The organism is Novosphingobium lentum NBRC 107847 (assembly GCF_001590965.1).
Taxonomy (GTDB): Bacteria; Pseudomonadota; Alphaproteobacteria; order Sphingomonadales; family Sphingomonadaceae; genus Novosphingobium; species Novosphingobium lentum.
In genome coordinates, this window is sequence record NZ_BCTW01000002.1 from 224847 (window position 1) to 282517 (window position 57671).

The following is a 57671-nucleotide window of genomic DNA, read 5'->3' on the forward strand; positions in this document are numbered from 1 at the left end:
ACGCTGGCATCCAGGCAGCAAGTGCAAGGCCGCTGCCTGCAAGGCTGGCGCCGCGCAGAAGTGCGCGGCGATCAAGCCCCGGCAGAGGAACGAGTGGAGTGGTCATGGAGGCGCTGCCCTGTTCTGAATCTGTTGTGTGCAGATACGCAGATGCCGCTTCAGCCCCTCAAAATGTCCTGCAATTTATTGCGCGCGCGATGGAGCCGCGTTTCGACGGCTTTTTCGGTAATACCCAGAAGCGCGGCAGTCTCCGTCTGCGAAAGTCCCTCGACTGTGCGCAGCACCAGCACATCCTTGAGCCGAGTCGGAAGCCCACTCATTGCTTTGAGGACATGGGCCAGTTCCTGCCGATCACTGGCTTCTCGTTCGACGTCGGCAGACAGATCGACCGGATCGGGTGCGTTGTCGAGCGGTGTGGCAAACGAGAAGAGCGCACGCACCGTTCTGCGCCGCGCCCAATCCCGGCACTTGTTGAGCGCAATGCGCGTGAGCCAATGCTTGAGTGGTCTCGACTGATCGAAGCGCTTGAGCGCTGCAAAACCGGCAATGAAGGTCTGTTGTGTGATGTCGAGGGCCGCGTCATCATTGGCGGTATGCGCGCGGGCGAAGCGGAAAATTGCATCGCGATGCCGGCGCATCAATTCGGTATAGGCGCCTTGCCTGCCCCCGATCGCCAGAGCTGCCAGTTCGCCGTCCGAACACGCGCCAAGATCGAGGCTCATTTTGCCTCGACGGTCAGCGCCTTGACCACTGCGTCATCAAACCGCGCGGCCTGTTCGGGTCTCAGCACACTGCGCATGGCGAATATGTGTTCGAGCGTAACTTTTTGCAGTTCCCCCATCGCCTGATGCGAGTGATCGATTGCTGCGCTGACCTGCGGCCCGTAACCATGCTCGGTCTGAATCGCCTGCGCCAGGCGGGCATTATCCGCGCGCAGTTCCAGTTCGAGCGCCTGCCGCTGGATGGCAAATTGCGCTTCGATGGCTTCGATTTTCGTTTCCTGGACAGAATCCAGATCGAGCTTCTGGTGGAGGAGCTGGTGAAGCTCGCTTTCAACTGGCGGAGGCGGAACAATATAGCTGCGGCCCACAAAGACGCCTGCCAATGCCGCGCCAAAGGCGATCAGGATAACCACCAGGTAGCGGGACCGATTGTTCATCGCGCGCTCGCCAGCAAGGTCGACGGGGCAAGCGCCGCAGGCGCGCCCAGCGGAAACGGATTCGGCGCCGCACTCGCCGGTGTACCGGGAACGGCGGAACCCAAAATGCCGGTAACCAGCGCGACTGCGGCCGCTGCCGCAAACAGCCCGCCTGACTGACGACCGCCTGTCGCCAGTTCCCGGTTCAGCCCATCGAGCACTGCCGCATCGATCATGCTCAGGCGCGGATCAACCGGAAGGTCTCGCAATCGGGCAAGCGTGCTTTCGATATCTGTCATTCTGGTTCTCCGGGCTCCTCGGCCTTCATACGCAAGGACGGAACCAATCCCTCAAATTATTTCGCGCCGGGATGTGAGGGGTCACCGCGCGACCTGCGTATTAGCCAGCAGATATCTCAGGAGCATTTCATGAAACTCATCAGATCGATTGCCACCGCAGTTGCTGCGATTGCCATGACAACCGCCATTCCCGCGCTGGCTCATCCCAGGCTGGTGTCTTCGATCCCTGCCGCTCAGACAGCGGTGCAATCTGCCCGGCAGATCACGCTTCGCTTCACCGAACGACTGATGCCGCAATTGACGGGTCTGGAAATTGCGCCTGCCGGTATGGCCGGTATGTCGCACGCCGATCATTCGGCTCATATGGCTATGGCGCCCTTGCCAGCGATCAAAACGGCATTTTCTTCGGATGGCAAAACCCTCATCGCGACTTTCGCCAGTGCCTTGCCGCGCGGGACCTATACCGTGACCTGGCATGCGGTTGCGGCTGACACCCATCGGGTCCAAGGCCAGTTCGCCTTCACGGTCAGGTAACAGGCATGTCCGAGGGGCCGATCATTGCTGTCCGCTTCGGACTCTTCGCAATCGAAGGGCTGCTGTTGGGTGTGCCCCTCTTCGGTCTCTATGCCTTGCGCGGACCGGAACGCAGCCAGCTTCCGTTCCGGGCATGGCTGATCCTGCTCGGCCTGATTGGTGTTTGCCTGAACTTCCTGGGCTTTGCCCTGTTGCTCGCGAACATGGCGGGCACAGCCATCGACGCCATCGATTCTGACCTCGCCCGCTCGATCCTGCTGACCGCGCCCGTTGGCTGGGCCTTTATGGTGCGCCTGTCGGTCACGGCGCTCGCCTTGGGCGTAGTTCTGCTGGCACCGGCAAACCGAACGAGCATGCTGGCAAGCGTTACCGCATTCAGCAGCGTCGCGCTCGCATCACTGGCCTGGAACGGGCACGGCGTAGCCACCGAAGGCGTGCTGGCCTGGCCACATCTGCTTGCCGACATCGTTCATCTGCTGGCCGCAGGCGTTTGGCTGGGTGCGATCGCCTGCCTCCTCTATATGGTGGTCCGCCCGAAGGCCTCCCTTGCTGACCTGACCATCGCCGGGCGATGCCTCAAAGAGTTCGGCTTTGTGGGGTCTATGGTTGTCGCGCTTCTGATCGCGACGGGCCTGATCAACGGCTTCGCCATCCTTGGCAACCAGCCCTTCGGACCTGCCTTTGGCTCAGCCTACATTGTCCTGATGGGCAGCAAACTTGCGCTGTTTGCCCTCATGCTGGCGCTTGCAGCGCTGCACCGGTTCCGGCTTGTTCCCGCAGTGGAAAGCGCCACTGACCACGCGGATAAGGCGATGGCCGTTCGCCGGATAAGATCGAGCATGGCCGTCGAACTGGCTGCTGCAGTCGTGATCCTTGGCCTCGTCGCGTGGCTGGGAACGCTGGAGCCGGGCTGGTGACGCGCCGTATTTCGCCTTCACCTGCCAGCGCAGGCCGTCTTTCGTCCCGTCATTTGAAAGGATCATTCCATTTCAGAGCATGAACTTCATGGCGGCGGAAAGATGTCCGGCCTCGCCAAACTCGTTTTCGGCGGCTTCGCGATAGTGGCGGGCTACTACCTGTTCACCGAGCACACTGTGCACGTGCTGAGCGCATTGCCGCTCCTTCTCTTCCTGTCCTGCCCGATCATGCACCTCTTCATGCATCATGGTCACAAACATGGCGGTGGTCCGCCGTCAGGCAAGTCACAGGGGGCCGGCGACGTCGGTGCACAATGATGGAGGGTACCATGGCTACGCATCAGATGCAGGGTTTCGGCCTGTGGGGCCTCGCTTTCGTCAACTCGGTGGTGTTCATCCTGTTCGCTCTGAGCTTCTTCAAACCGCAGTCGCCAAGGGACTGGCGCAGCTTCAGCGCGTTCAGCGCCTTTCTCGTCGCGCTCTTTGCCGAAATGTATGGCTTTCCGCTCACCATCTACCTGTTTTCGGGCTGGCTCCAGTCGCACTATCCCAGCGTCAACTGGTTCTCCCACGACGCAGGCCATCTGCTCGAGATGATGTTCGGATGGCGGGTGAACCCCCATTTTGGACCGTTCCACATCGCCAGCTTCGTCCTGATCGGCGGCGGCTTCTGGATGATTTCGGTGGGCTGGGCCGTGCTCCATGCAGCGCAGCAACGCCGCGCCATAGCGACCACCGGGATTTATGAGCGTATCCGGCACCCCCAATATGTCGGCTTCATCCTGATCCTGACCGGGTTCCTACTGCAATGGCCAACGCTGCTGACGCTGGCCATGTATCCGGTTCTGGTCGTCATGTACGTCCGCCTCGCCCGTCATGAAGAAACGGCCGCGATTGCCGAATATGGCGATGCCTATCGCAGCTATATGGCACGGACGGGCGGTTTCTTTCCAAAGTGGCGAACCCGAAGCTCTGGTTGAGCAGTTTCCCTTGTTGCAGGCAAACTAGCCGCTTGACCCTGACGTGATGTCAGACCCCACATGAAGATGCGTCAAAGGAGAATCGATATGGCATCGACTGATCACAAGGCGCACCAACATAGCGCAAGCTGCTCTAGCGGCGGCGCGAAGGCAGGCGGCACAGCTACTGCGGCCGATCCGGTCTGTGGCATGAAGGTGGACCCTGCTGCGACCGAGCACCACGCGACCCACGCGGGTCAGGACTATCATTTCTGCAGTGCAGGGTGCCGGGCCAAGTTTGTTGCGAGCCCGGAGCAATATCTTTCAAAGGGTGCCGCATCGCCGCCCGCAGGGGCCAGTGATGTCATCTATACCTGCCCGATGCATCCCGAGGTGCGTCAGGTTGGACCAGGCTCCTGCCCGATCTGCGGGATGGCCCTTGAGCCGGCAACGGTGACGCTGGACACAGGTCCGAGCGCTGAACTCGCCGATATGACCCGCCGCTTCTGGGTCGCGCTCGTCTTGACGCTTCCGGTCTTTGCCCTGGAAATGGGCGGGCATCTGACCGGCCTGATGATGTTCGTCGGCAAACTGACATCGAACTGGATTCAGTTTGTTTTGGCGACGCCGGTTGTGCTGTGGGCGGGTTGGCCATTCTTCACGCGGGGCTGGGCCTCGCTCAAGTCTCGCCACCTCAATATGTTCACGCTGATCGCCATGGGTGTCGGCGTTGCCTATCTCTACAGCCTCGTTGCCCATTTCGCGCCGGGGCTGTTTCCGCCCGCCTTCCGCGACGCGATGGGCACCGTGCCGATCTATTTCGAAGCAGCGGCCGTCATCACCGTGCTGGTCCTGCTCGGGCAAGTGCTCGAACTACGCGCACGCGAACGCACCTCCGGAGCGATCAAGGCATTGCTCGATCTTGCGCCCAAGACCGCGCGCAGGATTACCGCCGATGGCCAGGACGAGGAAGTTACGCTCGACCTCGTCGTTGTCGGCGATCATCTGCGGGTCCGTCCCGGCGAAAAGGTGCCGGTCGATGGCGTCATCGCCGAGGGCCGCGTCTCGATCGATGAGTCGCTGGTTACCGGCGAGTCCATGCCTGTCACCAAGGAAGCGGGCGCCAAGGTCATCGCCGGTTCGCTCAACAAGACCGGCAGTTTTGTCATGGTCGCCGAGAAGGTCGGAGCCGAGACGCTACTTGCGCGGATCGTCCTGATGGTGGCCGAAGCCCAGCGCAGCCGCGCGCCGATCCAGCGCATGGCCGATAAGGTTTCGGGCTGGTTTGTGCCGATGGTGATCGCGGTCGCACTGATCGCTGCCGCCGCCTGGGCGCTGTTCGGACCTGACCCGCGCCTGACCTATGCGCTGGTAGCGGCCGTCTCGGTGCTGATCATCGCCTGCCCCTGCGCACTGGGTCTCGCCACGCCGATGTCGATCATGGTTGGCGTCGGACGCGGCGCGCAGGCAGGGGTGCTCATCAAGAATGCCGAAGCACTGGAGCGGTTCGAGAAGATCGATACGCTGATCGTCGACAAGACTGGAACGCTGACCGAAGGGCGTCCTGCGGTCACGGGGATCCGCACCGTCAGCGGATGGGACGAGAACGAAATCTTGCGCCTTGCCGCCAGCCTTGAACGCGGCAGCGAGCACCCGCTGGGCGATGCCATCCTGCGCGCCGCGCAGGACCGCAAGCTGGAACTGGAGCAGGCCAGCGATTTCGACTCTCCGGTTGGGCGCGGCGTGACCGGCACGTTGTCGGGAAAGTATGTCCTGCTCGGTGGACTGCGGTTCATGGCCGAACAGAAGATCGACACCGCTGAACTCAATGAAGCAGCCGAGGCAATGCGAGCAGAAGGTGCGACCGCGATCTTTGCGAGTGTGGATGGCAAGCTCGTCGGCCTGCTGGGCATTTCAGATCCGATCAAGGAAACTTCTGCCCAGGCCATCCGCGAACTGAAGGCAGATGGCATCCGCATTGTCATGATGACCGGGGACAATCGCACGACCGCGCTCGCTGTTGCAGCCCGCCTCGGCATTGACGATGTCGAGGCTGAGGTGTTGCCCGAGGACAAGGCCAGCGTCGTCCAGAAGCTCCGCGCCGAAGGCCGCAGCGTTGCGATGGCCGGGGACGGCGTCAACGATGCGCCGGCGTTGGCGGCTGCCGAGGTCGGCATCGCGATGGGTGCCGGATCCGATGTCGCCATAGAAAGCGCAGGCGTGACCTTGCTGCAAGGCGATCTGAACGGCATCGTCCGGGCGCGCCGCCTGTCGCGCGCGGTGATGCGCAACATCCGCCAGAACCTGGTGTTCGCCTTCGCCTACAACGTCGCCGGCATCCCGATCGCAGCGGGCGCGCTCTATCCGGCCTTTGGCTGGATGCTCTCGCCTGCGATTGCGGCGGCTGCCATGGCCCTCTCATCGGTCAGCGTCATCACCAATGCCTTGCGCCTACGGATCGTCCGGCTGTGACCGGCCTGCCGCTCCATTTCGAGGCGAGCGCAATAATCACCGGGTCAGCGGAAAGCATCTTCGCCGTTGCGGATGAACCGGACCTTCTGACCCGGCACATGAGCGAGCCATCGCTCATGATGGGCGGCGGCTCTATGCAGTGTGAGCTTGATGCTTTGGCAGGGAAAGCGGTGGGATCTGTGATCCGGCTGACCGGCACGGGATTTGGATTCGCGATTACCCTCGAAGAGGTCGTCGAGGAGCGCACACCGCCTCTGCGCAAGGCCTGGGCGACCATCGGGACACCGCAGCTTGTCGTCATTCGCAACTATCGGATGGGCTTCGCGATCGCAGAAGCCGTCATGGGCTGCCAGCTTCGTGTCTGGATCGACTACGCCCTGCCGCGATCGGGTGTGCGTCACTGGCTTGGGCGACTGCTGGCGCCGATGTTTGCACGCTGGTGCGTCGAGAACATGCTGCACGAAGTTCAGAGCTTTCATATTGCGGCAATAATTGACGCCAGGAAGGAACACAGTGCCGCCCATTGAACCCCCGAACGGCTTACTGGTCACCACAGAAGCGATTGCAGAGCAGCTTAACCTTGGCTGCTTCTGCATCTCGCTCGACCGTAAGGAGTTGGAAGAAGCCCTGGACAGGGCAGTCCGGATCGAGGGTTTTGCGGAGCGGCTGAGTGCATCGCATCCGACGCTGTTTTCCAATGTTCCCGTATTCGTTCCATCGGCAACGCTGGGCAAAATGATGCTGATCGTCGATGCCGTTGAGGGGGCCGCGCAGTTACCAGTCTTTCGTGCGGCGACCTTGTCCCATGCACCGCCATCGGCACAAATGGACTTCGGGCCGGTCGGGGCATTCATGGGCTACGATTTCCACCTAGCTCCTGACGGTCCAAAGCTCATCGAGGTGAACACCAATGCCGGGGGAGCCTTCCTCAATGCGTTTCTGGCGGGGGCACAGCACGCCTGCTGTCCGGAGGCCGAGTTCCAGGTCAGGCCCCTGACCGAAAGTGAGTTTGCCGAGCGTGTGGCTCGAATGTTTACGGCCGAATGGCAGTTGCAGCGCGGTGGCGGCCAGCCGGCGCTGGTTGCGATTGTCGATGACCTGCCCGAGCAGCAGCATTTATACCCGGAGTTCCAGCTGGCGAAGGTGATGCTCGAAAGACAGGGTATTCCAACGGTGATCGTCGATCCCTCAGAAATGATGTTCGACGGACAGAAACTCACGGTCAACGGGCGCATGGTCGACCTGGTCTACAACCGCCTGGTCGACTTCTCGCTTGAGGAGCCGCGACATGCCGCACTCCAGTCCGCTTACCTGCAAGGGGCAGTCGTCCTCACACCGTCGCCTCATGTTCACGCCCTCTTCGCAGACAAGCGCAATCTTGCGCTGCTGTCAGACGATGCACGGCTGGATGAGTGGGGGCTATCGATCGAACGCCGCGCCGTTCTGCGTAGTGGCCTGCCGCGGACCGTAGTCGTCACGGCCGCCAATAGCGAGGATCTTTGGCGCGAACGCCGGAACCTGTTTTTCAAGCCGGCCCGCGGCCATGGCAGCAAAGCGGCGTATCGAGGTGACAAGCTCACGCGCCGGGTATGGGACGAGATCGTCAGCGGCGTATATGTCGCGCAAGCCTTTGCCGCGCCCAGCGCACGCAACGCAACTGTGGCGGGCGAGAGCATCGTTCTCAAAACTGACATCCGACTATACACATATGCCGGAGAGCTACTCCTTGCCGCCGCACGGCTTTATCAAGGCCAAACCACCAACATGCGGACCGCAGGGGGCGGATTTTCCCCCGTTCTTGAAATGACGGGCCCTGAATCCTGCTTGGACCAAGCGTGCGGGCAAGTCCCTGAACCAACCACATCGGAATCAGCGATTAAAATGAGCTGAGATCCGCAGCGTCCATGCACCTGGACCTGCTTTCCGCCGGCGACTCCGACGTAAAACCGCCAATCCATTCCTTCAACGGTGCGGCGTGGGTGGAAACGGAGAACACAATGGGAAGTCAGAAGTTCAGTGCGATAGGGGGGCTTGCTGCCAAAAGTTCTGGCTTAGCGGAATGTCGGCTTTCTTAAATTCTAGGCCTGATACCGGACAGGCAGAAAGCGGGTCCACAACAGCCATCGGCAGCAAGGTGAACAGGCTACGCTACAGCCTGTCTTGCTGCGCCAGCGTTTGCTGACGGTAAATCCTTGTTGAACTAAGGCCTTATCTGGCTCTCTTGCTCATCCCCACGGCGCCGGCCGGATCAACGACCGGACCCGTCAGGGGATCTTCATGGGCGTTCGTGCTCTTCAATCCGAAGCGGGACAGCGCGGCAATCGCATGCTGCGCACTGCGCTTGGGCCGTCCATCCAGGGCTGGCTCGACGATCCTCAAGTTATCGAGGTAATGCTGAATCCCGACGGTCGGCTCTGGGTCGACCGATTGGGAGTGGGGATCGCCGATACGGGCGAGCGGCTCTCCCCGGCTGACGGGGAACGGATCGTCCGGCTCGTCGCACACCATGTCGGCGTCGAGGTTCATGCCCGGCGCCCGCGTGTCTCCGCCGAACTTCCCGAAACCGGCGAGCGCTTCGAAGGACTGCTGCCGCCAGTCGTGGCCGCACCCGCCTTCGCGATCCGCAAACCGGCAGTCGCCGTGTTCACGCTCGGCGATTATGTCGACGCCGGCATCATGTCCCGCGACCAGGCGGCAATGCTTTGTGACGCCGTGACCCGGCGTGCCAACATCATGGTCGTCGGCGGCACCGGCACTGGCAAGACCACTTTGGCCAATGCGCTGCTGGCCGAGGTCGCCAAATCGGGCGACCGGGTGGTGCTGATCGAAGACACGCGCGAGCTGCAATGCGCCTCGCCCAATCTGGTCGCCATGCGGACCAAGGACGGAGTCGCCTCGCTGTCGGACCTCGTCCGCTCGTCGCTACGGCTTCGCCCCGACCGTATTCCCATCGGCGAGGTGCGCGGCCCGGAAGCGCTCGACCTGCTGAAGGCGTGGGGCACCGGCCATCCTGGCGGAATAGGCACGATCCATGCGGGCAGTGCGCTCGGCGCGCTCCGGCGCATGGAGCAGCTGATCCAGGAAGCTGTGGTCACCGTGCCGCGCGCCCTGATTGCCGAGACCATCGATGTGCTCGCCGTGCTGGTTCGCGACGGCGCCGGACGACGTCTCGCCGAACTCGCCTGTGTCGAGGGTCTCGCCGGCAACGGCGATTACCAGCTCACCTTTCCATCCGACCAACCCAAAACTGGAGAACCCACATGACGTCTCGCCTCTCGCGCCGCGCGCAGCGCCTTGCTGCTGCCGCTTCCTTTCCGCTCGTCATGCTCGCGACGGCCATGCCTGCCCATGCCGGCGGATCGTCGATGCCGTGGGAAGCGCCGCTGCAGTCGATCCTCGAATCGATCGAAGGCCCGGTCGCCAAGATCATTGCGGTGATCGTCATCATCACGACCGGTCTCACGCTGGCCTTCGGTGACACCGGCGGCGGGTTCCGGCGACTGATCCAGATCGTCTTTGGCCTGTCGATCGCCTTTGCGGCCTCGTCCTTCTTCCTCTCCTTCTTCAGCTTCGGCGGCGGAGCACTGGTCTGATGCTTGGCGTTGCCGAACCCGTTCCTGGCTTCCATGCGCCGGTCCATCGCGCGCTGACCGAGCCGATCCTGCTGGGCGGTGCGCCCCGCGCGCTGGCCATCGTCAACGGCACGCTGGCCGGCGCCATCGGCCTTGGTCTGCGCCTGTGGATCGTGGGCGTTGTCATCTGGGCTTTCGGCCACATGCTCGCGGTCTGGGCTGCGCGGCGCGATCCCCACTTCGTTGATGTTGCCCGGCGGCACCTGCGCTACCCGAACTGGATGCGCGCATGATGTCGCTCCGCGAATATCGCAGCAAGCAGGCGCAACTGGCGGACTACCTGCCATGGGCAGCACTGGTCGCGCCCGGGATCGTCCTCAACAAGGACGGCAGTTTCATGCGGTCCGCACGCTTCCGGGGGCCGGACCTCGACAGCGCGACGCCCGCCGAACTGGTCTCGACAACGGCGCGTCTCAACAACGCGCTGCGGCGGCTGGGTTCTGGATGGTCGATCTTCGTCGAAGCCCAGCGCGTTCCCGCGCAGGACTATCCCGAAGATGCGTTTCCCGATCCGGTATCGGCACTGGTGGAGGCAGAGCGGCGCGAACAGTTCCGCGAGGAGGGCGCGCACTTCGAGAGCGCCTATTACCTCACGCTCCTGTGGATGCCGCCCGCCGAGGAAGCAGCGCGAGCCGAGAGCTGGCTCTATGAGGGCCGCGCCCAGGCCGGCATCGACCCGTGGGAACTGGTCAAGAATTTCATCGACCGAACGGACCGCGTGCTGAACCTGATCGAAGGGTTCATGCCGGAGGTGGCCTGGCTCGATGACGGCGAAACGCTGACCTATCTGCACAGCACGATCTCGACGCGGCGACAGCGGGTGCGTGTCCCGGCAACGCCAATGCATCTCGATGCATTGCTTGCCGACGAGCCTCTGACCGGCGGACTCGAGCCGCGTCTTGGCGACCACCACCTGCGCACGCTCACCATCACCGGGTTCCCGACGATCACCTTTCCGGGGTTGCTCGACGAGTTGAACCGGCTCGCCTTCGGCTACCGCTGGTCGACCCGCGCGGTCATGCTCGACAAGACCGATGCGACCAAGCTCCTGACCAAAATCCGTCGTCAGTGGTTTGCCAAGCGCAAATCCGTGGCCGCAATCCTGAAGGAGGTGATGACCAACGAAGCATCGGTACTCATGGATTCCGACGCTTCGAACAAGGCGCTCGATGCCGATCTCGCCCTTCAGCAACTGGGTGCCGATCATGTCGGGCAGGCACTGGTGACGGCGACGGTAACGGTGTGGGATGTCGATCCAGCACTCGCCGCCGAGAAGCTGCGGCTTGTCGAGAAGATCATTCAGGGCCGCGATTTCACCTGCATCCCCGAGGGCATGAACGCGATCGAGGCCTGGCTCGGCTCCTTGCCTGGGCAAGTCTACGCCAATGTCCGTCAGCCCCCCATTTCGACTTTGAATCTGGCCCATATGATCCCCCTGTCAGCCGTATGGGCCGGTCCGGAACGGGACGAGCACTTGCAAGCTGCCCCCTTGCTCTTCGGCAAGACCGAAGGCTCGACCCCGTTCCGGTTTTCTCTTCATGTCGGCGATGTCGGCCATACGCTGATCGTCGGGCCGACCGGTGCGGGCAAATCAGTGCTGCTGGCCCTGATGGCGATGCAGTTCCGGCGTTACAAAGACGCGCGGATATTCGCGTTCGATTTCGGCGGTTCGATCCGCGCCGCCGCTATCGCCTGCGGCGGCGATTGGCAGGATCTTGGCACCAGCCTGTATGATGGCGCGGCGGCAGCCGTGTCTTTGCAACCACTCGCCCGGATCGATGAAGCGTCGCAGCGCAATTGGGCAGCCGAATGGCTGGCGGCGATCCTTGGCAGCGAAGGCGTAACCATCGACCCGCAGGCGAAGGAGCATATCTGGTCGGCGCTGGGATCGCTGGGATCAGCCCCTGTGCCTGAGCGGACGCTCACCGGGCTTGCGGTGCTGCTGCAATCGCAGGAACTGAAGCAGGCGCTCGCGCCCTATTGCCTCGGCGGCCCCTACGGTCGGCTGCTTGATGCCGAAGTCGAACATCTTGGCGAGACCAGTTTCCAGGCCTTCGAGACCGAGGGGCTGACCGGGTCGGCTGCCGCGCCTGCAGTGCTGTCCTACTTGTTCCATCGTATCGAGGGCCGCCTCGACGGTTCGCCCACCCTCATCATCATCGACGAGGGCTGGCTGGTGCTCGACAGCCCGGCGTTTGCCGCGCAGCTGCGCGAATGGCTGAAGACGCTGCGCAAGAAGAACGCGAGCGTCATCTTCGCGACGCAAAGCCTTGCCGATATCGAGACGAGCGCGATTGCGCCTGCCATCATCGAAAGCTGCCCGACGCGCATCTTCCTGCCCAATGAACGGGCGATCGAGCCGCAGATCACCGCAATCTATGAGCGCTTCGGCCTCAATGCCCGCCAGATCGAGATCCTCGCGCGGGCGGCTCCCAAGCGCGACTATTACTGCCAGTCGGCGCGCGGCAATCGGCTGTTCGAACTGGGGCTGGGCGAAGTCGCACTCGCCTTCACTGCCGCCTCGTCCAAGACCGACCAGCTGCGCATCGCCGAGCTTGTTGCCCAGCACGGGCAGCAAGGCTTCGCCCGCGCCTGGCTCACCGCGCGCGGCCTGCCCTGGGCCGCCGAATTGCTTCCACCCCCCAACGAGGAAATCTACCCATGAAGAAGGCCCCCATCCGTCTCGCCCTGATGGCAAGCATCGCCAGTGTGGTGACACTTGCCAGCGTTCAGCCGGCGAGCGCGATCATCGTCTATGATCCGAGCAATTACGCACAGAACGTGCTGACCGCCGCCCGGACGCTGGCGCAGATCAACAACCAGATCCGTCAGCTCCAGAACCAGGCGACATCTCTGGTGAACGAGGCGAAGAACCTCGCCAACCTGCCGCTCGATGTGTTGCAGCCGCTGCAGAACCAGATCCGCCAGACCCAGCAGCTGATCAATCAGGCCCAGCATCTCGCCTATAACGTCCAGGACATCGAGCGGACTTTCGCCGACAAGTACAAGTCGATCCCGATGTCGGCCTCCGATCAGACGCTCGTCGCCAACGCGCGTGAGCGCTGGGAGACGAGCGTCGGCGCCTTCGAGGACGCACTGAAGGTGCAGGCAGGTGTTGTCGGCAATATCGAAGGCTCGCGTGCATCCATGGAACGACTGGTCACCGCCAGCCAGTCGGCGACCGGCGCGCTACAGGCTGCACAGGCTGGTAATCAGTTGCTCGCGCTCCAGTCGCAGCAGCTTGCCGATCTCACCGCCATGCTGTCCGCGCAGGCCCGGAGCCAGTCGCTCGAAGCCGCACGGCAGGCGACGGCAGAAGCTGACGGCCGGGAACGGTTCCGTCGGTTCATCGGCGGCAAGTGAGCGCGTCGCAATGTCAAGAAACGCCAGGATTGCGGCGGCTGCGGCCCTTGCCGGATTGATGCTCACGGTGGCGGTGATTGCCGCCACCGACACCAAGGATGAACCGGCTGCCGGTCAGGTCCAGCCCCGTCCAAGCGGTGATCCGCTGGCGGCGGAACTTGCTCGCTGCAGCCGACTGACCATGCCCGATGCCTCATGCGAGGAGGTCTGGAATGCACATCGCCGCCGTTTTCTCGGCGACGATGTGATCGAGATCGTGCCCGATCCCGACAGCCTCGTCGACAGCCCCGACCCTGAGGCAACTGCAGCCGTGCCAACACCCAGCGCCAGCTACTGATCCTCCTGCCGCGAATCTGGACATTCCCATGAACGACACCGGCGTCATCGACAGCTTTCTGTCTGTCTTCAACAGCTACATCGACAGCGGCTTCGGCCTGCTGGGCGGCGAGGTCGGGTTCCTGTCCTCCACGCTGATCGCGATTGACGTGGTCCTGGCCGGATTGTTTTGGGCGTGGGGCGCCGACGAGGATGTGATCCAGCGCCTGGTCAAGAAGACGCTTTACATTGGCACCTTCGCCTACATCATTGGCAACTTCTCCTCTCTCGCCAATATCGTCTTCCAGAGCTTTGCCGGTCTTGGCCTCAAGGCCAGCGGCGGGGCCATGAGCCTGGCCGAGTTCATGAAACCGGGCACGATCGCCGCCACGGGTCTGAACGCGGCGCAGCCGCTGATCGAGGCGACAGGCGATCTCATGGGCTTTGCCGCCTTCTTCGCCAATGTCGTGACGATCGTGATCCTGCTGCTCGCCTGGGTCATCGTCGTCCTCGCCTTCTTCATCCTCGCCGTGCAGGTGTTCATCACCCTCATCGAGTTCAAGTTGGTGACCCTGGCAGGCTTCGTCCTGCTGCCCTTCGCCTTCTTCAACAAGACCGCCTTCATGGCCGAGCGGGTGCTCGGCCATGTCGTCTCGTCGGGCATCAAGGTGCTGGTTCTGGCCGTCATCACCGGGATCGGCACGACGCTGTTTGCCCAGTTCACCGCCGGCTTTGGTGGAGTTCCGCCGACCGCCGAACAGGCGATGTCGATCGCGCTGGCCTCGCTGGCGCTCCTGGGCCTCGGCATATTCGGTCCCGGCATCGCCAATGGCATCGTCTCAGGCGGACCGCAGCTCGGCGCAGGGTCCGCTGTGGGAACCGCGCTTGCCGCAGGCGGCACTCTCGCTGCCGGTGTTGCCGGCGCGCGGCTCGCCGGTGGCGCCGCCGCCAGTGCGGTTGCCGGTGTCACACACAAGGGAGCGCAGGCCGCGGGCGGTGCGAGCATGGCTTACGCCCTGGGTTCGGCCGGAAAGAGCGGGGCATCTGGAGTAGCATCAGGCCTGGGCGCTGTCGGCCAGGCGGCGGGCGGTGCGGCGATGTCGCCGCTGCGCAAGGCGTCCGCTTCGCTGAAGCAGGACTTCCGGGAAGGCGCGCGCGGCGCGGTCAGCGCGACCGGCGGCACGATTTCTGGCGGTAAAGCCGATGGAGGTGCCCCTGCAACCGAAGCGTCCGACCGGCCCGCATGGGCCAGCGCCATGCAGCGCCGTCAGGCTCTCAATCAAGGCGTTTCGACGGCCGCCCATGCCCTGCGGGCAGGCGATGGCGGCGGGGCCGGGAGCGCCGTCAATCTCAGCGAAAAGGACTAACCTGAAATGTTCAAACGACCATCCATCCGTTACGGGGAAGCGCCCGAACCGGTCACCCCCTATCAGCGTGCGGCGCAGGCCTGGGATGACCGCATCGGTTCGGCGCGTGTGCAGGCCAAAAACTGGCGACTTGCCTTCTTCGGCACGCTGGCCCTGTCGGGCGGCCTTGCCGCCGGGCTGGTCTGGCAATCGGCACGCGGCACGATCACGCCCTGGGTGGTCGAGGTCGATAAACTGGGCTCGGCTCAGGCGGTGGCGCCGGCGGATGCCGATTACCGTCCGACCGATCCGCAGATCGCCTATCATCTCGCCCAGTTCATCGAGGAAGTGCGCAGCATCCCTGCTGACCCCGTGATCGTGCGCGAAAACTGGCTCCGCGCTTACGACTTCACCAGCGACAAGGGTGCATTGGCGCTCAACGACTACGCCCGTAGCAACGATCCCTTCACGCAGATCGGCAAGCTCCAGGTCGGGGTCGATGTGTCGAGCGTGATCCGTGCTTCCGCGGGCAGCTTCCGGGTCGCCTGGACCGAGCGGCACTACCGCGACGGCAGTCTGGCCGCGACCGAACGCTGGTCGGCGATCCTCGGAATCGTCACCCAGACTCCGCGCACACCCGACGCCCTGCGCAAGAATCCGCTCGGCCTCTTCGTGCAATCCATCAACTGGTCGAAGGAGCTTGCCCAGTGATCGCTACCAATCTCATTAAATCGCCCCGTGGCTCGGCCATGGCCATGTTGCTGGCAACCGCTGCCCTGGTTATCACCGCCCCAGTCGAAGCGCGCGCCCGCAAGACCGTTCCCGAGCTGATTCAGCCCGCCGTAAAGGTGGAAGAACCGATGATGCCGCTCGTCATCGCCATTCCCGAACCTCTGCCGCTTCCCGGCCAGTTGAAGCCGCTCACGGCGGCGCGCCGGGGAGGCGCGAGTGATCCGCAGTCCCGGATCGGCGCTGCCAATGCCGCCGCGCGCGTGCAGCCCGTTCGCGATGGCTTCATCAACGCGATCCAGCAATTTCCCTACAGTGATGGCGCGCTTTACCAGGTCTATACCGCGCCCGGGCAGGTCACAGACATTGCGCTGCAGGAAGGCGAGCAGCTGGTGGGGGCGGGGCCAGTGGCTGCCGGTGACACAGTGCGCTGGATAATCGGCGACACCCAGAGCGGTTCCGGTCCGCTTCAGCGCGTCCACATTCTGGTGAAGCCGACGCGCAGCGGGTTGCTCACCAATCTCATCATAAACACTGATCGGCGGACATATCACCTCGAACTGCGCAGCACGCCGGCGACCTATATGGCATCTATGTCCTGGATCTATCCGCAAGACGAGCTGATCGCGCTTCAGGGCCGAGCGGCAGGCGCACAGGCCATGACGCAGGTGTCATCCGGCATCGATGTGGGTGCGCTGGAGTTCGGATACAGGATCGAGGGTGACAAGCCGCGCTGGCGGCCCACCCGCGTATTCGACGATGGTCGGCAGGTGTTCATCGCCTTTCCCGCTGCCATCGCACAGGGCGATATGCCGCCGCTCTTCGTGATCGGCGCATCTGGCACGGGCGAACTCGTCAACTACAGGGTGCGCGGCACCTACATGATCGTCGACCGGCTGTTCGATGCTGCCGAGCTTCGGCTTGGCGACCGCAAGAGCGAGCAGCACGTGCGGATCATGCGCGACACCCGCCGCCGGAGTGCGCCGCGATGAACCCGCAGGCAACGACAGGCGCGTCCACGCCGCTGCCCGATCTCTCGCTGCGACCGCCTTTGCCCCGTGTCATGCGGCTGTCCCGAAAGGCGATCATCGGTCTATGTCTCGCCGCGTCTGCTGGTATCGGCGGATCGCTCTTCTATGCCCTGTCGAGCGGGTCCAGAACGCCGCCGGAAAACCTGATCGGCACTGGCAGCGAGTCCGCCTCCGATACACTGGCCTCAGCGCCGAAGGATTATTCGCAGGTGCCCAAGCTTGGACCGCCGCTTCCCGGCGATCTGGGTGGGCCGATCCTCGCCGCACAGCAGCGGGGCGACGTGATCGCCATCCCATCTGGCGCGCCGCAAACTGCGTCGCGTGGCGCGGACCCAGAGGAAGCCCTGCGCCAGCGCATTGCGCAGGAACGCGATGCGGCGCGGACCAGTCGCCTGTTTCTGGCTGGCGAGGGAAGTGTTGGCTCTAGCGGTCCATCGATTGCAGAAGCTTTGGCGGCTGGCGTGCCGACACAACCGGGTAGCGATGCGCCGCCCGCAAATCAGTCCGACCAGGCAAGCAAGCGCGCTTTCCTGAAGCCCGTCAACACGGCCACGACCAGCAGCGCCCGGCTCAGCGGGATGATCTCGCCTTCGACCTTGCAAGCGGGCAGCATCATCCCGGCTGCGCTGATTACCGGGATACGATCCGACCTTCCAGGCCAGATCACCGCGCAAGTGACCGCCAATGTCTATGACAGCCTTACGGGCCGTATTCTTCTGATACCCCAAGGTGCGCGGCTCATCGGCGAATACGATTCCGAAGTGTCCCACGGTCAGAACCGTGTCCTGCTCGCCTGGGATCGACTGATCCTCCCCGATGGCCGCTCGATCCAGCTTGACCGGCTGTCCGGCGCCGATGTGCGCGGTTTTGCCGGGCTGCAGGACGGGACCGACTACCATTGGGGCAATATGGCCAAAGCAGCGCTCATATCGACCTTGCTGGGCGTCGGCTCGGAGCTGGGCGCGGGCGGGGACAGCGACCTTGTGCGCGCTGTCCGGCGCGGATCGCAGGACACGATCAGCCAGACTGGCCAGCAGATTGTCGGGCGCGAACTCAATGTCCGGCCGACACTCACGGTTCGGCCAGGATATGCGCTGCGCATCATAGTGACGCGCGACCTCATACTTGAGCCCTTGCTGGAGGACCGTCGGCGATGACCAGGCTGAAGCTGGGGTCATTGAGCGATGACAAGCCGGTCAGGTTGGCCGTCGAATTGCCGGCGTCCGTCCACCGCGATCTCGTTGCCTATGCGGGCATCCTCGCCGAGGCATCAGGGCAATCGCAACTGCCGCCAGAACGGCTCGTTGCGCCGATGCTGGCGCGGTTCATGGCAACCGACAGGGCCTTCGCTAAGGCGAAACGAAGCGGCTAGAGGTTGTCCTGCTTGGCTTGGAGGTAGCGCTTGCTGTCTTTTGGCCAGAGGCGCTGGCGGCCTTATTCTGGTTCCGTCAGAAGCAGATAGGGACTGATTTCAAGCCCTTTGGCAATTCTCTCGATGTTGTCGATCGACACATTGCGCTCGCCGCGCTCGACACCGCCAATGTAAGTGCGGTCCATCTCGATATCGAGCGCAAAATCCTGCTGGCTTACACCGCGCGCCTTTCGGCGCTGGCGGATATTAGCCGCCAGTATCATCCGAAGTGTGCCTGGGTGCGTGCGTTTCACATCCCATCATTCTGCCCAAGATGGTTATAAGGCGACGGACTTTAAGTATCATTTAAGGTCTGAGGCCTAAATTGTTCCTGGCAGCCGGACATGGCTCGCAAGGGCACCTTGGAACGAACGGCAGTATGACAGACCCGTCTCAAATCCGGAAGCACGCTATCGTGCTGATGCGCAAAGCACTGCTCCTGCTCGATGAGGCAGGCGAGAAAGTAGCTGCCGCCCATCTCCAATTCGCCATCGACATCGCAGCCAAGTCGAACCCGATCAGAACGAACCAATACGGACCTAATTGGAGTGCCGATTAGTGAAGGCTTAATCACGAGATACTATGGCCTCAAGAAAAATGGGCCGCGATCACACTGGAGAATAATTATCCTATAAAGTGGAGGATTCGTGCTCAACCTGCGCAATATAATACTTGAGATGATTGCGAAGGGAGCCGACCTGAAGGCGACCATCGACCGTCTGTGCCAGGAAATCGAAACCCTGGTGCCAGACCTGGTCTGCTCGGTGCTGATCGTCGACCGCGACGGAATTCTCCATTCACTCGCTGCACCCAGCCTGCCCGAATCCTATTCGGCGGCTTTCAATGGCCTCATGATCGGCCCTGAGCTGGGCTCGTGCGGCAGCGCCGCATACCTGCGAAAGCCGGTCATCGTGACGGACATCGCCACAGATTCTCGCTGGGTCGAATACGGGGAAGCGGCACTGTCATTGGGCCTGCGGGCATGTTGGTCCACCCCGATCTTCGACGAGAACGAGCGGGTGATTGGCACTTTCGCCTTCTACTATCGCGCAGTCCGAGAGCCGACGGATGCCGAACAGGTGATTGTCGATGCCTGCATTCCCCTGTGCTCGATTGCGCTCGCTCGCCACGGCCGCGTGCTGGAGCGCGAACGGCAGGCCAATGTCGATGCCTTGACCCAGATCGCCAATCGGTCCTCCTTCGGCGTCGCACTCTCTTGTCTTTCCTGCGCGGAGCCAGGCACCTGGGGACTTTTCGTACTCGATCTCGATAATCTCAAAGTGATCAACGACAGTTTCGGTCATCATGCCGGTGACATGCTGCTTCAGGCTACCGCAGAGAGGATCACAGCGGCGGCTTTGCCCAACCGTGCATTCCGCGTCGGAGGCGATGAATTCGCAATCCTGGTCCAGTCGCCGGAAGCGCTCCGCGATCTCGATCACTTCGCCAGTGCCTTGCTAGAAAGCCTCTGCGAACCGATCGACTGCAATGGCCACGCGATCTTGCCGCAGGCGACGATCGGCGGCGCGATCCTATCGAGCGGCGATCGTAGCGCCGATGAAGTCCGGCAGAATGCCGACTTTGCCCTATATCACGCCAAGGAGACGGGCCGTGGCGGGTTTGTCCGTTACTGGCCGGGTCTCGACACCAGGATCACCCATCGCATCGCGGCCATTCGAGATGTCGATGCCGCTTTGCGTGATGGCCGGATTGAGGCTTATTATCAGCCGGTAGTTCGCCTCGATACCCGTAGGATCGTCGCGCTGGAGGCGCTCTGCCGGCTTCGCATGGCCAATGGGAGACTGCTGGCAGCCGCGGCATTCAGGGAAGCGACTACCGACGCCCGCACCGCTTCGGAGCTCACCGAACGCATGTTGACCATCGTCTCAGCCGATGTCCGTGCCTGGCTGGATATGGCCATTCCGCTCCAGCACATCGGCATCAATGTCTCGCTGGCGGATTTCCATGGCGGCAGGCTGGATCAGCAGATTGCTTCCGCGTTCACTGGTCATGGGTTGCCACTTGAGCATTTGGTCATAGAGATCACAGAAAGCGCCTATCCGATGTTGCGGGACAAGGCGGTGCTCCAGGCGATCAAATCACTCCGGTCCAAGGGGCTACGGGTCGCGCTGGACGATTTCGGAACTGGCGGAGGCTTGCTCATGCCATTGCTGACGATGCCGGTTGATATGATCAAGATCGACAAGGTGCTGGTTGACCGACTGGCGGCGGATGGTGCTGGCGCGGCTGTTATCGGCGGGTTGCTCCGCACGGCTCGGGATTTGAATATCGAAGTGGTGGCCGAAGGGATCGAGACTGAGGCGCAGGCCGTCCATCTCGTGGAACTGGGCTGCGAACTGGGCCAGGGCTATCTCTTCTCGAAGGCGGTGAGCCGGGACGCGACGACGAGCTTGCTGGTCCTGAATGGTTCCGGAGAAATTCCGTATTCAAAGGTTATCAAGCAGAAGCGCGCACAATGATTCACGTGACGATCAGAACCCTATGAAGCGGTGCGTCAATCCAAGCAGGACAAAAACTAGAAGTTGAACGCCGACAAGGAGAACCGGGCCGTGACGAAGGCCAGGAACGCCTTTAGCACGGGGTTCGCGTTGTCCTCGCGCCAATAGGCTGAAAACCCGACCCTTGTCGGTCCATCACGATCATGGATCTCGCGGAAGACCGTGCCTGTGATGCCAAGCCCAAGGGCGGCTTCAACAACGATGGCAATGTGCTCCCCAGAGCCGATCGAAGCCAGCAATGTCTCTCTGCTGACGTCTTCCATCTGGATGTCAGGCTGGTGCGACGCATCGGCCAGCTTACCCAACAGCAGCTGGCGGAATTGAGGGCCGGGATCACGCTGCGTCAGCCGGAAGCGTTCTCCTCGCAGATCGGTCCAGTAAATGACATCCGCCTGCCCGAGTGGATTTTTGCTAGGCAAAGCGACGTGAATCCGCTCGCTCCACAGGGACCGACGGTTGAGCTGGGGTTCGCGGCCTTCACCGGGCATGATCGCGATGTCGATCAGGCCGCTCTCCAGACCACTGAGCAAGTGATCGCGGTCGCGCTCGAACCGCTCGATGCGAATTGCCTCGTTGCCGCCGGCGAAGCCTTCCAGCGTGGCGCGCAAATTGCCGGCCGAGAGGGACGTATAGAACCCTACCGCGAGCCGGCCCGAACGGCCTTTGCGCGTATCATGCAGCCAGCTGTTCAGTTCGCCGAACTCGCGGACAATGCGCTCGGCTGTCTTGAGATAGCTCTGTCCCGCAGACGTCAGGACCGCGCCGCGTGACATACGCTCGAACATCTCGATTCCGAGGCGCTTTTCGAGTGCGAGCAACTGGCGGCTCAATGTCGACTGTTTGATGCCGAGCCGCTTGGCGGCCCTGCTGAAACTGCCGGATTCTGCCGCAAGCACCAGATAGCGCAACTGCCGCAGCTCGATCACTGCCGCTTCTGTCCGGGTTCTATAATTCGCACCGTCACCTCCGCACCCAGGCGAGTGCAGCTGCAATAGCCACACGGCCAGCGAGCTACTCCACCAAGGCAAACTGCCTGGCAGTGCTCCGCTCTCCATGTCGCCCGAAACGGTACCCCGCGCGCAGGCCAACCCCTGAACCACGCAACAGCGACGTGCGAAGGCCGGTTTCCTGGCTCACGGATCAACACACGGCATTCGCGCCTTCCCGGAGACTGGTCCCCAGTGGCGGCCCAGGCATTGCTGCCTGAGCTATGAGCGCCGCGCTAGCCGCTTACAGTTGCAGGGACAGCTGCGGCTTCGGAGCCAAGGCTCCATACCGCATTCCCGATTAAGTCCTCTCGGACACCAACGCGCTAAAATCACTACAAGCTATACTTGTAGTTGGGAACGGACTGCCGATGAAATGGCTTTCCCGTCAGCCGAATAGAAGTCGGCTATTGTGATGAGTACCTATTCGACCGCGATTTTGCCCACCGTCGGCAGTCTGGCCGTTGCCTTGCCCTTGTTGCGAGTCAGGGAACCAACTGCGAAGCCGGTTTGTCTGAATGCGCAATCCCAAGACGACCTCGCCGTTGTCGACTCCTCAGGGGCTTTGCTCGGAATCCTGACCGAGAAATATGTCCGCCGCCGCTATGCCGACGAAGCCGACCGCGCGCTGCGGGAACTTTACGGCGAGGAGTAGGCTACTTCGTCCCGGAGACGCTCGCCACGCAGATTGATGCAATCGACGCAGGGCTTTCTGCATTCAGGAACGCCCGAAAATAGGCAAGCCGAAATCGGCGAGACATGAACTCCCCCCCATGGCGCGTCAGTCGCAGCTACAATCTCGCCCCTCGAGTCCAAACCTTCAAAATGGAGGTGGCCCGGCACTACCCCGACATGGCCGTTGGCCCTCCTGACGTCGCCGCCGACGAGAATGCTATTCTCCTTCAATCGCGCGGAAGTACGGACAACGACAATCTGGTCATCGGACGCGAGTGCGATTTTGCCCCTGTATCTCGGTCCTGAAACGCAACAGCCATACCATCCAGCGACAGGATCGAATGTTGCTTGGCCGGATGGGGGTGCGTCTACGACCACCGAAGCGAGCTGCTGGCCAGCACTCTCTGTAACCAGATCAAGGTTGGGAATTTGTATCCCCACAGCAACCGTCACGTGAGCTATGCATGGGTATCACCCTGAACGTGCATTGAGCACACCGACAGGAGTAAAACCCGTGAGAAATATTGCCATGATACTTTCGCTCGCCGCTGCGGCGCTCGTCCTTCCCCAGGCAGGCCAGGCCAAGTCGTCGGGAATAACCATGGCGCAGGCCCGCGCCATTGCGCTGCACGCCGCACCTGGGCGCATTGAAAAGGCCGAGCGCGAGCGCGAAGGCGGCGGTTTGCGCTATTCGTTCGACATCCGGCAGGGCAACCAGATCCATGAGATTGGTGTCGATGTCGCCACAGGCCGGATCGTGGAGAACAAGTTCGAACCGTTGAACGCCAGGGACTAAGCGAGGTAGTGATGCGCATCCTGCTGGCCGAAGATGACGATGATACGCGGCAATTCGTCGAGCGTGGGCTCGAAGAACTGGGCCACAATGTCATCGTGGCAGCGAACGGGGAGGATGCGCTTCACCTCTCGCTGACCGAGACCGTCGATGTCATCATTCTCGATCGGATGATGCCCGCACTCGACGGATTTTCGGTGCTGAAGAGGTTGCGAGCCGGAGGTATTGCCGTGCCCGTGCTGATGCTGACAGCGCTCGGCCGGATCGAAGACCGGGTCGACGGGCTCGAAGCCGGTGCCGACGACTACCTTGTCAAGCCCTTTGCGTTCAGCGAGCTGGCGGCCCGGATCCAGGCGCTCGGACGGCGTACCGCGCCTACCGGCGTTGCAACCAGGCTGGCGGCAGGCGGTATCGAAATGGACCTTCTTGCACGCGAGGTGCGGCGTGCGGGCCAGCAGATCCAGCTTCAGCCACGCGAGTTCCGCCTGCTCGAAGAGCTGATGCGTCATGCCGGCGAGTTCGTCACCCGCACCATGTTGCTCGAGCGGATCTGGGATTTCCATTTCGATCCGCAGACCAAGATCGTCGAAACCCACATGAGCCGACTGCGCACCAAGCTCAATGAAGGCAATCTTCCGGACGCCATTGAGACAGTGCGCGGTGTTGGCTATCGGCTGCGCGCTGTATGAGACTGCTGCCGCGCAGCGCCGCGAACCGCATCGCCGTATTTGCCTTCCTCGCCTACGCGGGGGCCATGCTGGCGCTTGGGGCCGCAGTATTCATTGCGACTCACACCGCATTCTCGCGCCAGATCGACACCACCATCGAGCAGACAACCAATTCGCTCAGCGGAGAATATCGCGACGATGGCATTCGCGGCCTGACCGAAACGCTCAACCAATTGCAGGGGCCTGGTCCAGTTTCGCTGGGAACCGCACTGTTCGGACCAGACAGCCAGCGCATAGCAGGGAATCTCAAGACGAGCATGCCCGCCGAAGGGTGGCAGCGGATCGTCTTCCTCGACCCGCTCGAAGGGCCTGACCCGGCGCGCGCCAAGGTGACGATGTTGCCCGGCGGCTATCGGATGGTGGTCGCTGCCGACCTTGAATCGCTCGAAGCGATTGACCGGACAATCCTCGGCATTTTCGCCGCCGCATTTGCATCGCTGCTGCTCATCGGGCTCGCCGGGGCCGTTGCGCTGGCGGCCTATCTTCGGCGCAGGCTGGCCGGTATCGAAACAACCGCCGCCGCAATCGTCGCCGGGGATCTTCGCAGGCGCGCCATCGTAGGCACTGCGGGAGATGAATTCGATAGGGTGGCGGCCTCACTCAACGCCATGCTCGATCGGATCGCCGGGCTGATCGCCAACCTGCGTCAGGTTACCGGCGATCTTGCCCACGATCTGCGCACCCCGCTTTCGAGACTGCGCAACCAGTTGGAACGCCTGTCCGGGACGACGCATGACGCTGACCGGGAACAATTGGTCGAGAGCGCGATCGCGCAGGCCGACAATGTGCTCGTGTTGTTCGACGCGATCCTCAGGATTTCAGAAGTCGAGGAAGGTAGCCTGAAACGCGCCTTTGGCCCCGTTAGCCTGTCGGATGTGGTGACGGAGCTGGGCGAAACACTGGTTCCTCTTGCCGAAGATGCAGGACAGGCACTGGATGTCGTCAGCGAGCCGAACCTGACGGTTCAAGGCGACCGCGAATTGCTGGCGCAAGCGATCATCAACCTGGTCGAAAACGCGCTACGCCATACCCCGCCAGGCGCGGCAATTCGGCTGAATACACACGCCGAGGCTGATGGTGTGGCTGTCACTGTACAGGACAACGGCCACGGCATACCGGGAGAGGATCGTATGCGGGTGCAGGAACGGTTCGTGCGTCTCGAAGCGTCGCGCGCAACACCCGGTCATGGACTTGGCCTCAGCCTGGTGCGCGCCATCGCCGAGGCGCACGGCGCCAGTCTGACCTTGAGCGATGCGCACCCTGGCCTGCTGGCCGAAATCTACTTCCCGCAGAGGATGCCCTCTTGAAGACCCGTTTGACCCTGCTTCTGGTGGTGCTTGCATCGGGCTGCGCGCATTATGCGCCACTCCCGCTCGAAGAGAGCCCGGCCGTTCTCGCCACGCCGATTTCTGCGGTTCTTGAGACGCGTGCCCGCGCGGTCGAGCGCCCCTGGCTGAAACCCACACCGATCGACCTGTCGTCGCCGCTGACGCCAGAGGGTGTCGCCGCGCTCGCCGTGGTCAACAATCCGGACCTGATCGCTTTGCGCGCCCGTGCGAACGTGGCTGACGCACAGGCTTTTGCCGCAGGCTTGCTGCCCGACCCAACCTTCAGCATCAGCGCGGACAAGGTGCTCAGCGGTCCCGACACCCTGCTCAACATCGCCGGTGCAATCGGCCTCGATCTCAACGCGCTGCGCAAGCGGGCCGTCACCCGCGAGCAGGCGCGCAATCAGGCAAAGCAAGTGAGGCTCGATCTGGCCTGGGCCGAATGGCAGACAGCCGGGCAGGCCAGGATCCAGGCGGTGCGGATCGGCGGGCTGACACGGATCGTTGAACTGACAGGCGAAGCCAATACCGCAGCGCAAGCCCAGCTCGCACGGACGGCGCGGGCGACCTCTCGCGGCGATGTTCCGGCAAGCGACGCCGAGGCTGCACGCGTCGCGGCCTTCGATTCCGCAGACCGACTGCGCACGGCAGAGAAGGATTTGCTCACGGCAACGCAGGAACTCGCACGCCTGCTTGGCCTGCCGCCCGAGACCCGGCTTGCTCTCGTGCCGGTCATGCTACCCGATGCCCCGCCCCCGGCCGAGCGTCTGTTTGCGATTGCCCGCGACACCCGCACCGACCTTGCTGCACTGCGCGCCGGTTATGGTGCCGAGGAGGCGGCAGTGCACAAGGCCGTACTCGACCAGTTTCCCACGCTCAACCTGTCGGTGACCGGCAATCGGGATTCAGCCGGTAATTTCCTTCTCGGGCCATCGATCGATTTCACCCTGCCGCTGTGGAACCGCAATCGCGGCGGAATTGCCATCGAGCGTGCCACGCGCGAGGCGCTCAAAGTGGAATACGAGGCACGGCTGTTCCAGACCCGCGCCGACATCTCAGCAGCCTGGGCTGGGATCGCGCTGGCAAGGCGGCAGCTCGCTGATGCCGAGGACGGACTTCCGGCGCTGCAGCGCCAGGCCGAAGCAACCGCTCGTGCTGCGCGACGCGGTGATCTGTCGAACGCGGCAGCGATGACAGCGGCACAGCAACTGCGCGACCGCCAACTGGTCGTCGCGCAGGCAAGACTGGCGATTGAGGAACAGACCATCGCGCTCGAATTGCTGAGCGGCGAACCGATCGAGGGGTGGAAATGATTCGGACGAAACTGCTTTTGCCTTGTTTGTTCGCGCTGGCCGCCTGTTCGGGCAGCGCCGACGAAGCGACCGACCCCACCCCGGTCGCGCTGGTTTCGCTCGGCAAGGCGAGCACCGGTGACATCGCCCAGTCGGTCACGCTTTATGGTGAGATCGAGCGCGGCGGCGATGGTCAGATCGTGCTTGCCGCGCCTGTCGAAGCCAGAGTTCTTTCGATCGATGCGCCGGCCGGCACAGCGGTCGCCGTCGGCACTGTGGTTGCGCGGTTGCAGGCCAGTCCGGTGAGCCAGGCCCAGGCACGGGCTGCCGGGGCCGATGCCACCGCCGCGCAGCTAGCGCTCGCCCGGGCACAAAGGCTTCGCGCAGATGGCCTTGCCAGCGACGCCGATGTTGAGGGGGCGCGCGCACGCGCGGCCGCCGCCTCTGCGCTTTCAGTTTCATTCGGCCAGAGAAGCGCTGGCCTGGTACTGCGTGCGCCGCATGCCGGCTATGTCGATACGACCGGCGCGAGCGCCGGGGACATTGTCCAACCGGGCGCGGTAATCGCCACCCTGTCGCGCGCCGGTGTGGTCAAGGCGCGCTTCGGCGTCGATCCGGCGCTGGCCCGCAGTCTTCCACCGGGCAGTTCGCTAGAGGTTCATCCCGGTGACGGTTCGCCGCCTTTCTCAGTTCCCATTCGCAGTGTCAGCCCGGTTGCCAACGCGCAGACGCGGCTCGCGACGATCCTCGTCGATATTCCGGCTGAACGGGGTCTTGGCGCCGGACAGCCGCTCTCGGCCCGGGTCGTCACGCGCACAGCGAGCGCGGCGGTCACCGTGCCTTATGCCGCCCTGCTCGACGACGGCGGACAGCCGTTTGTCTTCGTGGTCAAGGATGGTGTCGCGCATCGCCGCGATGTCGAAGTCGGTGCCAGCGACGGAACCAGCGCGGCCGTTCGGAAAGGCATTGCGCCGGGCGATCTGGTCATCGTAACCGGCGCAACCGCAGTGGAAGACGGCATGAAGGTCCGCACGAAGTGACCTCGCGCTTGTCGCGCCATACGCGCAGCTTGTGGCTGGCGATGCTGCTGCTGACGCTCGGTGGCATAGTCGGGGCCTTGCGGCTGCCGGTCAGCCTGTTCCCGCACATCGACTATCCCCGGGTTGTCGTCGCGATCGACGCCGGCGAACGAGATCCGGCGCAAATGGAAGCGGAGATCACCCGCCCGATCGAGATTGCCCTACGCTCCGTTCCGGGCGTGACCCACCTGCGATCGAAGACCAGTCGCGGTTCGGCCGAAGTCGCACTCAACTTCGATTGGGGCCGCGATATGACGTCGGCGACGCTGGCCACACAAGGCGCGCTAGCAACCGTCATGCCATCCATGCCCCAAGGCACCGCGTTCGAAGTGCGCCGTTCCGATCCCACCCTATTCCCCGTCATCGGGATCGCGCTCACATCGACTTCGCTCGACCAGGAGGCGCTGCGCCAGATTGCCGAGCTCAAGGTCCGGCCCGCGCTGACGGCGGTAGGCGGCGTGGCGGGCGTCGACGTGCTGGGCGGCTCGCCGCGCGAGTTCTCGGTCGATCTCGAGCCTGCACGGCTCGCCGCGCTGGGTCTGTCGGCCGACGATGTGGTCAAGGCGCTGGGGCAAGCCAACGTCGTGCGCGGTGCGGGACGGATCGAGGATCGCCACCGGCTCTATCTCCTGCTGGTCGAAAACCGTCTGGCTTCCGCCGCCGACATTGCCGCAACGCCCGTGAAGTCAGGCACCGCAGGTGGGGCCGGGATTGTCACCGTTGGTGATATCGCAACCATCCGGCCTGCGGCCCGACCGGATTATTCGCTAGTGACGAGCAATGGCCGCAGCGCCGTTCTCGTCAATGTCCGGCAGTCGCTCGGCGGCGACACGGTCCAGGTGGTACGCGATGTCGATACTCGCCTCAAGGGACTCGGCCTGCCGCCGAGCGTGACGGTGACCCCATTCTACGACCAGTCCGAACTCGTCATCGGCGCGGCCAATGCGGTACGCGACGCAATCCTGCTGGGCGCACTGCTTGCGGGCGTGGTGCTGTTCCTGTTCCTCCGCTCAGTGCGGTTGATGGCTATCACCGCCGCCGTGCTGCCCGCGGTGCTTGCCGGCACCTGCCTGATTCTGTTCGCCATGGGCATGCAGTTCGACATGATGACGCTGGGCGGTATGGCTGCTGCCGTAGGCCTGATCGTCGATGATACGGTGGTGATGCTCGAACATATCATGCGCCGGATGCAGGAGGGCACGGCGCGCGATAGGCCGTCGATACTCGCTGCCGCAAGTGAGATGGCCAAACCACTGTTCGGCTCGACCGGCGCAACCATCGTTGTATTCCTGCCGCTTGCTTTTATCTCCGGCGTCAGCGGCGGATTCTTCAAGGCGCTGGCTGTGACCATGGTCGCAGCTCTGACGATCTCGCTGCTCTACGCGCGCTTTCTTATTCCGTTGATTTGCGCTCACTGGCTGCGACCGAGCGACGCCGAGGCGGCGGAGAGCGCATCGGGGTGGCTGGGGCGGCTTGTCGGTCAGTATCACCGCGGCATCGGTCATGCTCTCGAACGTCCGGCACGATTTGCGATCCTGGTTTCCGCTATATTGGTACTGGCAGGATCGCTGGCATGGTACAACGTGCCCTCCGGCTTCATGCCCAAGATGGATGAGGGTGGATTCATCCTCGATTACAAGGCTCAGCCCGGGGCAGCGCTCAGCGATACCGATCGCCTTCTGCGGCAGGTAGAGCAGATCATTCAGCGCACTCCCGAAGTCGCGAGTTATTCGCGCCGGACCGGCCTGCAACTCGGCGGCGGGCTCACCGAAGCCGACGAAGGCGATTATTTCGTCCGCCTAAAGGGTGGCTCGCGCCGCCCAATAGAGGCGGTCATGGGAGATATTCGCCAGCAGGTTTCGGCGCAGGTCCCTGGGTTGCAGATCGAGACGATGCAGCTCATGGAAGATCTTATCGGTGATCTCACCGCCGTGCCGCAGCCGATCGAGATCAAGCTGTTCGGCGACGATCCCGTGGCTTTGCAACAGACGGCCAAGCGCGTCGCGGAAGCGATTGGTAAAGTCAGCGGCGTGGTCGAGGTGGTCGATGGCTTACGGGTGGCGGGCGATGCCATCTCGGTGCGCGTGCGGCCTGGTTTGGCGCAACAACAGGGACTCGATCCAGCCACAATTGCCAGCCAGATCGAAGGGCTGGTTGGGGGAAGTCCGGCGACCAGTCTGAGGATCGGCGAGCAGCTGATCGGCGTAAGGGTGCGCGGACCGGCGGATGTTCGCCAACGCGCGGCGCAGGTTGCCGAACTGCCGCTGACCGGATCGGATGGGCATGTGGTGCGGGTCGGGCAGATCGCCGACGTCTCGATCGCGGCCGGTCAGATGCAAAGAACGCGCGAGGACCTTGCGCCGTTCATCGATGTAACGGCAAGACTTGAGGGACGAGACCTGGGTTCGGCGATGGCCGATGTGCGCAGTACCGTTGCGGGCCTTAATCTTCCGGCCTCGATCCGGGTCGATTACGGCGGACTTTATGCCCAGCAACGGCAGAGCTTTGCCGACATGAGCATGGTCTTCACGGCAGCCCTGCTCCTGGCGGCACTGCTTCTTACCATCATGTTCGAACGCATAGCCTGGACGCTCGCTGCGCTGATTTCAGTCCTGCTCAGCACCTCGGCGGTGTTCTGCGGACTTTGGGTTACCGGGATCGAGCTCGATGTTTCAGCGCTGATGGGGCTCACCATGGTGGTGGGCATGGTGACCGAGCTGATCGTGTTCTATCTTTCGGAAATCGACACCGACGCACCGCTCGACGCCGAAGTCCTGTGCGAGGCGGGTGAGAAGCGGTTGCGCCCGATCCTGATGTCGGCGATCATCGCCATCCTTACGCTCAGCCCACTGGCTTTGGGAATTAGCAGAGGAGCGGGTCTGCAACAGCCACTTGCGACCGCCATCATCTTCGGTCTGACGGCCGCCGTGCCGATTGTGCTGCTGGTACTCCCCGCACTGATTCTCTTCACTGCGCCCCGAACTCGACCAGATGATCAGCTCTCTCAGCCACAAAACCATCGCTGACTGCGAGATCAACGAAATGATGGCATCAAACACCCATGGATAGGATTCCCCGTACGGTCTGGGCACTTGGTCTTGTCAGCTTATTCATGGACCTTTCGTCCGAAATCATCCACGCACTGCTCCCGGTGTTCCTGACCACGACGCTGGGCGCGAGCGTTGCCCTTGTCGGGCTGATCGATGGGGTCGGCGACGCTGCGGCGTCGATCACCAAGGTGTTTTCTGGCTACATCTCCGATCGCCTGGGTCGGCGCAAACCGCTCATCCTGCTGGGGTATGGTCTGGGGGCCCTGTCCAAGCCGTTCTTTGCGATAGCCACCGGTCCGTTGCCGGTACTCGGTGCGCGGTTTGCAGACCGGATCGGCAAAGGCTTGCGCGGCGCGCCGCGCGACGCCCTTGTTGCCGATGTGACGCCGCAGGAAATCCGGGGTCGTGCCTATGGCCTGCGCCAGTCACTCGATACCGTTGGCGCCTTTCTCGGCCCCCTCGCCGCCATTGCCTTGATGTTCGCGCTTGCCAACGACATGCGAACGATCTTCTGGATCGCGCTGATTCCAGCTGTCCTCTCAGTGCTGCTGGTGGTGTTCGGCGTTGGCGAAGCAGATAAGGGCGCATCAGGCAAGGTCAAGGCATCGCCGCTGCGGATGGTTGACCTCAAGTCATTTGACCGGCGTTTCTGGACGGTCGTGATGATCGGGGTAGCCTTCACGCTCGCCCGGTTCAGCGAATCGTTTCTGGTGCTCAGGGCCAATGGCGAGGGGTTGGCGCTGGCGTGGACACCACTTGTGCTGGTCGTCATGAACCTCGTCTATTCGCTCGGGGCTTACCCCGCGGGTGCTATTTCTGACCGCGCCAATCCCGTGCTACCGCTTGCCGCTGGTTTGGCTTGCCTGATTGCTGCGGACATGCTGCTTGCCTTTGGCAACGGACTTCTGGCCATTTTTGCCGGTATCGTCCTGTGGGGTGCGCATATGGCCCTGACGCAAGGCATTCTCGCCAAGCTCGTTGCCGACGCCTCTCCAGAATATCTGCGCGGATCAGGATTTGGCTTTTTCAATCTGGCTTCCGGCATTGCCATGCTTTTCGCCAGTCTGCTGGCGGGCATATTGTGGTCAGCAGTCGGTCCCCAAGCCACATTCATGACCGGTGCGCTCTTTGCCCTGCTAGCGTTGGTATTGATGCGTTTGCGGAACGATCCTTGAACCGTCGACGTCTCGTCGCTGCGCCGATCGAGTCCGATTATGTATTGAGTGAGCGTCCGGGCAAGCCATTTGGAAGTGTGTATCCCAGTGTGGTACTCAAATTGTGACTGGAACGTGGGACCTTTGCGCTAATCGAAGCGGGGAATTGTGTCGTCGCCCTAGGGCTAAGGTTCTGCTTTTCATCGTTATTCATACGTCTGCACAAAAGCAGCGTTGGGGGTATCGGCAAAATCCGAACCTCTCCGGAATGCCCCCACTCCCCTGTTGGCTGCATGCGGACGCAAGCTGACCTATGCGGACATGAAACCTGGTGGAGGAGGGACCTTTTATGTAATTCTAAACTATTGATAAACAATAGACTTATACCCATCTTTGTCCACAATGCCCCCCAGCCCACTTCTGCGATGAGATGCACTTCCGATCAATGCGCGCTTCACGGCGCGGGCGAAGTTCTGATCAATGCATCGCTGCGGACGTGAAGGTGGCCAGCCTTCCTGTCCGTACCCGATGCCTGCGCCCGGAGATTGGCGCCGGTCCCGCCAAAGCACAGCACCAGCATCGTTCAGGCGATCCATCGAGCCGCTCAAAGCTTAGCTGCCAGGCCGGGGACCACCCCGGCGCAGGGTGGATCAAAGCACTGTCACCGAGCCTGTTGGCGGAACCAGATCTGTAATCCGTTCAAGTCCATCAGCCATCCGTGCCGCACGGGCGGAGGCAATCGGTCCGCCGTGCGTGACGATAATGACGCTGCCGTTGCATGGTACGCTGGCCAGTGCGGCCGTTATCCGATCGATCAGCTGCCGGGTCGTCTCGCCGCTGCCGCCGGGCCGGAATGTATCGGGTGCGTCAATCATCCCGTTCATGGCATTGCCGGTTTCGCGGTAGATGGCGTTCCAGCAGCGCCCCTCCCACGATCCGAAATCGCGTTCGCGCCAGAGCGGTTCGGCAATCGGCACGATTCCGAGCCTTTCCGCCAGCGGCAGCGCAATGGCGCGGGTACGCTTCATGTCGCTATGGACAATGGCATCCGGCCCCAGCGCGGTGAGTTGATCAATTAGCAGTGCTACCATCGCCTGTCCCGCGCGCGACAGGCCCGGATCGCTTTGGCCATAGCAGCGCTTTTGCCAAGCTGACTCCACCGGCGGATGGCGGACCAGGATTATGCGGCGGGCCATCGTGCGGCCACGCCAAGCAGCAGGATAAGCTGGCCGGCATAGACGGCAAAGCCGAGGCAATCGCCCGTTACGCCGCCCAGATGCCGCATCAGCGATTGCCGGAACCATAACAGGAAGAGCAGGACGCATCCTGTCCCGACCAGCAGCGCGCCGGGGGCAATGGTGGCCAGCGGCGCGAGGAAGGGCAGTACCAGCAGGGTTGCGCCGCTCAGGATCGCCAGTCCGGGGCGCTGGCCGATGTCTTTTGCCAGACTGCTGGGCTGATCGAGCGGGGGCACGATAACCATCGCCGCCACTGCTACCCAGCGGCCAAACGCGGCTGAGGCAACCAGCGCAGGAATGAGCAACGCCGCCGGAAGCGTGATCAGCAGTGCTGCTCGCAGGCCCACCGCCAGCATTAGTCCCAGCGCGCCATAGCTGCCGACGCGGCTGTCCTTCATGATTTCGCGGATGCGTCGCGCAGTCATGCCGCCGCCGTATCCGTCGCAAAAATCGGCCACGGCATCTTCGTGGAATGCGCCGGTCATCCGGGCCTCGACGATCAGCAACAGTGCTACTGCGACGAAGCGCGGCCAGAGCATTCCTGTGCCCCACAACACCAGCGCGCCGATGCAGCCAACCAGTCCGCCGACCAGCGGGAACCACAGGACGGAGCGGCGCAATTCGACTTTCAACTGCGCTTCATCAAGAGGCGGGATTGCGGCGCTGACAGGCAGACGTGTGAGGAACTGGATTGCCAGCAGCAGCGGCAGGAAGACAGCTCTGATCATTGCCCAAGAACTTCTGCCAGGGTGGCAACATCGCTGAGCAAGGCGGCAGCACTGTCCAGCAAGGGAAGAGCAGTAAGCGCGCCGGTGCCCTCGCCCAGCCGCATCTGCCAGTCGAGTATGGGTGTGAGTCCAAGCTGGGCCAGCGCCGCAGCATGCCCCGGCTCTGCCGAGCGATGGCCGGCGATCATGGCGCGGGCGGTGCCGGGTGCCAGCGCTTCGGCGATCAGCGCTGCGGCGGTGGTTACATAGCCGTCGAGCACCAGCACGGCACCCGCTGCTGCGCCAGACGCATAGAATCCTGCGATAGCGACGATCTCGAACCCGGCGATGGCGGCCAGCGCTGCCTTGTCGCGCGCGCCGCCGAGCCGGGCGACTGCCTGTTCCACGATAACGCGTTTGTGCAGCCGCATCGCCGCATCCGCGCCCGCGCCGCTGCCGGTGGCGGTATCGGCGTCCGCGCCGGTCAGGGCATGCGTGAGGCAGGCCGATGCCGTGGTGTTGCCGATGCCCATTTCGCCTGCGATCAGCAGGCGATAGCCCGCTGCCACCGCTGCTTGGGCCTCATCCGCGCCCAGCGCCCATGCGGCATCGAATTGCACGATATCCATCGCGGGGCCGGTGGCGAGGTCAGCCGTGCCCGGCGCGACCGGCGCGGAACGGAAATGCGGGGGGAACGGGCCGACGGGCGGGTATTCAGGCGGCTGGGCCATCCCGGCATCGACCACCCGCACATCCACGCCGTGCGCTGCGGCCAGCGCGGTGCTGCTGGCGCGGCCTAACAGGATCGTGGCGACCATCGCCGTCGTCACGGCCTGCGGCCAGGGCGTGACGCCTTGCGCCACCACGCCGTGGTCGGCCGCGAACAGCACCAGCCGGCGCGGGTGGGTGAGGGGCGTGAGGGTGCCCTGCGCCACTGCCAGTTCGGCCGCCAGCGCTTCCAGCCGGCCCAGACTGCCGGGCGGCTTGGCGAGGCTGTCGAGGTGCGCTTGCGCCAGTGCGGGCGTGATCGTCATCGGGTGAATCTCGTCTGATCGGCAGGAAGGCGGTCTTGCCAGCGGCGGCGGACCAGTTCCGGGGTTTCGTGCTGTTCGGCGGGATAGCCGAGGCAGAGCAAGGCGACGAAGCGCCAGTCTTCGGGCACATCGAGCAGGCGGTTAATCGCCACCGGATCGACAATCGAGACCCAGCCCACGCCGATGCCGATGGCGCGGGCCGCCAACCACAGCGTGTGGATCGCCATGACGACCGAACAGGCAAGCGTTTCCGGCATGGTCTGGCGGCCAAGACCGTGGCCCGCCGCAGGATTGGTTTCGCAGAATACGGCAAGCGGTTCTGGTGCCTCCTGCAATCCGTGGAGCTTCAGCGCATCATAGGCGGCGCGGGTTTCATCGCGGTAGATCGCTGCCGCCTTCCGGTTTTCCGCTTCGACATGAGCGACAATTGCAGCGCGTCGTTCCGCCGACAGCACCCGCACGAAACGCCACGGCTGGCTGTTGCCGACTGACGGGGCAAGGGCGGCGCGGTCGAGCAGATGATCCAGCGTGCCGTCTGGCAGGGGAACCGTCTGAAAATGCCGCACATCGCGCCGCCATGTCAGCAGCGTATCGAGTTGTTCGGCAAATCCGGGCGGGAAGATGGGGCCGGTCATTCTGCCAGTCCGGCGATGGCCAGCAGGCGGTCCACCGCAACGTGCCGTTCCAGCGAAGCCGCCAGTTCATCCAGCGCGGCGTCCACCGCTGCATCCTGATCGACGCCGTTCGATGCGCCATCGATCCAGCCGCGCCGCTGGGCGGCCAGATTGAACAAGCCGTGGATGTAGCAGCCAGCCACGCGCCCATCTGGACTAACGGCACCTTCATTGCGGCCATCGGCCATGCGCAGCAGTGGGCGGGCGGTGCCAGTCGTGGCTCCGGCATGAATTTCATACCCGCGGAACGGCGCATTGTCGGCGAGGCTGGTGCCCACCGCTTCGCGCAGGGTTTTGCCTGCCTGCATCACCGTATCAACCGACAGCAGGCCAAGGCCGTCCACCGTTTCAGGAGCGCCCTCGACCCCCGCCGGATCGGCAATCGTGCGGCCCAGCATCTGGTAGCCGCCGCAAATGCCCAGCACCCGCCCGCCGCGCCGAACATGGGCGGCAATGTCGATGTCCCAGCCTTGCGCGCGCAGGAATTTGAGGTCGGCAATCGTCGCCTTGGTGCCGGGGATGATGATGAGCGAGGCGGTGGCGGGGATCGGTGTGCCCGGCGGCACCATCGTCAGCCGCACGCCGGGTTCATTCGCCAGCGGATCGAAATCATCGAAATTGGCGATGCGCGACAGCATCGGCACGGCAATTTCCATCAGGCCGTTGCCCGAAGCATCAGGCGTTTGCAGCGTAACCGCATCCTCGGCCGGCAGCGCGCGAGCGGCGGCGATCCACGGGATAACACCAAGGCCTGCCCAGCCGGTCCGCTCGGCAATCGCGGCATAGCCATCATCGAACAGCGCCACATCCCCGCGAAACTTGTTGATCAGGAATCCCCGGATCATCGCGGCATCTTCGGGTTCAATCACCGCCTTGGTGCCGACGATGGAGGCAATCACCCCGCCGCGATCGATATCGCCGACCAGCACCACCGGAACATTGGCGGCGCGGGCAAAGCCCATATTGGCGATGTCGCCGGCGCGCAGGTTGATCTCTGCCGGGCTGCCTGCGCCTTCCACCACCACGATATCGGCTGCGGCTCGCAGACGGTGATAGGATGCCATCACTGCCTCCAGCAGTTCGCCCTTGCGGCTGCGGTAATACTCTGCGCCCAGCGTGCCCTGCACTTTGCCGTGAACCACGACTTGCGCCGTCCGGTCCGACTGCGGCTTGAGCAGCACCGGATTCATATCGACCGACAGCGGCGCGCGGCAAGCCAGCGCCTGCAAGGCCTGCGCCCGGCCGATCTCACCGCGCATACCCAGTTCGTCGGGGGCGGTGACGGCGGCATTGTTCGACATGTTCTGCGGCTTGAACGGCAGCACGTTCAATCCGCGATTGGCCAACAGCCGGCACAGGCCCGCAACCAGCACCGATTTGCCGACGTCAGAGCCAGTCCCCTGCAACATCACAGCAGCCATGCAGCGCCTCCAATGGTCAGCCATAGCAGCGCGCAGGCACGACGATAGATCGACATGGCCCGGACAAGATCGGCAACAGCCGGAGCAGCCCCATCGCCCAGCGTTTCACGCGCGATCCATTCTCCGTCATAAGCCGCGCCGCCGCCCAGCCTTACGCCCAGCGCGCCCGCCATCGCGCTTTCCGGCCATCCGGCGTTGGGCGCCGGCATCGCGCCGCAGGATGCGCCAGCCGCCGCCTCCGGCAAAGCAAATCAACATGCCGGCAATGCGCGCGGGCAACCAGTTCAGTACGTCATCCAGCCGAGCGGAGGCCCAGCCGAACTGGCGATAGCGGGCATCAAGGTGGCCGATCATGCTGTCGGCCGTGCTGATGGCCTTGAAGGCGAACAGGCCGGGCAGGCCAAGGATCAGGAACCAGAAGGCCGGGGCGACGATGCCATCGCAAAAGCTTTCCGCCAGCGTTTCGGTGGCGGCCGCGGCGATGCCAGACGTATCCAGCGCAGCAGTATCGCGCCCGACAATGCCGGACAGCGCAAGGCGGGCTGCGTCCAGATCGCCCGCCGCCAGTGGCCGGATCACGGCTGCGACATGATCGTGCAGGCTGCGCTGCGCAAGGCCGGCGGTGGCGATCAGGATGATGGCGATCATGCCGCTCCAGCCACTGGCCAACCGTTCGATCACCAACCCCGCCGCGCCGCCGGTCACCACCAGCACAAGCGCCGCCAGCACCCCGGTCGCGCGGGCATGAGGCGCGCGGTTCCAGTGTCGGTCCATGGCCGCGATCATCCGCCCCACCCACATTACCGGATGGCCGATGCGCGCCAGCAACCACGCCGGATAGCCGAGCGCGGCCTCTACGATCAGCACCGCGAGCAGTTGCTCAGGGCGGTCCATCATCATCCCACCCGGGCAATCGGGGTGATCACCGGTGCGCCGGTTTCGTCCTGCCCGATATGCACGCGCACGCCGTAAGCGACTTCGAGCACGGCGGGCGTCAGCACATCTGCGGCGGTGCCAGAGGCGATGATTCCGCCTTCTTTCATCACGATCAGATGATCGGCGATCCGCGCCGCCTGGGTCAGGTCATGCAGCACCAGCACCACCCCTGCACCAGCCGTTGCGGCCGCGCGGAAGCAGGCCATGGCATCAAGCTGGTGCGCCGGATCGAGGTTGGCGAGTGGTTCGTCGGCCAGCACCCAGTCGGGCTTTCCCGCCAGCACTCGCGCCAGCAATACCCGCGCCTGTTCACCGCCGGACAGGCGCTGGGCCTTGCGGTCTGCAAAGCGGGCGCAATCGGTCTGCTCCATGGCTTCGGCGATCGCGGCCTCGTCCGCTGCGCTGCGGCCCCAACGGCCATGATGCGACAGGCGGCCCAGCGCGACAAGCGCGCGGACGTTGATGTCCCAGTGGATGTCCGCCTGTTGCGGCAGCAGACCGATCTGGCGGGCGCGCTCCATTGCAGGGATGGCAAGGAGTGGCCTGCCGTCCAGCGTTACCATACCGCTATCTGGTGTGCGCAAGGCAGCCAGACACGACAGCAGCGTGCTTTTGCCCGCGCCATTCGCCCCGAGGATGACCGTGACACTGGCCCGGGGAAATCCGCCACTGACATCGCACAGCACAGGCCGTCCGCGCAGGGTGAGCGCGAGGTGATCGAACCGCAGAGCCATCACGCTACCTCTCGCCGCATATTGAACAGCAGCATCATGAAGAACGGCGTGCCCAGACAGGCCATCGCGATGCCCAGCCGCACTTCCGAGGTGGAGGGCAATATCCGCACCAGACAGTCGGCCAGCACCACCAGCAAGGCACCAGTCAGCGCCGAGGGGATCAGCAGCGCCGACGGCTCATGCCCGACCAGCGGCCGCACCAGATGCGGCACCACCAGCCCGACAAAACCGATGATCCCGGCCACTGCCACCGAACTGCCCACCGTCAGCCCCACGCCGATCACGATCAGCCATTGCAGCCGTGCCATGTTCACCCCCATCGACCGCGCCGCCGCATCCCCCAGCGTCAGCGCATCGAGGTAGCGCGCCGCCCACAGCAATGCACCCATGCCCACGGCCGAAACCGGCAGGGCAATCCGCACATCGTCCCAGCTGCGGTCCATCAGCGCGCCCATCAGCCAGGTGACGATCTCAGACGAGGCAAAGGGCGTGGGGGCAAGGCTGATCAACAGGCTGGTCAGCGCCCCGGTCAGGCTGGAAAGGGTCACGCCGGCCAGCGTGAACAGGATCAGGCTGCCCGATCGGCCCGCCAATATGGCCAGCGCCGCCATGCCAAGGCCAGCCCCCGCCAGCGCAAAGATCGGCAGCAGCCAGGCGGATACGGCAAAGCCGAAATAAAGCGAGACAACCGCGCCCAGCGCCGCGCTGGACGACACGCCGAACAGGCCGGGATCGGCCAGCGGATTGCGCAGATAGCCCTGCATCGCCGCCCCCGCCATGCCAAGACTCGCGCCAACAATGGCACCAACGAAGGCGCGCGGCAGGCGCAGCTCCATCACGATCAGCGATTGCAGATCGCCAGACAGCCAGTGATCGAACGGCACCCATGTCCGCCCGGCCATCAGCGATCCCAGCATGGCCACCAGCAAGGCGGCCAGCAGTCCGAAATTAAGCCTCATCGTGATGCTCTCCATGCGCGCCGCACCGCCGCCAGCCGCTCGACCGACCGGATGATAACCGGCCCGCCGCAATGCAGCAGGTTGGAGGGATATTGCGCGATATTGATCCGCTTGCCGGCCTTGATCAGCGCGGGATGGGTCAGCATCCGGTTCCCATCGCCGTTGCCCGCACCCATGTCTGCCCGCCCCGCCAGCAGCACGGCGGGGGGATGGGTAAGCAACCCTTCCAGCGGCAGCATATCCCATTTCTTGAGGCCCATTTCGCCGCTCATGTTGTGGAACCCGGTATGGGCCATCAGTTCATCGGCCAGCGTGCCCGTGCCCGGCACCAGTCCGCTGCCCTGCCAGATCAGCGCGTCGATCGGCGCGGCGCTCCAGCGGCTGGCCGCCATCGCCGCATCGATGCGCGCATTCAGCGCTGCGCCTGCGCGGGCACGTCCGATCCGCGCGGCAATCTCTGAAATCTGCGCCTTGTTTTCTGCCACGCTTTCGGGGACGGGCAATTGCATCAATGGGATGCCCAGCCGCCGGAGCGCGGCAATCGTCTGGATGGATACATGCGGCCCGGCGATCACCAGATCCGGCGCGGCGCCAATTACATCCTCGGCCGAACCCGATATTGCCGGATAGCGCAGCGCGCGGCCCAGCGGGATTGAGGTGGCGCGGGGATCCTGCGAATAATGGCTGATCGCGGCGATCTGCGCCGGGTCGGCAATTTCCATCAACACAGCATCGACGCAGGGGTTCATCGAGACGATCCGCCGGGGCGGGCCGTCCACCCTGGAGACAGCGCGACCGCCTGCTGTACCGCAGCCGGCAAGCAGCGTCAGTGCGGCAAGCAGGGCGGCTCTGCGGATCAATATTCGACACCCTTCTGCGCCTTGAACCCAGCCTTGAACGGGTGCTTCACTTCCTGAAACTCGGTCACCAGATCGGCGATCTCGATCAGTTCCGGCTTGGCATTGCGCCCGGTGATGCAGATGTGCTTTTCCAGCGGGCGATCCTTCAGGAACGCCACGATCTCGGCAATCGGCAGCGTATCGTCGCGCAGCACGATGTTCAGCTCATCCAGGATGATGAAGTGGTATTCCGGGTCCATGATCAGCGCCTTGGACCGTTCCCAGGCCGCCCGTGCCGCCGCAATGTCGCGCGCGCGGTCCTGCGTGTCCCAGGTGAAGCCATTGCCCATCACATCGAAGGTCAGCAGGTCCGGATTGGCGGCGAAGAACGCCTTCTCGCCCGTGTCCCAGCTGCCCTTCACATATTGCAGGATGCCAACCTTCATGCCCCAGCCAACGCTGCGGATGGCCATGCCAAAGGCGGAGGACGACTTGCCCTTGCCATTGCCGGTGTGGACGATCAGCAGCCCGCGCTCGATCGTCTTGCGCGACTGAATCTTGTCGCGCGCGACTTTCAGCTTTTTCATGCGCGCGTTGTGGCGGGTGTGACCGTCATCATCCGTAATAGTTTCTTCAGTCATTGCGTTTGCTCCACGACAGCAAGGCGGTTTCAAGCCTTGTCCAATCCGTTTCCGTCCCGGGGATACCCAGCCGCAGCTGACCTGGGCGGTCGATAAAGGGCCGCACCAGTATGCCGGCCCGGCAAAGATGGGTGAACAGGCCGGGGGCATCAGGGGCGTGACACAGCCTGAAATTGGCGGTGCCGCCCGCATCTTGCAGCCCATGATCCGCCAGCAATGCGGCCAGCCGCACGCTGCCTTGCGCCAGCCGGTGCCGCTGCAAGCCCTGCCATGCCCGGTCGCAGTAGGCAGCGGTTCCGATGGCGATCGCTGGTCCGGAAATGGGCCAATCGCCCAGCAGGCCGCGAAGTTCGCGGATCACCGGCTTATTGGCGACGACGAAACCCAGCCGTACACCGGCCAGGCCGAAGAACTTGCCGAACGAGCGCAGCACGATCGCTCCGTTGCGATGGGGTAGCATGCTGACTTCCGGCATGGCATCGGCAAAGGCCTCATCGACGATGCGGATGTTACGCAGTCGCTGGAGCTTGCGTGCTTCGATCACGGCGCCGTCGGGATTGTTCGGATTGGCGCAGATCATCAGATCGGCATTGCCCGCCTTGTCGAATGGCAGCACCCGCGCCTCGGGCCAGGCAGCGCGATAACCGGCATAGCTTTGCCCCAATATGGCCACACGATCCGCCGGCAGCAATCGGGCCAGCAGGCGAATGGCAATGTCGCTACCCGGGACGGCGGCTATCTGTTCGGTGTCGTTCATGCCGAACACGCGCGCCGCCGCAAATTCTAGCTGCTCCAGCGCCGCGCGCGAAGGCAGGGCCTGCCATGCCTGCGGCTCGACAGCCGGCAGCGGCCAGGCCCAGGGGCTGATGCCGGTCGAGAGGTCCAGCCAGGGGCGGGGCGCGGCCGGGTAAAGCCGCGCCGCCGCCGCCGTCTGTCCGCCGTGCCACATCAATGCGGCATGCGGGTCCACGGTTCTGTCGCCCCGCTCAGAAGGCCAACCGCACGCCCGCATAGGCGGCGCGGCGCGGCGTGCCGTAGCGGTAGCTGGTCTCGTACTGCTCGTTGAACAGGTTCTCGATCCGGCCGTAGAGTTCGATATTGCGGGTCACCGGGTAAGCGGCGCGCAGATCGACCAGCACATAACCGTCCAGCTTGCGGGTGTTGGAGGCATTGTCGAAGCTTGGCCCGACATGGGTAATCGTGGCCCCGGTTTTCAGCCCGAATGACCAGTCGTAATCGGCCGACAGGTTGACGCTGTGCCGGGGACGCCGCACCAGATCAAGGCCTGTGGCGGCATTGATCGCATCGACATAGCCATAGTTGGCCTGCACGCGCAGCGCGTCGACCGGCTTCAGCGTCAGGACGAATTCAAGCCCCTGCGCCCGCGCCTTGGCAACATTGTCATATGTGCCGTAGGGGCGATTGGTGCAGATGCCGGTCAGTACCGTGCAACCGATGAAATTGATCAGGTTGCGCGTGTCGCGGTGGAACCAGGTGGCGCCAACCTCGATCCTGCCGTCTATCAGCTTCTGCGTGATGCCGGCATCCCAGCTGCGCGAGGATTCCGGCTTTAGCGCCGTGTTGCCGTAATCGCTGAACAATTGGTACAGCGACGGCGTCTTGAACCCCTCGCCATAGCTCGCGCGCAAGGTGGTGCTGCCTTCGTTCGGCGTGAGTACCGCGTTCGCGGAAAAGGTCGTTTTGCCGCCGAAGGTATCATGGTCGTCACGGCGCAGGCCTGCGCTCAGGGTCAGGCCGGTAACCGGCTTGGCGCTGAGCTGGCCGTAGACGCTGTTGATCCGCGCCTCTGCCCGCGAGAACGGGCTTCCATAGCTCGATGTGCGGAAGCTGGCCTTTTCCGTTTCAGCCCCGAAGGTCGCGCTGACAGCATCGATGATGTCGACATTGCCCTGATATTCGAACCGTTCATTGCGGCCCCTAGCGTTGAAAGTTTCGAATTCCGTGCCGCCCGTCAGGTCGGTGTTCCGACGGCGCGTATCAGTCAGCGTATAGGCGATGCGGTTACGAAAACGTCCGTCCAGCAGGGCAACGTTCAGCCCGGCATAGCCCACCAGTTCCTTCGTTCGGGCAAATTCAGGCGTGTCGCCAAAGCTGTAGGTCGGCGGCGGGAAGCCATCGATGCCCACCTTGCCATCGGAATACCAGCCGCGCAGATCGACCGAAACCGCGTCCGACAGGGCAATGTTGAACTTCGCATTCGCGCCGAAGTTGCGATAGCCGTCGCGCTCCTTGCCGCCGCGCGTTTCGTTGAACGTCGAAAAGCCGTCCGTGCGCAGATAGCCTGCACCAACACTGGCGGAAACCGGTCCGAACTTGCCCGATACATTGCCAACCACGCGGGCAGTATCGCGCCAGCCGTATTCTGCCGCTGCATTGATAGCCAGTTTCTCGGTGGGGGTGCGGGTAACGATGTTCACCACGCCGCCAATGGCCTGACTGCCCCACAGCACTGACTGTGATCCGCGGACAACCTCGATCCGTTCGATATTACCGGTCAGCAGATTGCCAAAATTGAATCCGCCGCCAGGCGTTGAGGGGTCGTTAATCTTGACCCCGTCGATCAGCGCAACCGTCTGGTCGCTCTCCGACCCGCGAATATTGACCGATGTTGTAGTGCCAAGTCCGCCATTGCTGGTGACGGTGATGCCGGGCACTGAGCGCAGCAGATCGGTAACCGCGACCGATTGCCGGGTAACGATATCATCCAGCGTGATGACAGTCACCGACTGGGCGACTTCGGATGTGGTTTGCTGGGTGCGATTGGCCGAGACGATGATGGCGTCGCTGTCGTCCGCATGAGCGGTCGCAGGAATGATGGCCACGGATATGAGCAGGGCCGACTTGAAAATACGCATGGGATTTCCCCTTTTGAACAACTTCAAAAGAGCCGCACGACAGCGGTCACGCGCAGGACACGAATCCCACCGCATGCGACTCTGGCTTAGTCGTCACGCGAGGGATTCCTCGATCATCACCCGGCACACCCCGTCCGGATAAAAGAACGACCGTTACGGGCAGGTCTCCTGGCTCTCGGGTCAATGTCGGCCGCCTCACCTTCCCGGTCCCGAGGGACCAGTGGCGTAACGAAGCGGCGACTCGCCGATCACAGTTGCGGGGGCAGCTTCGGATCATGGCGTTGCGGCCATTCCCGAATTCCCTATTCATCCCATCGCTGGGAACCTGTAACGGACGCGCCTATGTCGCAGCGCAACATGAAAGGCAAGCGGAAGCAGTGATGGGCAGGGTAGTTCTGGTGCTGGGTGGAGCACGATCGGGTAAGAGCGGCTATGCCGAAGAACTGGGCGACGCCTTGGCCGGCCCGCATTTCTACCTCGCGACCGCGCAGGCGTTTGATGATGAAATTACCCAGCGAATCGCCCGCCACCGCGCAGACCGGGCCGGTCACTGGCAAACGGTCGAATGTCCGTTACCTTTGCTCGACGCGATCCTGGAACACGACGCAGAAGGCAGCGTCATTCTGGTCGATTGCCTGACCCTGTGGCTGAGCAACCTGATGCTCGGGGATCATGATATCGCGGCAGCGCGCAGCAGTCTGGCTAACATGCTCCCGGCGGTGCAGGGCACGCTGCTGCTGGTGTCCAACGAAGTGGGGCAAGGAATTGTCCCGGATAATGCCCTGGCCCGGCAATTCCGGGATGAGGCGGGTTGGCTCAATCAGGCCTTGGCGCGGGCGGCAGATGAAGTGTGGTTTGTGACGGCGGGCCTGCCTCAACGGCTGAAGTAGTTGGAGTTGTCAGCGCCGCTAAGGCCTACTCTCCCGCAATACGCCGCCCGACTGAGCCAAAAAGTCTGTGAAGGTCATGCAAATTGATGACACTTTCTTGTTTTTGGGAATTGGCCTGCCCCGCCCATCCGTTGTAGTCCTTTGCGCAAGGAGCAATTTCTGATGGCGGACGACGAAACAAGAGTATCTATTCGTGATCGACTTCTGAAGGAGCGTCATGCGCTTCTCGATCTTTCGACACGCAATAGATTGCTCAATACGCCACTGCGAACGAAGAATAATCGCGCCATCGAGATCGTCGATGAAAAGGCTGTCGAGGTTTTCCGTCTGCTCACATCGAACAGGGCGCTGAGTTTCCTGCCTGGTGTTCAACTGAGCGAGGAAGATCGCGCCGAGTTGGATCCTGACGACGACATTACGGGCGGCATTCCGCAGCCAGGTGATGACACGGTGGACGATCGAGGCGTTGCTTCGCGTCATGCTGACTTGCGGCTCCAGACCCGCCTTACCTCCGAGGGATTGCAAAAGCGCTTATTCGACGTCTGGTACGATGCGCAGACACTGGAGCAGGAACAAGGCGTCAACGTCCTGTATCTGGCCATAGGGCTACTCCGCTGGTTCGACAGCGACAGTTCGGACATTGCCCGGCATGCGCCGTTGGTTCTGCTGCCCGTGAAGCTGGATCGCAGCAGCGCGGCTGATCGTTTCAAGCTGCGCTGGCGCGAGGAGCCGGCTTCACCGAATCTCACCCTTCAGGCCAAAATGCGCACCGAGTTCGCCCTGACGATCGAAGACTTCAAGGATGAGGACGAGGTCGACCTGCCGGGGTATTGCGCGAAGGTCGCGGAAACGGTTTCGAACCAGAAGCGGTGGGAAGTGTTGCCCGATGCCATGGTGCTCGGCTTCTTCTCGTTCTCGAAATTCCTGATGTACCGCGATCTGGATCCTGACAACTGGCCTGCCGAAGCTGGCATCGATACCAAGGAAATGATCGGTGCGCTGCTGCGCGATGGTTTCCCCGAAAGCACGCCACTTGTTGCCGACGGCGCGGCCATTGACGATGTCATCCGCCCGATCGAGCTGCACCACGTTGTCGATGCGGACAGCTCGCAAACGGTCGTGATTGCCGAAGCTGCGGGCGGGCGGTCGATCGTGGTCAAAGGGCCGCCCGGCACCGGAAAATCTCAGACGATCACCAACATCATCGCTGCTGCCGTTGCGCGCGGGAAGAAAGTTCTGTTCGTCGCCGAAAAGATGGCTGCACTCGATGTCGTGCATCGGCGACTCAGACAGGTGGGTCTGGGGCCTTTGACGCTCGAACTCCATTCCAACAAGGTCAACAAGCGCCTGGTGCTCGAAGAGCTGAGGCGGACCCGGGACGCACAGCATCGTCCGGCGCGCGGCGACATCACAATCGTTGAGAAACTGGGCGACGCAAGTGGAGAGCTGAACAGCTTTGCGCGGCGTTTGCATAAGCCGCTAAGCCCGTCCGGCCTTACGCCGCAAGCCATTCTCGGGCGACTGACGCGCGCTCAACTTGGTGATGTATCGCCATTTGAACTGCAGGGCGCGGACAGCTGGGATCGCGAAACGGTCGCCAAGAACCACGCGATCATCGCCGATGTTGCCGAGCGTGCTCAAACTTTAGGAGCGGTCCCGAAGAACGTGTGGCGAGGTGTCCGCTGCGCTGCTCTCGATCCGGTCGAACGCCAGACGCTTGGCAAGCGGATAGTCGCTGCCTCCGCTGTATTGGAACGGGCTTGCTCACTTGCCGCCGTCGCGAGCGAAAATTTGAGTGCCCCTGCCGTGTCGACAATCGCTGACTTGCGCGGATCACTCGATTTTCTGTCAGTTACGCCGGTGCCGTCCGGAACCGATCGTGCTGCCCTGACAGTGCCAGTGTGGGCGAAGGGCAGTGAGGAGTTGCAGCGTTTGATCGCTGCTGGCTGCGCCTATTCGGCGAGCTGGCGCGACGCTGAACAAAGCTTCAACGACGCAGGTCTTGCTGCCGATTATTCGACGATCCGCTCGGCTGTCGTCATCAAGGGGGGAAGCCTGTTCCGTTTTCTGGACGGAAATTATCGCGCTCAGCTCGCCTTGCTTAAATCCTACCTCAAGGAGCCGTTGCCAAAGCCGCAGGACGAACGGCTGGCGCTTGTCGATGCCATGATCGCCGCGCAGGCCGCGAAGGGGAAGTTCGAAGCAGCGGCACCGGCCGGGAATGCCTTTGGATCGGCATGGAAGGCGGAGCATTCGGATTGGGATTTGCTCGACACCATCCTACAATGGCGCGGCGCCCACGCCTCGCTGCCTGATGCCGCTTGGAATCGTCTCGCCAATTTGGCCGATACGGCGGCGGTGGAGGTGGCGCGTCAGGATCTCGGCCCGGCGCTGGAGGAACTGGCCAATGATCTGGCGGGGCTGTTCGGTGATCTCAATCTCGATCTCCGCCGCGCATTCGGTGTCAGTGTTAGCGATGCGATCCCGGTGCAGGCGCTTGTCGAGCGGCTTCAGCAATGGGCTGCCGATCTCGAAGGACTGAGCACCTTCATTGCCTTCGCAACACGGGCGCAACACCTGGCGGATGCTGGCGCACCGTCACTCGTGGATGCCCTTTACGAAGGCGCTCTCGATCACAAGACGCTCGCTCCGGCCTTCGATCATGCCTATGCTGAAGTCCTCCGCGTGGCGCTTTTCGCTGCATGGCCCGAGCTGCGCGCCTTCGATGGCGACACCCATAACAATCTCGTCGGCCAGTTTCGCCAACTCGACAAGGCCAGGATCGAACTCGCTCAGGAACAGATTGTCGCCTCGCACGCCGAAGGGCGGCCACACGGGGCCGCCGGTATCGGCCCGCTGGGTGTGCTCAACGCCGAGATCGCCCGCAAGCGCGGCCACCTGCCAATCCGGGTGCTGCTGGAAAAGGCCGGGCCTGCGATCCAGCAGCTGAAGCCCGTCTTTATGATGAGTCCGCTCTCCGTTGCCCAGTTTCTCAAGCCGGGCGGACTGCACTTCGACATTCTCGTGATGGATGAGGCCAGCCAGATCGAGCCGGTGGACTCGCTTGGGGCAATCGCGCGCGCCGATCAGATCGTTGTCGTCGGTGACGAAAAGCAGCTGCCGCCCACCGCCTTCTTCAAGAAACTAACCGGGGAGGACGATCCCGAGGAGAGCGATGACGGTGTCACCATCCAGGCCAAGGACGCGGAATCGATCCTTGAGCTATGTCTGGCGAAGGGTGTCCCGTCGCGGATGCTGAGTTGGCATTATCGCTCCAAACATCAATCGCTGATCGCCGTCTCCAACCGAGAATTCTACGAGAACAAGCTGTTCATCGTCCCAAGCCCCTATGATGCGGTCGCGGGCATGGGTTTGAAGTTCAACCTGCTCAAGGACACCGCCTACGACCGCGGTGCATCACGCACCAATCCCAAGGAGGCGAAGTCGGTCGCCGAGGCAGTGATCCGGCAGGCGCGTGAAAATCCCGACCAGACGCTGGGTGTGGCGACCTTCTCCGTTGCCCAGCGGCAGGCCATTCTCAAGGAGCTCGAGCTGTTGCGGCGTGCAAATCCGGATGTCGAGGATTTCTTCGGTGCCGGGTCGGTTGAACCGTTCTTCGTCAAGAATCTTGAGAACATTCAGGGCGATGAGCGCGACGTCATCTTCATCTCGGTGGGATACGGGAAGACTGAGCAGGGCTATCTGGCTCATGCCTTCGGTCCGCTCAGCGGAGAAGGCGGCGAGCGGCGCCTCAACGTGCTGATCTCGCGTGCGAAGCTGCGCTGCGAAGTTTTCTGCAATTTCACTGGTGCCGATATCGATCTCGAGCGGACGAAGGCGAGGGGTGTTACCGCGCTGAAACTCTTCCTGACTTTCGCTGAAACCGGCCATTTCGGCATGGGGGAGGTGAGCGGCGAGGATTTCGACAGCGAGTTCGAGATTCAGGTTTGTGAGCGCCTGCAGGCCCTTGGATACGATGTGAAGCGCCAGATCGGTGCCTCGGGGTTCCGCGTGGACTTGGCCGTTTCCGATCCCGAAAAACCCGGTCGCTTCGTGCTTGGCATCGAGTGCGATGGTGCGCAGTTCCATTCGTCGCGATCAGCCCGCGACCGTGATCGGCTGCGCCAGCAGGTGCTGGAGGCGCATGGCTGGATCATCCACCGGGTGTGGAGTGCGGACTGGTATCTGCGCCCGCAGGCAGAACTCAAGAAAATCGAGGATGCCGTCGCAGCCGCGCGAGCCGAATGGGGCGCCCGCGACGAGGAAGGATACAAGCCTGCGCGCGCAGTGCCGCTATCCTTCGAAGCGGAACTGGTTGGCGATCTCGATATCGTCACGGCTTTCGTCGGTACGGATTCTGGTTCGCTGCCTGCCCGGGCGTCATACATCGAGGCAAGCTTTCCGGTGAACCGGCAGTTCGAACCGCATGAGGTGCCCGTCGGTCAGATGGTCGATTATGTGGTGAAAATCGTCGAGGCGGAAGGTCCGGTCCATATTGAGGAAATCACGGCGCGCATCCGCAATCTTTGGGGACTGGCGAGAGCGGGATCACGTATTCGCGGGGCTGTAGAACGCGCCGCGTCGATTGCCGTGCAGATTGGTCGGTTGACAGACGGCCCGTTCCATACGGTGCCTGGGCAGGCGGTGATGGTGCGGGATCGATCGATGGTGACATCTGCAACACTTCGGAAACCTGACATGTTGCCGCCCGCCGAGATTAGCCAGGCTATGCTCGATATCGTCGGCGCCAACTACGGTGCGGGACAGGCGGATCTTATTCAATCCGTTTCACGCGCATTTGGTTTCTCGGCAACCAGCACCCAGCTACGTTCGGTTTTGTCATCGGCCATTGATCGCCTCGTGGCCGATGGCTTGCTTGCTGCAAAGGGCGAGATATTGGTTCTGGCTGCGAAGAACTGATGCGTGGCAAATCGTGTAAACGCGCGAGGCAATGGCAGGCGCCCTCTCTCAGGAGAGGCACCGAAAGGCGCCAACACCGGAATGGCATAATTTACTGTCCAGCAAAGCAGCGTGCAGCAAGCAACACGGTGACCACGATGGCGCGCCCGCTGCTCGGAACGGCCGGCTGATATGCCAAGCGTGACCGGCGATCTTGAGCTCGAACTCGCCAGCCAGGAAGGCATTGAGACGGTGCTCGTGCGCCACGAGCGCAGTTCGGAGTTCAGCGCGGTTTGCCCGAGGCGGTCTCGCTGCGATGGCTGAACGTCCCCTTTTCGATCCTCCCTTCGTTGAGACTCGCGCGCCACCGCTCGAGCGCTACGACTGGCAGCAGCTTGAACGGCTGACAGAGTCCCTCCTGGCCCATGAGCCCGGAGTTGTGACGGCGAGCCAATATGGCACCGCAGGCCAGACTCAATATGGCATCGACACCAAGGCCGAACTCAGGTCTGGCGGCTGTGATGTCGCGTCTTGCAAGAAATACACAGAGATCGCGACCGGCCACCTCGCTGAATGGTCGTCAGCCTTTCTCAATCATTGGGAATCGCGCTGGAAATCGAAGGGGGTTCGCCGGTTCATTCTCGTGACGACCGCCGATATTGCACCGACCAAGGTCATCGACGCCGCAGATACCGAACGAGCCCGATTTAACGCCCTTGAGGTCGGTTATGAGCTTTGGGGTCAGCCGCAGCTCATTGAAAAGATGCGTTCCCACCCCGGCATCGTCGCACAATTTATCGGTAGCAATTGGGTCGAAATCATCTGCGGCACGACCCAGCGCGAGGCGCTGCTGCCGGACGGAGCCTCGATCGGCATTGAGACGGTCGATGCCAGTAAGATCACGGCATTGCGTGCGGTTCTTTCGGGCGAGGCAGAACAGCGGGTAGCGCGTGGTCTCGAAGATCTACGCGCAGGGGACGTCGATGCGGTCGAACGAACGATCGCCGACCTGTGCGCCGAGCCGATCTGGTCTCAGCTCCAGCCCAACGCACAGGCGCGGGTGTTGCGTTTTGCGGTGTCGGCCGCGCTGCACCGCGATGATCTCGATGCCGCCGTTACGCTGGCGGATCAGGCAGATCGAATCGAACCTGCCGAAGAACCCCGCATCGCGGCGCGGATCGCCTTCCAGCGCGACGGTGCGCTGCCGGCTCTTGCCGCCCTTGGAACGCCGATAACCCGCGATGGGCGCCAGTTGCAGGTCGCCCTGATGCTTACCAGCGGCGATATCGGAGGTGCCGAGACCGTTCTTGAGGCGCTCGATCGCGATGGGCCGGACCCCGAAACCGACCGCCTTCGGATATGGGCATTGCTCATGCGCAATCGCCGCGATGATGCGCTGACGATGGTGGAGGAACTGGAGCGCCAGGCCGGGCAATGGCTGGCGACGGTGCGAACCGCAGCCGTGGTTCGTTACGCCGCGGCGTTATCACCGGCGCTGAGCCCGGAATGGTTCCTCAACGCCAGCCCCGTCGACCTCGATCTCGTGCGCGACGACGACGCCGGACGCGCACTTCTGCTCAGCGCCATCGATGGCTTCCAATCGCTGGAGGCGCGGACGACGGACCTTGAGGATCGTCGTTGGCTGCTGGCTTCGCTCGCGAATATGCGCGAGCGTCGCGAAGACGCTCAGGCTCTTGCCCGGCGCATGATTGCTGAAAACCTGACCGACTCGATTACGATCGCCTGGATTTTGGCTCGCCGGTTCGACGTGGACCTATCGCCGAGCCAGGCGGCACTGCTCGACACATATGCGAACGGGCAGGCGGATCAGACCAGTGTGCGTGTGCTCGCTCTGATGCTCGTCGCGCAGGGCGATGTGGCGGCAAGCCGGGCGGTGCTGGAAGAGCATCTTTCGAATCAGAACGGCGAAGCTCTGGTCGAGGCGCAAGAGTGGATCGCGCGATTTGCGGCCGACATCGTGAGTGGCCAGGACAATGCGGCGGCAGCCCCGCCAGACAATATTGTCGATGCCATCCAGCGCGCACGGGTCACTGGCGATTGGGTACTGGTGTCGACCGGATTTGCCGACATCGCTGGCGGCACCCGCCCGGAACCGCAGACACTCGCTATTGCCCAGCTCCTTGCCTCTGAGCGCCAATGGGCAATCCTTGCTCCCTATCGCAATGCCATACTGTCCTTCGGCACCGCCGAAGCGGTGCGGGTGGTCGCCTATATGGTCGCTGCTACGGAGTCAGACGAGAACCTCAATCTGTTTCTGGAAAACCACCGCTCGGCGTTTCGTGCGGGACAAATCCCGCCTGATGTACGTAGGCTCGTCGTTGACCGACAACGGCGCGCCGGTGACCTCATCGGAGCACTCGCCGAAGCACGGGCGCTCAGCGCAGAATCGGGCGTATCGGCCGATCGACATCTTGAAGCCGAGCTGCGCGCGTCGATCGGCGACACGCACGGCGCGGCCCACATCGTCCGTGACCTCTTGCGCAGCGCAGATCTGGAAGCGGGCGCTGCCCTGCGCTGGGTCGAAACGCTCCGGGCAAGCGACTTCGAGCTGGCGCAGGAGTTGTGGCGATATGCGGTTGAGGCGGACGCGGAACGACGGCACGCCGTCGCTGCCTTCATGCAAGCGTTCTCACTGGGGCTCGAGGCCGAGGCCGCGCCGTTGTTCACCGAAGTCGCACGCGTCGCACAGGATGGCTCATCCGTAGTCCGGACCTTCGACGTCTCTGACCTCCCCGAATTCATCAGAACCCAGAACGCCAACGCCGAGCAGCGCGGTGCCCTCTATCTCGATGGCCGTGTGCCGGCGCATCTGCTTGTCGAACAGGAGAATATCGGCCTCGACACTCTGCTCGTTACGCTCGACCAACAGACCGAGGGGCCACTGCGCCTTCGTTTGCTGCGAAATGGGGCGCGACCTCGTCACATTGCAGTCGGTCGCCCATGGTCGAGTTGGCGGTTGCATATGGACATCGGCGCCTTGTTGATCGCGGCCGAATGCGATCTCATGGACGTGCTCGCGGCGCACCCGCACCCAATTACCATCTCGTCGGCCGTTCCGGCCGCGCTCCTCGACATGCAGAGAAAAGCGACGGCAACCCAGCCCGCCCGCCTTGAACTGTTGCACAGCCTCGCCGCGCTGTTCGGCAATGGGCTGACGGTGCGTGAGCGTAACGTCGATGACAGGACCGTAGGTCTGCGGACTGCGGACGAAGAGGCGCGGTTCGACTTTGGCCCGATCGCCTTGATCGATGCCGCTTTTGCCGGTGGCGTGATCGATGAGGGCACGCACCTCCGTGCGCTGGCGGCGCTCCGGGAAAGCGGTGAGATATCAGTAGGCTCAGACAATATGGTCGTTCCGCTTCTTGCTGGCGCTAGGCTGTGGCTGGCCGGCGCTGCGGCGGAGCAGCTTGCGCTTACCGATATCCTGCCCGCCCTCTGTATCGCCTACGATGTCGGCATCGCGCCCGAGATTGCCACGATCAGCCGTAATTACGTTGTAGTCGAGGGTGCCAAGGCGGAGCGCGCCGCCTGGCTCGGCGCATTGCGGGAGCGCCTGCTCAGCAGCATCGAAGCCGGGAAGTTCGTCTTCGTCAAGCGTCGGGCCGAGCGCGAAGCCGACGTCGAGGAGATGAGCGAATTTGGCCAAAAACCCGCAACCGTCAGCCTCATGGATATTCTTATCGCCGAGGAGGTCGATGGCGCGGTCACCTGGTTCGAGGATCGTCATCTCACGGGTTACCCGGCCAACCGCAATCATGTGATTGTTGAATTCGTCGATGTCCTCGACGCGCTGGTGGCGGACGCTATTCTGAGCGAGGCAGAGGTACGCGCACGACTGAACCGCTTCCTCGCACTCGGCGGCGGGTTCGTCCAGCTGGACGAAAATGACGTCGTTCCAGCGCTCCGGACAGCCCCGATTGTAGATGGCGTACTGCGGGAGACCCCCGCGCTGGCGGCAATCCGCCGCAACCGCGCGGCGACGCGCCGGCTCGACGGGCGCCTCAAGATCGGTCCTTCGAGCGAAGTCGAGGACACCCGCCCCGATGAGGTACAGCTCATGACCGCAGAAATGCGGCTCGCGCACAATTGCCTGACCGCCATCTGGTCGGACGCGACCCAGGCGATCGACGAATGTGGGATACGATCCGAGTGGATATGGCAGGCGCTGCGTGTCGAACGTTCGCTCCGGCAGATCCCCGAAGATCAAGCGGGCGGTGCGGCGAAGATGCTGGCAACCTTATGCTTCGCATCCGCCGTGGAATGCATGTCTATGCAGTTTGAACTTCCCCGACGCCTGCGCAGGGACCGTCAGCGCGCCTTTGCGGATTGGTTCTGGGGCGCGGTGGTGGCGCCGCATAGCATCGGCGATCCCGACATAGTGGATCGCATTGCCGCACATTTCATCCAGCTGCATCAGCCTCGTCTGGATGGACGTGACCCAAGGGCTACCGAGCCCTTGTTCGAGCGGGAGTTCGCACGAACGCGGCTCACCACATTGCCCGAGCCCGTTAGGCGCGCGATTCTCCAGGACAAGCGCTTCTCCTACTTGGTTGGGAGCCCCTCGATCGAGATCGTTACGATTCGAGGAAAGCGCTTCGAGGCGGACCGGTTCTGGTGCGCCGTGCGAACCGCCCGTCGTTATGGCCGAGCGAAGCTGCGCACAAGGGATGGCAAGCGCTGCCGAGTTGCGCGAACGGCCGACGGTGTCAGCTTCGCCGGTGGGTTACGCGCACGGCTTGCCGAGGCAATTTGCAGTATTTTTGACGCGGCTACCGAACCCTTGGCAGAGCTGGAGCGCCTGCTGCGCGACTTGGAGCTCACCCCCGAGGCGCATCATGCTGCGATGGAGAAAGGCCGGCGCGCCGCGACACCCAAACAGGTGAGCGCTGTACTGGCCGAGGCGCGTAAACTCAGCGCCAAGGCCGTTTATGAATCACTGGATGAGGCGCTCCGATCGGCCAATCGCCGGATTTCTGCGTCGGCATTCATGCCGCCACCCGCTTCCACGTTGATGCATTTCATCCGGCTGAACGCAGGCGACGAGTCCTTCTCCACGCGCCTGGCCACCGCCGCAGAGACGCTCGCAGAGCAATTCGGTTCGCGCGAGATGCTGTCCCGCCTTGCGGGGTTGCCCGTTGGAGGTTTGCCCGCCTTTGCCGGGGTAGCAATCGATCAAGACCAGCTTCGCGATATGCGCGCAGCAGCGCGGACGCCTGTCGCAACGTTTCGTTGGGCAGAAGCTGCGCTTGCCATGGCTGTGACCGTCGAGGACCATCACGCGATCGCTCAAGAGGCGGTGAGCAAAATCTCCCGCGTCGCAGAGCCTTTCATCGCGCTCCTGGAGTGGTCGGTACGCGCGTTCACGCGCGATCCCGAATATTGTGGTCTGGCGAGCGCAGATCGCTTGGCTCTGATCTGGCTCCACGCCGATCGCGTTCTCGACACCTTCTTGCGGCGGGGTGCCGATCCCGGCCCCATCACGCGTTTTTTCACGGATGGTTCGTTTCAGGAATCGCTGGCGGATACACTCAATCTTTCTCGTTTCATGGAGTGGGACGCGGCCTCCCCGGTAACACTGACCCCCGGTGCGTTGCTGTTTCACGCGGTGGGCGCACTTCTCGCCGATCGACCGCTCGCCGACCTTCTGGATGAAACACTGCAGGCCGATATTCGCTCAGCGGTCACTTTGGGTGAGGACGGCGAGTCCGGCCCAACGCCAGCGATGACGTTCAGGAATTTTTCGGGCGGCAACATGCTCGGCAGTTTCCTTGTTCAGGCGCCCGCTGCGCTCTGTGCGCTAGCCGGGGAGCCGGAGCAGGCACGTATGTCCTTTGTCGACCGGTCTATCGAGGAGGTCGGACAAGATCGGTCGTCAGCGATGGCGTGGGCGCTGCTCGCGCAGCATGCCCGGACAGGCCTGACGGGCGCGCAATTGACCGCAGCGCAGTCGACCCTGCTTGAAATCGACGTAGATGGGCTATCCATGACGGGACGCGACGAACTTCCGTTGCCGCGGCTCATTGTCAAAGCGATGGGGCTGGTATTACCTGCCGAGAATCGCTCCAAGATCATTGATGTCATCCGTGCCACTGCGCGTAGCGCCGCCCAGAATTTCGGCACGCCAAGCGTTAACCTGGGAGACGATGAGCGCGGCACCCTCGATCCCATCCACGAACTTCTCGAAATCTGCGCGACGTATGCAGGGATCGAGAGCACGGGAATTTTCGAGCGATTCGAAGCCGGAGTCATCGCGGTGGCCGAAGAATGGCCTGCGGCGTTGTCAGCGCTACGAGCTTTGATTGATCGAATGATCCGAATGAATGGGGTGGTTCATGCGTTGCCGCTTTGGCGACTCCACCTGTACCTCAACGCTTGCCCCTGACGGTTTAAGTGCTCACACTCGAATGGGCTTCAGGCGGCGATGCCGCGCGTGCGCCGGTCTCGCCTCGCCCTTGTGACGCTGCCTCCGTAAGCAAGTCAGTGGGCGAAGTTCGAGGCCGAATTGATTTCAGGGTCTCCAACTCCTCAGGGTGGTGATCGAGGATCTCCAGCAATCCAACGGCAGCATCGCTCGGCGGCGTCGTGCCGCTTTCGTATTTCTGAAAGGCGCGGCGCCCACCGCCGATGATCCGGCCAGCCTCTTCCTGTGTCAGCCGAAGTTTCTTACGCACAGCCTTGACCCGCGCGGCATAAGCGACCCGCAATTCCTTGTAGGCCCCATTCAGCGTCTGCAGATCGGTACCCGAGTGGATGGAGCCACTGCCATCATCGGGCGCCACCCGGGAACCTCGACTGTGCGTGACAGCGAGCCAGCACTGACGGTCTGGTCCCGGAATGAACGACCCTTCTGAACTCCGTGAAGGGCGCCATTGAAATTCTTGCGAACCCCTTCCGTCATAGGCCAGAGCTTTGCCGGGGTCATCGTTGTGGCACGTTACGATTTCCTCGAAATCGTCTGCAAAGTTCTCGGCCCAGTCGCCAGCACTCCAAGAGTAATAGTTAAGCGGGTATCCCAACCTCAATTGGTTATTGCCCCAAGATACCTATCGGAGCAGCGGCAATCTCCGCCTGTTTGGCCTCGATCATCGCCGCGATGCGCGCGTGAAGATCGACGGCGTAGCCGGGAGCTGAAAGCGACAGGATCAGGGCGTAGCGCCCCTTGTCGTTCATGCGCTGCTGGCCGGTGTGTGATTTCCACCAGCCGCCCACTGGATAGACCGCGATTTCATCGTGGGACGCCAGATCGACAGCCGCACCGCGCCAGAGATCACAGTGAAGCGAACCTGCCTGGAAGGCGTTCGGGCCAAGCAACCAATGACTACCTTCATTTGCCGCCGGCTCGTCGCTATCGCGCGGTTGGGTGAGGCGCCTGCGAAATGCAGCCGCCGTTTCCGTCCGCTTCTTCATCTCGAAGCGCAGGCCGAATGAACGATAGGTGTCGGGCCGGGTCGCGGCGCGGCCAGAGAGATTGGGTTCGATGAAATAGGACAGTGTCACCTTAAGCGTCACCGTCTCGTTTTCCAGTTCCTGAAGCAGGGCGGACGGCCACGGCAGGTCGTAGAAATGCATTTCGTTGAACACCGGCGGCTGCCCGTTGGGACCTGCCGCGAATGGCTGGATTTCGGCCTGAGCGATCAATGTCACGTCATTCCGGGCTGAACGGAACGCGCGTTCAAGGTCGGGCACGCCATAGCCAACATCCCGCAGAATGTTCTGGCGCTTCCCCTTGGAGATCGACTTCCAGTGCGCCCCGCGACCGACCAGCTGTGAACGGATAGGCTGCGGCCAGGTCGCGGAATCGACCATCAGTGCCCGATAGGTCTCGGGCCACAGATCGGGGAGTGCAGCCTGCAACTGCCCGACGAAATTGCCTGCGACCCCGGCGGCAGCGCTGGTCGCGTTAAACGGCATCAAAGGCTCATTTTCGACGTCGGATGACAGGGCAAGCAGAGAAACCGCTGGGTGGTTCCCGCAAAAGCCGGTGCCGTCCACGAGCATGTTGCCCGCTTCGAACAGCACTTCAGGCTTGATCGGTGTCAGGTCGCTCGGCAG

The 57671-nt window shown here is 63.0% G+C and carries 50 protein-coding genes, 1 pseudogene and 2 riboswitches (2 of these 53 cut by a window edge); of the genes and pseudogenes, 31 read left to right on the plus strand and 20 right to left on the minus strand.

All coding sequences use genetic code 11. The features are described from left to right. The 4 genes in view from NL2_RS02525 to NL2_RS02540 are tightly spaced (at most 52 nt apart) and all read right to left on the minus strand, a layout consistent with a single transcriptional unit that may run on beyond the window. Window positions 1-106, minus strand: the 5' portion of a protein-coding gene (locus NL2_RS02525; protein WP_068071358.1) for a copper resistance system multicopper oxidase. The gene continues 1691 nt to the left of window position 1, outside the view; only the first 106 of its 1797 coding nucleotides appear in the window; its start codon is at window positions 104-106; its stop codon lies off the left edge, out of view. 52 nt (window positions 107-158) lie between these two features. Beyond that, the gene (locus NL2_RS02530; protein ID WP_068071360.1) at window positions 159-722 is read right to left on the minus strand and encodes an RNA polymerase sigma factor; all 564 of its coding nucleotides are present in this window, start codon (window positions 720-722) and stop codon (window positions 159-161) included. Next, a complete protein-coding gene (locus NL2_RS02535; RefSeq protein WP_068071362.1) occupies window positions 719-1159 on the minus strand; it encodes a periplasmic heavy metal sensor in 441 nt (146 codons plus the stop codon). Before NL2_RS02535 ends, NL2_RS02530 begins: the two co-directional genes overlap by 4 nt. Further along, on the minus strand, window positions 1156-1437 hold the full coding sequence (locus NL2_RS02540) for a hypothetical protein (RefSeq protein ID WP_084355804.1): 282 nt from the start codon (window positions 1435-1437) through the stop codon (window positions 1156-1158). Before NL2_RS02540 ends, NL2_RS02535 begins: the two co-directional genes overlap by 4 nt. Window positions 1438-1566: 129 nt before the next feature. Between NL2_RS02540 and copC the strand changes: the two genes are divergently transcribed. The 18 genes from copC to NL2_RS02630 all read left to right on the plus strand — a co-directional run bounded on the left by copC (window position 1567) and on the right by NL2_RS02630 (window position 18107). After that, window positions 1567-1971: a copper homeostasis periplasmic binding protein CopC gene (gene copC, locus NL2_RS02545; RefSeq protein ID WP_068071366.1), complete on the plus strand. Its 405-nt coding sequence runs from the start codon at window positions 1567-1569 to the stop codon at window positions 1969-1971. A 5-nt stretch (window positions 1972-1976) separates the two neighbouring features. After that, the gene (copD, locus tag NL2_RS02550) at window positions 1977-2888 is read left to right on the plus strand and encodes a copper homeostasis membrane protein CopD (protein ID WP_068071368.1); all 912 of its coding nucleotides are present in this window, start codon (window positions 1977-1979) and stop codon (window positions 2886-2888) included. A gap of 102 nt (window positions 2889-2990) precedes the next feature. Further along, the gene (locus NL2_RS02555; protein ID WP_068071370.1) at window positions 2991-3206 is read left to right on the plus strand and encodes a DUF2933 domain-containing protein; all 216 of its coding nucleotides are present in this window, start codon (window positions 2991-2993) and stop codon (window positions 3204-3206) included. Window positions 3207-3217: 11 nt separating this feature from the next. Beyond that, entirely contained in the window at window positions 3218-3868 is a 651-nt protein-coding gene (locus NL2_RS02560; RefSeq protein ID WP_068071372.1) for a methyltransferase family protein, read from the plus strand. Window positions 3869-3955: 87 nt separating this feature from the next. Continuing rightward, window positions 3956-6319, plus strand: a complete 2364-nt coding sequence (locus tag NL2_RS02565; RefSeq protein WP_068071374.1) for a heavy metal translocating P-type ATPase — start codon at window positions 3956-3958, stop codon at window positions 6317-6319. Then, entirely contained in the window at window positions 6316-6846 is a 531-nt protein-coding gene (locus tag NL2_RS02570) for an SRPBCC family protein (protein WP_068071376.1), read from the plus strand. The genes NL2_RS02565 and NL2_RS02570 overlap by 4 nt, the downstream gene beginning before the upstream one ends. Beyond that, window positions 6833-8209 (plus strand): hypothetical protein, encoded by a 1377-nt coding sequence (locus tag NL2_RS02575; protein ID WP_068071378.1) that lies wholly within the window; start codon window positions 6833-6835, stop codon window positions 8207-8209. The genes NL2_RS02570 and NL2_RS02575 overlap by 14 nt, the downstream gene beginning before the upstream one ends. A 387-nt stretch (window positions 8210-8596) precedes the next feature. After that, window positions 8597-9583, plus strand: coding sequence for a P-type conjugative transfer ATPase TrbB (trbB, locus tag NL2_RS02580; protein WP_068071380.1), 987 nt, complete (start codon window positions 8597-8599; stop codon window positions 9581-9583). Next, on the plus strand, window positions 9580-9912 hold the full coding sequence (locus tag NL2_RS02585; RefSeq protein WP_068071382.1) for a TrbC/VirB2 family type IV secretion system protein: 333 nt from the start codon (window positions 9580-9582) through the stop codon (window positions 9910-9912). The genes trbB and NL2_RS02585 overlap by 4 nt, the downstream gene beginning before the upstream one ends. Then, window positions 9912-10184: a VirB3 family type IV secretion system protein gene (locus NL2_RS02590; protein ID WP_068071384.1), complete on the plus strand. Its 273-nt coding sequence runs from the start codon at window positions 9912-9914 to the stop codon at window positions 10182-10184. The genes NL2_RS02585 and NL2_RS02590 overlap by 1 nt, the downstream gene beginning before the upstream one ends. Further along, the gene (gene trbE, locus NL2_RS02595) at window positions 10181-12616 is read left to right on the plus strand and encodes a conjugal transfer protein TrbE (RefSeq protein WP_068071386.1); all 2436 of its coding nucleotides are present in this window, start codon (window positions 10181-10183) and stop codon (window positions 12614-12616) included. The genes NL2_RS02590 and trbE overlap by 4 nt, the downstream gene beginning before the upstream one ends. Then, complete coding sequence (gene trbJ, locus NL2_RS02600) at window positions 12613-13314, plus strand: P-type conjugative transfer protein TrbJ (RefSeq protein ID WP_068071388.1); 702 nt, start codon at window positions 12613-12615, stop codon at window positions 13312-13314. Before trbE ends, trbJ begins: the two co-directional genes overlap by 4 nt. 10 nt (window positions 13315-13324) lie before the next feature. Further along, window positions 13325-13651, plus strand: coding sequence for a putative entry exclusion protein TrbK-alt (trbK-alt, locus tag NL2_RS02605; protein WP_084355805.1), 327 nt, complete (start codon window positions 13325-13327; stop codon window positions 13649-13651). A gap of 28 nt (window positions 13652-13679) precedes the next feature. Beyond that, on the plus strand, window positions 13680-14996 hold the full coding sequence (gene trbL, locus NL2_RS02610) for a P-type conjugative transfer protein TrbL (RefSeq protein WP_068071392.1): 1317 nt from the start codon (window positions 13680-13682) through the stop codon (window positions 14994-14996). Between the two features lie 6 nt (window positions 14997-15002). Then, window positions 15003-15686: a conjugal transfer protein TrbF gene (gene trbF / locus NL2_RS02615; protein ID WP_068071394.1), complete on the plus strand. Its 684-nt coding sequence runs from the start codon at window positions 15003-15005 to the stop codon at window positions 15684-15686. A 38-nt stretch (window positions 15687-15724) separates the two neighbouring features. Further along, window positions 15725-16696: a P-type conjugative transfer protein TrbG gene (gene trbG / locus NL2_RS02620; protein ID WP_068071396.1), complete on the plus strand. Its 972-nt coding sequence runs from the start codon at window positions 15725-15727 to the stop codon at window positions 16694-16696. Then, window positions 16693-17892, plus strand: a complete 1200-nt coding sequence (locus NL2_RS02625) for a TraB/TrbI/VirB10 family type IV secretion system protein (protein WP_068071398.1) — start codon at window positions 16693-16695, stop codon at window positions 17890-17892. The genes trbG and NL2_RS02625 overlap by 4 nt, the downstream gene beginning before the upstream one ends. Continuing rightward, the gene (locus NL2_RS02630; protein ID WP_068071400.1) at window positions 17889-18107 is read left to right on the plus strand and encodes a DUF2274 domain-containing protein; all 219 of its coding nucleotides are present in this window, start codon (window positions 17889-17891) and stop codon (window positions 18105-18107) included. The genes NL2_RS02625 and NL2_RS02630 overlap by 4 nt, the downstream gene beginning before the upstream one ends. Window positions 18108-18169: 62 nt before the next feature. On the opposite strand, the gene NL2_RS02635 is transcribed toward NL2_RS02630, so the two are convergent. Then, window positions 18170-18370 (minus strand): helix-turn-helix domain-containing protein, encoded by a 201-nt coding sequence (locus NL2_RS02635; protein WP_245647537.1) that lies wholly within the window; start codon window positions 18368-18370, stop codon window positions 18170-18172. 155 nt (window positions 18371-18525) lie between these two features. On the opposite strand from NL2_RS02635, the gene NL2_RS02640 reads away from it, so the two are divergent. Together NL2_RS02640 and NL2_RS02645 are read left to right on the plus strand one after the other, a co-directional pair. Then, complete coding sequence (locus tag NL2_RS02640; protein WP_068071404.1) at window positions 18526-18705, plus strand: hypothetical protein; 180 nt, start codon at window positions 18526-18528, stop codon at window positions 18703-18705. An 88-nt stretch (window positions 18706-18793) separates the two neighbouring features. Continuing rightward, window positions 18794-20626: a putative bifunctional diguanylate cyclase/phosphodiesterase gene (locus NL2_RS02645; RefSeq protein ID WP_157082996.1), complete on the plus strand. Its 1833-nt coding sequence runs from the start codon at window positions 18794-18796 to the stop codon at window positions 20624-20626. A gap of 56 nt (window positions 20627-20682) precedes the next feature. Here the strand turns inward: NL2_RS02645 and NL2_RS02650 are convergent, their stop codons facing one another. Next, on the minus strand, window positions 20683-21591 hold the full coding sequence (locus tag NL2_RS02650; protein WP_068071408.1) for a LysR family transcriptional regulator: 909 nt from the start codon (window positions 21589-21591) through the stop codon (window positions 20683-20685). 175 nt (window positions 21592-21766) lie between these two features. Continuing rightward, a riboswitch (cobalamin riboswitch) is annotated at window positions 21767-21989 on the minus strand. 77 nt (window positions 21990-22066) lie between these two features. Here NL2_RS02650 and NL2_RS02655 point away from each other — a divergent pair. The 8 genes from NL2_RS02655 (at window position 22067) to NL2_RS02690 (ending at window position 31771) form a co-directional block, all read left to right on the plus strand. Next, window positions 22067-22306, plus strand: a complete 240-nt coding sequence (locus tag NL2_RS02655; protein ID WP_068071410.1) for a hypothetical protein — start codon at window positions 22067-22069, stop codon at window positions 22304-22306. A 621-nt stretch (window positions 22307-22927) separates the two neighbouring features. Then, entirely contained in the window at window positions 22928-23122 is a 195-nt protein-coding gene (locus NL2_RS02660; protein ID WP_245647538.1) for a PepSY domain-containing protein, read from the plus strand. A gap of 11 nt (window positions 23123-23133) precedes the next feature. Then, window positions 23134-23808, plus strand: a complete 675-nt coding sequence (locus NL2_RS02665) for a response regulator transcription factor (protein ID WP_068071414.1) — start codon at window positions 23134-23136, stop codon at window positions 23806-23808. Continuing rightward, complete coding sequence (locus NL2_RS02670) at window positions 23805-25154, plus strand: sensor histidine kinase (RefSeq protein WP_068071416.1); 1350 nt, start codon at window positions 23805-23807, stop codon at window positions 25152-25154. Before NL2_RS02665 ends, NL2_RS02670 begins: the two co-directional genes overlap by 4 nt. After that, window positions 25151-26488 carry a TolC family protein gene (locus NL2_RS02675; protein WP_068071418.1) on the plus strand — a complete coding sequence of 446 codons (1338 nt, stop codon included), beginning with the start codon at window positions 25151-25153 and terminating at the stop codon, window positions 26486-26488. Before NL2_RS02670 ends, NL2_RS02675 begins: the two co-directional genes overlap by 4 nt. 17 nt (window positions 26489-26505) lie before the next feature. After that, window positions 26506-27507 (plus strand): efflux RND transporter periplasmic adaptor subunit, encoded by a 1002-nt coding sequence (locus NL2_RS02680; RefSeq protein WP_169799455.1) that lies wholly within the window; start codon window positions 26506-26508, stop codon window positions 27505-27507. Between the two features lie 8 nt (window positions 27508-27515). Next, window positions 27516-30572 (plus strand): efflux RND transporter permease subunit, encoded by a 3057-nt coding sequence (locus NL2_RS02685; protein ID WP_245647539.1) that lies wholly within the window; start codon window positions 27516-27518, stop codon window positions 30570-30572. Between the two features lie 35 nt (window positions 30573-30607). After that, window positions 30608-31771, plus strand: coding sequence for an MFS transporter (locus tag NL2_RS02690; protein ID WP_068071420.1), 1164 nt, complete (start codon window positions 30608-30610; stop codon window positions 31769-31771). 629 nt (window positions 31772-32400) lie between these two features. Here NL2_RS02690 and NL2_RS02695 read toward each other — a convergent pair. From NL2_RS02695 to NL2_RS02750, 12 genes and pseudogenes are all read right to left on the minus strand, one after another. Further along, window positions 32401-32946: a histidine phosphatase family protein gene (locus tag NL2_RS02695; RefSeq protein ID WP_068071422.1), complete on the minus strand. Its 546-nt coding sequence runs from the start codon at window positions 32944-32946 to the stop codon at window positions 32401-32403. Further along, window positions 32931-33716, minus strand: coding sequence for an adenosylcobinamide-GDP ribazoletransferase (locus NL2_RS02700; protein WP_068071424.1), 786 nt, complete (start codon window positions 33714-33716; stop codon window positions 32931-32933). Before NL2_RS02700 ends, NL2_RS02695 begins: the two co-directional genes overlap by 16 nt. Next, on the minus strand, window positions 33713-34729 hold the full coding sequence (cobT, locus tag NL2_RS02705) for a nicotinate-nucleotide--dimethylbenzimidazole phosphoribosyltransferase (RefSeq protein ID WP_068071426.1): 1017 nt from the start codon (window positions 34727-34729) through the stop codon (window positions 33713-33715). The genes NL2_RS02700 and cobT overlap by 4 nt, the downstream gene beginning before the upstream one ends. Continuing rightward, window positions 34726-35364 (minus strand): 5,6-dimethylbenzimidazole synthase, encoded by a 639-nt coding sequence (gene bluB / locus NL2_RS02710; RefSeq protein WP_068071428.1) that lies wholly within the window; start codon window positions 35362-35364, stop codon window positions 34726-34728. Before bluB ends, cobT begins: the two co-directional genes overlap by 4 nt. Further along, window positions 35361-36824: a cobyric acid synthase gene (locus tag NL2_RS02715; RefSeq protein WP_068071430.1), complete on the minus strand. Its 1464-nt coding sequence runs from the start codon at window positions 36822-36824 to the stop codon at window positions 35361-35363. The genes bluB and NL2_RS02715 overlap by 4 nt, the downstream gene beginning before the upstream one ends. Beyond that, window positions 36812-37724: pseudogene (gene cbiB / locus NL2_RS02720) on the minus strand (adenosylcobinamide-phosphate synthase CbiB). The gene NL2_RS02715 and the pseudogene cbiB overlap by 13 nt, the downstream one beginning before the upstream one ends. Beyond that, the gene (locus NL2_RS02725) at window positions 37721-38494 is read right to left on the minus strand and encodes an ABC transporter ATP-binding protein (RefSeq protein WP_068071432.1); all 774 of its coding nucleotides are present in this window, start codon (window positions 38492-38494) and stop codon (window positions 37721-37723) included. The pseudogene cbiB and the gene NL2_RS02725 overlap by 4 nt, the downstream one beginning before the upstream one ends. Continuing rightward, window positions 38494-39453, minus strand: a complete 960-nt coding sequence (locus NL2_RS02730) for a FecCD family ABC transporter permease (RefSeq protein ID WP_068071504.1) — start codon at window positions 39451-39453, stop codon at window positions 38494-38496. Before NL2_RS02730 ends, NL2_RS02725 begins: the two co-directional genes overlap by 1 nt. Beyond that, complete coding sequence (locus NL2_RS02735) at window positions 39450-40202, minus strand: ABC transporter substrate-binding protein (protein WP_245647540.1); 753 nt, start codon at window positions 40200-40202, stop codon at window positions 39450-39452. Before NL2_RS02735 ends, NL2_RS02730 begins: the two co-directional genes overlap by 4 nt. Window positions 40203-40309: 107 nt before the next feature. After that, on the minus strand, window positions 40310-40933 hold the full coding sequence (gene cobO / locus NL2_RS02740) for a cob(I)yrinic acid a,c-diamide adenosyltransferase (RefSeq protein WP_068071435.1): 624 nt from the start codon (window positions 40931-40933) through the stop codon (window positions 40310-40312). Next, the gene (locus NL2_RS02745) at window positions 40926-41903 is read right to left on the minus strand and encodes a threonine-phosphate decarboxylase (protein WP_068071437.1); all 978 of its coding nucleotides are present in this window, start codon (window positions 41901-41903) and stop codon (window positions 40926-40928) included. The genes cobO and NL2_RS02745 overlap by 8 nt, the downstream gene beginning before the upstream one ends. Window positions 41904-41919: 16 nt before the next feature. Beyond that, on the minus strand, window positions 41920-43836 hold the full coding sequence (locus NL2_RS02750; protein WP_245647541.1) for a TonB-dependent receptor plug domain-containing protein: 1917 nt from the start codon (window positions 43834-43836) through the stop codon (window positions 41920-41922). 114 nt (window positions 43837-43950) lie between these two features. Continuing rightward, window positions 43951-44153, minus strand: a riboswitch (cobalamin riboswitch). Between the two features lie 36 nt (window positions 44154-44189). Between NL2_RS02750 and cobU the strand changes: the two genes are divergently transcribed. From cobU to NL2_RS02770, 3 genes are all read left to right on the plus strand, one after another. Then, complete coding sequence (gene cobU, locus NL2_RS02755) at window positions 44190-44699, plus strand: bifunctional adenosylcobinamide kinase/adenosylcobinamide-phosphate guanylyltransferase (RefSeq protein WP_068071506.1); 510 nt, start codon at window positions 44190-44192, stop codon at window positions 44697-44699. A gap of 162 nt (window positions 44700-44861) precedes the next feature. Then, window positions 44862-49619, plus strand: coding sequence for a DUF3320 domain-containing protein (locus NL2_RS02760; RefSeq protein ID WP_068071508.1), 4758 nt, complete (start codon window positions 44862-44864; stop codon window positions 49617-49619). A 295-nt stretch (window positions 49620-49914) separates the two neighbouring features. Next, window positions 49915-56001, plus strand: coding sequence for a hypothetical protein (locus NL2_RS02770; RefSeq protein WP_157082998.1), 6087 nt, complete (start codon window positions 49915-49917; stop codon window positions 55999-56001). Window positions 56002-56005: 4 nt separating this feature from the next. On the opposite strand, the gene NL2_RS20625 is transcribed toward NL2_RS02770, so the two are convergent. After that, window positions 56006-56398, minus strand: coding sequence for a type II TA system antitoxin MqsA family protein (locus NL2_RS20625; protein ID WP_245647542.1), 393 nt, complete (start codon window positions 56396-56398; stop codon window positions 56006-56008). Between the two features lie 247 nt (window positions 56399-56645). Continuing rightward, window positions 56646-57671 carry the final stretch of a S8 family peptidase gene (locus tag NL2_RS02780; RefSeq protein WP_068071447.1) on the minus strand. 1530 nt of this gene lie beyond the right edge of the window, so only the last 1026 of its 2556 coding nucleotides appear in the window; its start codon lies off the right edge, out of view; the stop codon is at window positions 56646-56648.

Excerpts from the sequence above, each read along its gene's own strand:
- NL2_RS02640 (WP_068071404.1), top strand. The coding sequence starts at position 18,526 with ATGACAGACCCGTCTCAAATCCGGAAGCACGCTATCGTGCTGATGCGC.
- NL2_RS02535 (WP_068071362.1), bottom strand. The coding sequence starts at position 1,159 with ATGAACAATCGGTCCCGCTACCTGGTGGTTATCCTGATCGCCTTTGGC.
- NL2_RS02725 (WP_068071432.1), bottom strand. The coding sequence starts at position 38,494 with ATGGCTCTGCGGTTCGATCACCTCGCGCTCACCCTGCGCGGACGGCCT.
- trbF (WP_068071394.1), top strand. The coding sequence starts at position 15,003 with ATGTTCAAACGACCATCCATCCGTTACGGGGAAGCGCCCGAACCGGTC.
- NL2_RS02555 (WP_068071370.1), top strand. The coding sequence starts at position 2,991 with ATGTCCGGCCTCGCCAAACTCGTTTTCGGCGGCTTCGCGATAGTGGCG.
- cobU (WP_068071506.1), top strand. The coding sequence starts at position 44,190 with ATGGGCAGGGTAGTTCTGGTGCTGGGTGGAGCACGATCGGGTAAGAGC.
- NL2_RS02590 (WP_068071384.1), top strand. The coding sequence starts at position 9,912 with ATGCTTGGCGTTGCCGAACCCGTTCCTGGCTTCCATGCGCCGGTCCAT.
- NL2_RS02760 (WP_068071508.1), top strand. The coding sequence starts at position 44,862 with ATGGCGGACGACGAAACAAGAGTATCTATTCGTGATCGACTTCTGAAG.
- NL2_RS02670 (WP_068071416.1), top strand. The coding sequence starts at position 23,805 with ATGAGACTGCTGCCGCGCAGCGCCGCGAACCGCATCGCCGTATTTGCC.
- NL2_RS02560 (WP_068071372.1), top strand. The coding sequence starts at position 3,218 with ATGGCTACGCATCAGATGCAGGGTTTCGGCCTGTGGGGCCTCGCTTTC.
- NL2_RS02635 (WP_245647537.1), bottom strand. The coding sequence starts at position 18,370 with ATGATACTGGCGGCTAATATCCGCCAGCGCCGAAAGGCGCGCGGTGTA.
- NL2_RS02730 (WP_068071504.1), bottom strand. The coding sequence starts at position 39,453 with ATGAGGCTTAATTTCGGACTGCTGGCCGCCTTGCTGGTGGCCATGCTG.
- NL2_RS02625 (WP_068071398.1), top strand. The coding sequence starts at position 16,693 with ATGAACCCGCAGGCAACGACAGGCGCGTCCACGCCGCTGCCCGATCTC.
- trbL (WP_068071392.1), top strand. The coding sequence starts at position 13,680 with ATGAACGACACCGGCGTCATCGACAGCTTTCTGTCTGTCTTCAACAGC.
- trbB (WP_068071380.1), top strand. The coding sequence starts at position 8,597 with ATGGGCGTTCGTGCTCTTCAATCCGAAGCGGGACAGCGCGGCAATCGC.
- NL2_RS02695 (WP_068071422.1), bottom strand. The coding sequence starts at position 32,946 with ATGGCCCGCCGCATAATCCTGGTCCGCCATCCGCCGGTGGAGTCAGCT.
- trbE (WP_068071386.1), top strand. The coding sequence starts at position 10,181 with ATGATGTCGCTCCGCGAATATCGCAGCAAGCAGGCGCAACTGGCGGAC.
- NL2_RS02540 (WP_084355804.1), bottom strand. The coding sequence starts at position 1,437 with ATGACAGATATCGAAAGCACGCTTGCCCGATTGCGAGACCTTCCGGTT.
- NL2_RS02630 (WP_068071400.1), top strand. The coding sequence starts at position 17,889 with ATGACCAGGCTGAAGCTGGGGTCATTGAGCGATGACAAGCCGGTCAGG.
- NL2_RS02585 (WP_068071382.1), top strand. The coding sequence starts at position 9,580 with ATGACGTCTCGCCTCTCGCGCCGCGCGCAGCGCCTTGCTGCTGCCGCT.
- NL2_RS02690 (WP_068071420.1), top strand. The coding sequence starts at position 30,608 with ATGGATAGGATTCCCCGTACGGTCTGGGCACTTGGTCTTGTCAGCTTA.
- NL2_RS02655 (WP_068071410.1), top strand. The coding sequence starts at position 22,067 with ATGAGTACCTATTCGACCGCGATTTTGCCCACCGTCGGCAGTCTGGCC.
- bluB (WP_068071428.1), bottom strand. The coding sequence starts at position 35,364 with ATGACCGGCCCCATCTTCCCGCCCGGATTTGCCGAACAACTCGATACG.
- NL2_RS02530 (WP_068071360.1), bottom strand. The coding sequence starts at position 722 with ATGAGCCTCGATCTTGGCGCGTGTTCGGACGGCGAACTGGCAGCTCTG.
- NL2_RS02735 (WP_245647540.1), bottom strand. The coding sequence starts at position 40,202 with ATGAACCCCTGCGTCGATGCTGTGTTGATGGAAATTGCCGACCCGGCG.
- copD (WP_068071368.1), top strand. The coding sequence starts at position 1,977 with ATGTCCGAGGGGCCGATCATTGCTGTCCGCTTCGGACTCTTCGCAATC.
- trbJ (WP_068071388.1), top strand. The coding sequence starts at position 12,613 with ATGAAGAAGGCCCCCATCCGTCTCGCCCTGATGGCAAGCATCGCCAGT.
- NL2_RS02770 (WP_157082998.1), top strand. The coding sequence starts at position 49,915 with ATGGCTGAACGTCCCCTTTTCGATCCTCCCTTCGTTGAGACTCGCGCG.
- trbK-alt (WP_084355805.1), top strand. The coding sequence starts at position 13,325 with ATGTCAAGAAACGCCAGGATTGCGGCGGCTGCGGCCCTTGCCGGATTG.
- cobT (WP_068071426.1), bottom strand. The coding sequence starts at position 34,729 with ATGACGATCACGCCCGCACTGGCGCAAGCGCACCTCGACAGCCTCGCC.
- NL2_RS02665 (WP_068071414.1), top strand. The coding sequence starts at position 23,134 with ATGCGCATCCTGCTGGCCGAAGATGACGATGATACGCGGCAATTCGTC.
- copC (WP_068071366.1), top strand. The coding sequence starts at position 1,567 with ATGAAACTCATCAGATCGATTGCCACCGCAGTTGCTGCGATTGCCATG.
- NL2_RS02565 (WP_068071374.1), top strand. The coding sequence starts at position 3,956 with ATGGCATCGACTGATCACAAGGCGCACCAACATAGCGCAAGCTGCTCT.
- NL2_RS02660 (WP_245647538.1), top strand. The coding sequence starts at position 22,928 with ATGGCGCAGGCCCGCGCCATTGCGCTGCACGCCGCACCTGGGCGCATT.
- NL2_RS02700 (WP_068071424.1), bottom strand. The coding sequence starts at position 33,716 with ATGATCAGAGCTGTCTTCCTGCCGCTGCTGCTGGCAATCCAGTTCCTC.
- trbG (WP_068071396.1), top strand. The coding sequence starts at position 15,725 with ATGGCCATGTTGCTGGCAACCGCTGCCCTGGTTATCACCGCCCCAGTC.
- NL2_RS02715 (WP_068071430.1), bottom strand. The coding sequence starts at position 36,824 with ATGGCTGCTGTGATGTTGCAGGGGACTGGCTCTGACGTCGGCAAATCG.
- cobO (WP_068071435.1), bottom strand. The coding sequence starts at position 40,933 with ATGACTGAAGAAACTATTACGGATGATGACGGTCACACCCGCCACAAC.